Raw genomic sequence first — 57,671 nt, 5'->3', positions numbered from 1 at the left:
ACATCCAGCCGGCCGACCTGACCCAGGCCTTCGCCAAGGGCGCCCGGGCGCTGGGGGCGGAGATCTATCGCTTCACCACCGTGACCGGGATCGAGCAGACGCCGTCCGGCGAATGGCTGGTGAAGACCGACAAGGGCGACATCACCTGCGAGCACGTGGTCTCGGCCTCGGGCAACTTCGCCCGCCGCACCGGCGCCATGGTCGGGCTCGATATCCCGGTGATTCCGGTCGAGCATCAGTACATCGTCACCGAACCGCACCCGCTGGTGCAGGAGCGGCAGCGCCAGGGCCTGCCTGAGATGGGCGTGCTGCGCGAGGCGGACAGCTCCTGGTACCTGCGCGAGGAAGCCGGCGGCTTCATCCTCGGCCCCTATGAGCCGGGCGCGCCCGTCTGCTATCTCGATGGCCCGGACGAGCAGTCGGAATACGAGCTGTTCCAGGAGGATCTGGAGCGGATCGCGCCGCATATCGAGACTGCGATCGCCCGCGTGCCGGCCTTCGGCGAGGTCGGGGTCAAGAAGGTCTATAACGGCGCCATCGCCTACACTCCGGACGGCAGCCCGATCATCGGCCCGGCCTGGGGGCTGAAGAACTTCTGGCTGAACGAGGGCCACAGCTTCGGCGTGACCGCCGCCGGCGGCGCCGGCTGGCAGCTGGCCGAATGGATCGTCGAGGGTGAGCCCTCGATCGACATGATGGGCGTCGACCCGCGCCGCTTCGGCCCCTACGCCTCGCGCGGCTACCTCAAGGCCAAGAACGAGGAGGCCTACCGCAACGTCTTCACCGTCCATTACCCGGATGAGGAGCGGGCGGAGGCGCGGCCGCTGAAGCGGGCGCCGTGCTACGACCGGATGAAGGCGCTCGGCGCCGTGTTCGGCACCGTCTATGGCTGGGAGCGGCCGAACTGGTTCGCGCCCGAGGGCTACAGCCTGAGCGAGGCTGACCTGAACAAGCCGGACACGCTGGTCAACGAGAACCATGCCCCGGTGGCGCCGGGCGAGCCGATCCGCGAGAAGTGGAGCTTCCGCCGCTCCAACTACTTCGAGTTCGTCGGCCGCGAGGCCCGGCATGTGCATGAGAAGGTCGGCCTGCTCGACATGTCGGCCTTCGCCAAATACACGGTCTCCGGGCCGGGCGCGGCCGCCTGGCTGGACGGCATCGTCGCCAACCGGGTGCCGAAGAAGCCGGGCCGCATGACGCTGGCGCATCTGCTGTCGAAGAATGGCGGCGTGCGGTCGGAGTTCACGATCTACTGCGAGGGGCCGAACCGCTACTACCTGGTCGGGGCCGGCGCCTATGAGCGGCACGATTTTGACACGCTGCAGAAGCTGCGGCCGCGCGACGGCTCGGTCGAGCTGCAGCGCATCACCACCCAGGCCGGCGTCTTCGTGCTGGCGGGGCCGAGCTCGCGCGCCCTGCTGCAGAAGCTGACCGATACCGACCTGTCGACTGCCGCCTTCCCCTGGCTGTCGGGCAAGCCGATCAATGTCGGCATCGCCCAGGCCCAGGCGCTGCGCGTCAACTTCGTCGGCGAGCTGGGGTGGGAGCTGCATCACCCGATCGAGATGCAGAACACCATCTTCGACCTGCTGATGGATGCCGGCCGCGAGTTCGACCTCAAGCCCTTCGGCATCCGCACCATGGATTCGCTGCGACTGGAGAAGTCCTACCGCCTGATCCCGCGCGAGCTGTCGATCGAGTATTCGGCACTGGAATCGGGACTCGACCGCTTCGTCCATCCGAACAAGGGCGACTTCATCGGCCGCGACGCGCTGGTGGCGTGGCGTGAGCGCGGCTTCAAGAACCGCTTCGTGACGCTGGAGGTGATGGACGTCACGGACGCCGACGCCCGCGGCAACGAGCCGATCACCAAGGGCGGCGCGCTGGTCGGCCGCTGCACCTCGGGCGGCTATGGCTGGCGGCTCGGCAAGTCCCTGGCGCTGGCGATGGTCCGGCCGGATCTCGGCGAGATCGGCACCGAGCTCGACGTCAGCATCCTCGGCAAGCCGCACCGCGCCATGGTGATCGAGGAATCGCCCTTCGATCCCAACAACGAGCGGCTGCGGGCCTGACCCGATTCCGGCCGGCGGATCAGGGGCGGAACGCCTCCAGGTCCAGCCGGCCGGCGCAGTCGGTCACCAGCAGATGGCCGGGCGGCACCTGGTGCCAATGGCCGAAATCGCCGTCCAGCGGCTCCGACACGATCAGCCGCTGGCCGTCATCGGCGCAGTAGAACAGCGACGGCGGCGTCTCGTCCGTGGCGTAGCGCACGGTCCAGACACTGCAGCCGTCGCTCAGTGCCGCGGTCATGCGGAACGGCTCGTCGATCGCCGCATCCGCCATGGCCTCGCCGACCGCCGCGGCGGTGCGGCGCAGCGCCCCGGCCGGGTCGGTTTCCAGGCCGAAGCCGAACAGGGCCAGGAAGATCAACTCGCTGTCGGTGGTGCCGCCGCGCCGGGCATACAGCTCGTCCGGGATCAGCGCGTCCAGTCGACGCCGGATCCGGTCGTAGCCGCCGATCTGGCCGTTGTGCATGAACAGCCAGCGCCCCTGGCTGAACGGGTGGCAGTTGGCCCGGCTGGTCGCGGTGCCGGTCGAGGCCCGGACATGGGCAAAGAACGTGCTGGCCCGGATCTGGTGCGCCAGGCTCTTCAGGTTCGGGTCGGCCCAGGCCGGCAGGATGTCGCGGTACAGGCCGGGCACCGGCCGCTCGCCGTACCAGCCGACGCCGAAGCCGTCGCCATTGGTCGCCACCACCGCCTTGCGGGCACGCAGGCTCTGCGCGATCAGCGAGAATTCCGGCTCGAACAGCAGCGTCTCGAGGAAGATCGGGGCACCCGAATAGCTCAGCCAGCGGCACATGATCGCGTCGACTCGTCAAAATCCGCAGTCGAAGCGTGGAATACCCCGGCGGGAGGCCGACGTCACGCCTGCTTGCCATTCCGGCAACAGATCGCGACGAATCATGTCGCGAAGCTGAAAACTTTCGATGTCATCCTCCAATTGGGGGATGCATAGTTTTGGATGTGAGAGCAGAGTTTGTTCCCGTGTGCGGCGAGCTTCCTGTGGGGGGATGGTTAGCGTGGCGTTCGACCAGGCGATTGCGGACCGGCAGCTTCGAACGGTCTATCGAATATGGGCGCGGCTCGCGGCGCGAGGGCGTCTTCCGGCGTGCGACGACATGATCTTCGCCAGCCTCAGCCGGCTGCCTCCGCCGATCCTGCTGTGGGCCTGGATGCCCTGCGAGGGAACGTTCCGCTTCGCTTTGGACGCCCAGGGCGCGGGCCTGCCGTCGGACCGGAATCTGCCCGGGCGGCCGCTGGAGGAGCTGTGCAGCAGCGAGCGCCACGACGCGATCCGGCGCGGGCTGATGTCGGTCCAGCTGTCCGAGCGGCCGATTTATGCCGAATTCGCGCTGTCCGACGGCCTCGACAGCGTCCGCAAGCGGACCCTGCTGCTGCCGCTCTCCGACGCCACCGACGACCTTTCCTACGTGCTGATGCTGGTCGCCACGGTCTGGCCGGTGGACGCCGCCGTGCAGCAACGGATCGACGGCTGCGCCGATGTCCGGGTGCATGTCCTCAGCCAGATCGCCGACGAGGTGCCGGCCTATTGGGGCGACCCGCAGCCGGAGATCGACCCGGCCGAGTTCCAGTCGCTCCTGACCATCATCTGAGGGCTGCGGCGAGGCTCAGCGCCATCCCAGCGAGCGCTCCGCGGCCGGGACCACTTGGCGGGAGGCGAAGCCCGCCTCCTCGTCCCGCTCCCGGCTGCACCACCACGCGCCGACGGCGAGGCCGACGGAAGGGCCGATGACGGCCCAGAGGACCAGAAAAGCTGTCATCATCACATCACTCTCCCGCTCACCGCGACGGTGAACATCGGGATCGGTTCCCGGCCACATCGGCCGATACCCAAGATATGGGCAGGCCGACGCCAAGGAACAATCGCTGGGTTTCAGTGTCACCGGCCTGAACGTCGCAACGGTCGGGCCGACGATTGTTGGTCGGATGCCGGCGGGAAGCGGATGCGCGCCGCCAGCGGGGCCGAAGTCACGTCCTGGTTTTGCGCCCCAGGTCCGGGGCCGGCAACATAACTTTCGTTAAGGTTGGGGACAGGATCGCGACAGTTGCCGGGGGCTGGCCGCCGACCAATATTAATCCGAATTAATGGCGTCGAAACAGCAGGTTAAAGGCCGACACCCCATCTTCATCACCACACGCCGATCGATTGCGTCGGCGCTTTGGACAGTGGTGGAGATGATGCAGATGAAGACCCCCCTCGGTTCGGATGATCGCGGCCCGCGGACCGGCCTCCGCCGGATGACGACGGCGCTGCTGCTCGGCACGGCGCTGATCGGCGTGCCGGTCGGGGCCGTCCTGACCTTCGACCGTCCGGCCGTGGCCCAGAACCAGGCCGAGGCGCAGACCTCGATCGTCCCGTCCGCCCCCGGCTCCTTCGCCGGCCTGGTGCGCCAGGTGACGCCGGCCGTGGTCAATGTCTCGACCACCGAGCATCCGGCGGCGTCGCAGCAGATGGCCGACCAGGATGAGGGCGGACAGATGCAGCGGCAGTTCCCGCCCGGCACGCCGTTCGACCAGTTCTTCAAGCGCTTCTTCGACGAGCAGCAGCCGGGCCGCCGCGGGCCCCGTGGCGGCGGCGGAGACGATGGCGACCAGGTGATCCATGGCGCCGGCTCCGGCTTCATCATCGACCCGGCCGGCTACATCGTCACCAACAACCATGTGGTGAAGGACGCCGACAACATCACCGTCACCCTCAATGACGGCACCGAGATCCCGGCCAAGGTGATCGGCACCGACGAGAAGACCGACCTCGCCCTGCTCAAGGTCGAGACCGACAAGAAGCTGACCGCGGTCGAATGGGGCGACAGCGACGCCGCCCAGGTCGGCGACTGGGTCGTGGCCGTCGGCAACCCGTTCGGCCTCGGCGGCAGCGTCACGGCGGGCATCGTCTCGGCCCGCGGCCGCGATCTGCATTCCGGCCCGTTCGACGACTTCCTGCAGATCGACGCGCCGATCAACCGCGGCAATTCGGGTGGCCCCAGCTTCGACACCAGCGGCAAGGTGATCGGCATCAACAGCGCGATCTACTCGCCCTCGGGCGGCTCGGTCGGCATCGGCTTCGCCATCCCGTCGAACCTGGCCAAGACCGTGATCGCGCAGATCCGCGAGCATGGCAGCGTCCAGCGCGGCTGGCTCGGCGTGCAGATCCAGCAGGTGACGCCGGAGATGGCCGAGGCGCTCGGCCTCGACAAGGCCAAGGGCGCCCTCGTCGCCGACGTCCAGGACGACAGCCCGGCGCTGAAGGCTGGCCTGCACCAGGGCGACGTGATCACCACCTATGACGGCAAGCCGGTGAACCAGCTCTCCGACCTGCCGCGCCTGGTCGCCGACACCACCGCCGGCACGACCGTGCCGGTCGAGGTGCTGCGCAACGGCAAGTCCGAGACCGTCTCGGTCGAGATCGCCAAGCTGCCGGCCTCGCAGGAGAAGGTCGCCAGCGCCGACGAGAACGGCCCGGCGGTCGACGACCAGCTCGGCCTGTCGCTCTCGGCCCTGACCCCGAAGGTGCGCCGCGAGTTTAGCGTGCCGGACGAGATCGAGGGCGTGCTGGTCACCGGCATCCGCGACGACGGCCCGGCGCGCGAGACCGGCGTCGGCCCCGGCGACGTCATCGTCCGGGTCGGCAGCGAGGCTGTGAAGACCCCGTCCGAGGTCGCCAAGCAGGTCAAGGCGGCCAAGGATGCGGACCGCAACGCCGTGATGCTGCTGATCAACCACCAGGGCGACCAGCGCTTCGTCGCGCTGAAGCTGCCGAAGGCCTGATCGGCACAACCTCCTTCGTTCCTCCCCTCGACTGCGGGCGCCGGATTCCCCTTTCCGGCGCCCGTTTTTTTTGCCTTCATCCGGGCGTGCCTCCGAGGAGGCGGCAAAGGTGGAGTGGCCTCTTGGATCGGATCGAGACCCTGCTCGCGGCGATGACGCTCGACGAGAAGATCGGCCAGCTCACCATGATGTCGTCGAACCTGGCGGTGACCGGGCCGGTGCTGCCCGGCGACGTCACCGAAGGCATCCGCGCCGGCCGCATCGGCAGCCTGTTCAACCATTGGGGGCCGGAGCGGGTGCGCGAGACCCAGCGCCTGGCGGTGGAGGAGACGCGGCTGAAGATCCCGCTGTTCTTCGCCTTCGACGTCATCCACGGCCACCGCACCATCTTCCCGATCCCGCTGGCCGAGGCGGCGCTTTTCTCGCCCGAGCTGTGGGAGCACACGGCGCGCGAGGCGGCGATGGAGGCGGCGGAGGACGGGCTGGACCTGGTGTTCTCGCCGATGCTCGACATCGCCCGCGACCCGCGCTGGGGCCGCATCTCCGAAGGCCCGGGCGAGGATCCCTGGCTCGCCAGCCGCATCGCCGAGGCCAAGGTCCGCGGCTATCAGACCTCAGACCTCGCGGCACCCGGCGCGGTCGCGGCCTGCGCCAAGCACTATCTGGCCTATGGCGCCGCGCTGGCGGGCCGCGACTACAACTCGGCCGATGTGTCGGACCGGGCGATCCGCGAGGTCTACCTGCCGCCCTTCGCCGCTGCCGTCGCCGCCGGGGCGGCGACGGTGATGCCGGCCTTCAACGACGTCGCCGGCGTGCCGATGACCGCCAATGCCCGGCTGGTGCGCGGCACGCTGTTCGGCGAGCTCGGCTTCGAGGGCGCGGTGATCAGCGACTACAACGCGATCATGGAGCTGCTGGCCCATGGCGTCGCCGCCGATGCGGTCGAGGCCGCGGCGCTGGCGCTGAAGGCCGGCGTCGACATGGACATGATGAGCGGCGCCTATGCCGCCGGCCTGCCGACGGCGCTGCAGCGCGGCCTGGTGACCCAGGACGAGATCGACGGCGCGGTCCGCCGCGTGCTGCGGCTGAAGCAGCGGCTCGGTCTGTTCGACGACCCGTATCGCCGCGTCGTCGCCGTGCCCGATGCCTTCCACGCGGCGGAGCGGCGGCGCCTGGCGCGCGAGGCGGCGGCGAAGTCGATCGTGCTCCTGACCAACAAGGGCGTGCTGCCGCTGGCGCCGTCGGCCAGGCGCATCGCCGTGATCGGCCCGCTGGCCGAGGCGCGGTCGGAAATGCTCGGCTCCTGGGCCGGCGCCGGCCGGTGGGAGGAGGCGGTGACCATCCTCGAGGGCATCAAGGCGGCCCTGCCGCAGGCCGAGATCGCCTATGTCCCCGGCACCGAGATCGAGACCGGCGGAGACGCCGGCATCGCCGCGGCGGTCGAGGCCGCGCGCGGCGCCGAGGTCGTGCTGCTGTGTCTGGGCGAGGCCGCGATCATGAGCGGCGAGGCGGCGAGCCGGGCCCGGCCCGAGCTGCCCGGCCGCCAGCGCAACCTGGCCGAGGCGGTGCTCGACCTCGGCGTGCCGGTGGTGGCGCTGCTGACCTCCGGCCGGCCGCTGATGCTGCCCTGGCTGCTCGACCGCGCGTCGGCGGTTGCCGCCACCTGGTTCCTCGGTCACGAGGCCGGCCACGCGGTCGCCGACGTGCTGACCGGCGCGGTCAACCCGTCCGGCCGCCTGCCGGTGACCTGGCCGCGCGACGTCGGCCAGGTGCCGATCTACTTCAGCGAGCGCAATACCGGCCGCCCCACCGACCCGGACCAGCACTACACCAGCAAATACATCGACCTGCCGTCGACGCCGGAATTCCCCTTCGGCCACGGCCTGTCCTACGGCCGCTTCGCCCTCGCCGACCTGCGCGTCTCCGCCCCGGTGCTGCGCTCGGGCGAGACGCTGACGGTCGAGGTGGCGGTGACCAACACCGGAACGGTGGCGGGGGAGGAGACGGTGTTCCTGTTCACCCGTGACCCCGTCGCCAGCGTGGCCCGGCCGCTCTTGGAGCTGAAGGGCATGGCCAAGGCGGCGCTGGCTCCAGGCCAGAAGCAGGTGCTGCGCCTGCCGCTGCCGGCCGAGGCGCTACGCTTCCCGGGCCTCGATCTCAAGCCGGTGCTGGAGGCTGGCGAGATCGAGATCCTGGTCGGTACCAAGGCCGAGCGGAAAGAGCTGCTGTCGGCGACGATCCGGGTCGAGGTCTAGCAGCACCACCCGATGGTTCCGTCATGGCGAGCCCCGAAGGGGCGTGGCCCATCCCAGCGGCTCGATCTCTGGATGGCCACGTCGCTTCGCTCCTCGCCATGACGGTGAAATGAGCGTCTCCGGTTGCGATCTGATATTGATATGTTATAACACTAATTCCAGTTAACGATTTCCGAGATGCCGACATGACCAGACCCCGCTGGACCGCCGCCGGAGCGCTGCTGGCCGCGCTTTCTGCCGACGCCTCCGCCCATGACCAAGTGTCGCGCGGTCGCCTGGTCTTCGCCGACCACGAGAAGGCCGTCGTCAGCGTGCTCGACCTCGACACCGCCAAGGTCACCCACAGCTTTCCGGTGTCGAAGGCCGACCCCGCGCTGATCGGCACCGAGGGCGGGCGCTTCGTCGTGATCCGCACGGGCGACGATGCCGGCACGATCCGGTTCCTGGACAGCGGCCTGTTCTACGAATCGCACGACGACCATTTCGACATCGAGAAGGGCGAGGTGAAGCTGCTCGACCTGACCCTCACCGGCGACAAGCCGTCCCATGTCGTGTCGGAGAAGGGTTGGCTGACCGTCTTCTATGACGGGCAGCGCCCCTGGCTCGGCGAGAGCGACCCGAAGGTGGTGGCGATCCGCCTCGACAGCCTGGACGGCGACAAAGTTGAGACCGCCATCTGGCCGGCGCCGGCGCCGCAACACGGCATCGCCGTGCCGCTCGGCGGCGACCGGTTCCTGATCTCGGTGGCGAAGGAGGCCTATGCGAAGGGCGACGACAAGACCGTCTCCTCGCGGCCGAACGGCTTCCAGATCCTCGACAAGGCGCAGGGCTGGACGGCGGTCGCCAGCTTCAACGACACGGCGGATCCGGACCGCTCCTGCAAGGAGTTCCACGGCCATGCCGGGCTGCCGGGCGTCAATGTTTTCGGCTGCAACGCCAGGATCGAGGGCGACGCCGCCAGCGACGGCGGAGTCCTGGTCGTGGGCCAGGGGCCGGACGGGGCCTGGGGCGCGCGCAAGCTCGCCTATCCCGATGGCCGCCGCGCCAGCACGATCAAGGCCGGCCCGGCGGGCCAGCACCTTGTCGCCAATTACGGCGGCGAGAACGGCCGCCCCTTCGAAGCCCTGCTGCGGATCGATCCGACGGCCGAGACGCTCACCGCCGCGCACGTCTTCCCGATCCCCGGCGGCCAGGCGGTCTGCCAGTACGAGGTGACCGGCGACGGCAAGCGCGTCGTCAACCTGACCCAGGACGGCAAGCTGCGCATCTACGACATCGTGCCGGAATGGAAGCCGGTGGCCGAGTTCGACGCCGTCCCGGCCTTCGACTGCGCCTGGGACGCGGCGACGCCGGCCCCGGCGGTCGCGGTCATCGGCAACAGCGCCTTCGTCAGCGATCCGGAGAACGGCCGCATCCGCGAGTTCTACCTGAACAGCCTGAAGCAGGGGCTGGACGTCCCGGTCGGCGGCAAGCCCTCGGCCATCGCCGGCGGCGGCAACGCCGGCTAGGCCGGGGGCGGCGGGCCGGCCTCTTCCCCCCGGCCGGCCCGCATCGCCCCGGCATACATGCCGCTGCGCCGGAAGTCGCGCGGCCCGATGCCGTAGAAGCGGCGGAACACCTTGGCGAAGTAGTTGGCGTCGTCGAAGCCGCAGCGCTGGGCGATCACCTTGACCGGCGCCTCGTCGACATGCAGCAGCCGCGCCGCTTCCTCCATGCGCAGGCGCAGCAGGTAGCGGGCCGGCGTCGTGCCCTCATGCGCGGCGAACACCCGGCTGAAATGATAGCGGCTGTAGCCGGCAGCCTTCGCCATGCGGGCGACGTCGATCCGCTCGGCCGGCTGGCCGGCGCACAGCGACACGGCGCGCTCGATCGCCGCCGGCCGGGGCGAATCCGCCGGCGCCTCGCCCCAGGGCAGCAGCTCCTCGGCCAGCCCCATCGCCGCGGAATACGCGAGAGCGGAGGCGCGGGCCGGGCTGGCGGCCTCGCCCTGCAGCGCCGCCAGGCACAAACCACCCAGCCGCTCGACCGCGGCCTCCGGCAGCGTCACCACGGGGCCATGCGCGGCGATCACCTCGCGCCACACACCCGCAGCACCTCGCGGCCGTTCAGGCACAGCCAGAAGAACTCCCATTCCGGGTTGCGGCCCAGCCAGTAGCGGTTGTCCTGCGGGAAGCGCAGCAGCATGGTCTGGCCCGGCCGCAGCTCCCAGCGCTTGCGCTCGACCCGCAGATGGCCGCGGCCGCCGAGTGTGTGCTGCAGCAGCACGAAGGGCGCGTCGCCGCGCCTCAGCCCGTGCCAGTCGTAGCCGGGGTCTGTGCAGCGGTCGTAGCCGGCGCTGGTGACCATGGCGTGCAGCCGGTAGCGGTCCTTCGGGAACACCACCGAGACCCCGCCCGGCGCGCGGTCGCGCAGCGTCGGCAGCATGGAATGTCCCATGATCGCACGAAATTCCTCTTTCGCCGCTTTTCCTGGCCCCATAGACCATAGCACGAAATGGCTTGCCGAGGAGCCGATGGGCTCCGGGAGGATGCGATGAAGGTTGCCGTGATCGGCGCGGGCAGCGTCGGCTTCACCCGGAAGCTGGTGCGCGACATGCTGAAGGTGTCGGAGCTGCAGGACACCGAATTCGCGCTGCACGACATCAATGCCGACAACCTCGACATGGTGGCGCAGATCCTGCGCCGCGACATCGAGGCCAACCGGCTGCCGGCGCGGGTCACCACCTCCGTGGAGCGGCGGCGGGCGCTGGAAGGGGCGCGCTACGTCATCAGCTGCGTCCGCATCGGCGGCCTTCGCGCCTTCGCCAGCGACATCGAGATCCCGCTGAAATACGGCGTCGACCAATGCGTCGGCGACACCATCTGCGCCGGCGGCATCCTGTACGGCCAGCGCAACATCCCGCAGATCCTCGATTTCTGCCGCGACATCCGGGCAGAGGCGGAGGAGGGGGCGTGGTTCCTGAACTACGCCAACCCGATGGCGATGAACACCTGGGCCGCGATCGAGCATGGCGGCGTCGCCAACACCATCGGCCTGTGCCACGGCGTGCAGCATGGCTGGCACCAGATCGCCGAGGTGCTGGGCGCCGAGGACCCGCACGAGGTCGACTACGTCTGCGCCGGCATCAACCACCAGACCTGGTACACCGACATCCGCTTCCGCGGCCGCAAGATCGAGGCGGCGGAGCTGCTGGAGGCCTTCGAGCGCCACCCGCGCTACAGCCAGGAGGAGAAGGTCCGGATCGACGTGCTGCGGCGCTTCGGCTGCTATTCGACCGAGAGCAACGGCCATCTCAGCGAATACCTGCCCTGGTACCGGAAGCGGCCGGACGAGATCAACCGCTGGATCGACCTGTCGAACTGGATCAACGGCGAGACGGGCGGCTATCTGCGCCACTGCACCGAGCAGCGGAACTGGTTCGAGACCGACTTCCCGCGCTGGCTGTCCGAGGCCGGGGCGCCCTTGTCCGACTACCGCCGCTCCGACGAGCACGGCAGCTACATCATCGAGGCGCTGGAGACCGGCCGGGTCTATCGCGGCCATTTCAACCGGCGCAACGAGGGGCTGATTAAGAACCTGCCGCAGGATTGTATCGTCGAGACCCCGGGCTTCGTCGACCGCTTCGGCCTGAACATGGCGGCGGGACTGGAGCTGCCGCTGGGCTGCGCCGCCACCTGCAACGCCTCGGTCAACGTCCAGCGCATGGCGGTGCGGGCGGCGGTGACCGGCGACCTCGACCTGCTGCGCCTGGCCGTGCTGCACGATCCGCTGGTCGGCGCCGTCTGCAACCCGGACGAGGTCTGGCAGATGGTCGACGAGCTGCTGGTGGCCCAGGCCGAATGGCTGCCGCAATACGCCGATGCCGTCGACGGCGCCAAGCGGCGCCTGGCCCGTGGCGGCGTGGCGACGCGCGACTGGGGCGGCGCCGCCCGCCTGTCGGTGCGCAGCGTCGACGAATTGCGCGAGGCCCGGGCCCGGACAAAGGCCGACGCCGCGGAATAGCCGGGGCGGCCAACGCCCGGCGGAAATCATCATCGAGGGGAGGCGACCATGAGATTGACCAAGATCGCGCTGGTGCTGGCGGGGCTGCTGCTGGCGCTGCCCGCCATGGCCGAGCCGGTGACCCTACGCTTCTGGGTGGCCTGGGACCCGGCCCAGCCGGACGCCAAGGCGATGCAGGCGCAGATCGCCGCCTTCGAACAGGCGCATCCGGACATCAGGATCGAGACCCAGAACATCGCCTTCAGCGCCCTGCACGACAAGCTGGTGACGGCGGTGGCTGGCGGCGACGCCCCCGACCTCAGCTGGGGCCTGCCGGAATGGTTCGGCGAGCTGTACCGCATGGGCGCGCTGCTCGACCTCACCCCCTATGCCGCCGACTGGCCGGGGCGCGAGGCGATCTACCCGAACGTGATCGAGGCGCTGACCATCGACGGCAAGCTGATGGCGATGCCGCATTACCTCGGCATCCGGGCGCTGCTGTACCACGAGGAGATGCTGAAGAAGGCCGGGGTCGCGGCGCCGCCGAAGACCTGGGACGAGCTGATCGCGGCGGCCGTGAAGGTCAAGGCGGCGACCGGCCAGTACGGCTTCGGCATCGCCGGCACCGGGGTGCGGGCGCCGCAGGAGCTGATCATGTACCTGGCCCAGAACGACGTCGCCATCGCCCGGCGCCAGCCCGACGGCGGCTACAAGAACAGCTGGGCCGACGACCCGGCCGAGCTGGCGCGGGCGACCGAGGTCTTCGCCTTCTATCGCCGCCTGCTGGACGAGGGCGCCTTGCCGCCCGAGGCCGTCGGTTGCGGCTGGGAGGAGGAGGACAGCAACTTCGCCCTCGGCAAATACGCCATGGCGATCGACGGCGCCTGGATGCAGTCGCGCGCCCAGCAGAACCCCGAGACGATGGCCGATGTGAAGGTGGCGCCGCCGCCCTACAAGCTGAAGCCGGCGACCTTCTTCGAGATCAACCCCTTCTTCCTCTACAAGGCGACGCAGCATCCGAAGGAGGTCTGGGCCTTCGCGGCCTTCATGACCGGCCGCGACTACCAGGCGGCGGCGCGGCCGACGACCTCGATCCGCCAGGACGTGGTCAGCCCCGGAGTCTGGGGCGAGGGCTTCTCCTCGCTGGCCTCGACCGGCGTGGTCTTCCCGCCGGTGGCGCTGGGCCAGATCACCCGGGCGATGGAGGAATCGATCGGCCGCGTGCTCCTGAAGAAGGAGGATCCGGCCGAGGTCGCTGTCTGGCTCGCCAAGCAGGTCAACCGCGCCCTGCGCCAGTCCGGCGAGCTGAGCTCGTCGTAGGAGGGGGGCAAGTGGCTTACGCAGAGCCGGATCGACGACCCCACCTGTCATGCTCGGGCTTGACCCGGGCATCCAGGAGATGTCGAGACCCTCTGGATTGCCGGGTCAAGCCCGGCAATGACAGCCTTGGAAAGGCGTCGGAAACATGAAGGCCGCCGCCGAAGCCGCCGCCCGGGCGCCGATCCTCTCCGTCCGGGCTGCGGGCCGTCCCCCGACCCGCGCCGCCCGGATCCGGCGCACCGCGCTGGTCTTCCTGGCGCCGGCCGGGATCCTGGTCCTGGTGCTGGTCGCCTATCCGCTGCTGCGGGTGCTGTGGGACAGCCTGCGTTACGTCAACCTGGTCAACCCGTCGGTCACCGGCTTCGCCGGCTGGGACAACTACCTGACGGTGTGGGAGGATGGCGACTTCCTGCCGGCGCTGTGGAACACCGCGATCTGGACCGGGCTGTCGGTGACCGGGGAATACGCGCTCGGCCTCGCCTCCGCCGTGGCGCTGGCCCAGCCGGTCAAAGCCCGCGCCATCTTCCGCGGCCTGATCATCATCCCCTGGGTGATCCCGATCGCCGTCGCCGGGCTGAACTGGACCTGGATGCTGACGCCGGATTACGGGATCCTGAACATCTGGATGGTCAAGCTGGGCCTGCTCGACGCGCCCTATCCCTGGCTCGGCCAGATGGACACGGCGCTCTTGACCGTCACCTTCGTCAACATCTGGCGCAGCTATCCGTTCTACACCCTCAGCCTGCTGGCCGCGCTGCAGGCGATCCCGCGCGAGCTGCACGAGGCCGCGGCGGTGGACGGGGCAGGGGCCTGGCGCCGCTTCCGGGTGATCACCCTGCCGCATCTGCGCACCGTGTCGCTGACCTTGATCTTCATCCACATCGTCTGGACCGCGATCAATTTCGACTTCATCTGGGTGATGACCCAGGGCGGCCCGCTGAACGCGTCGGAGACGCTGCCGATCATGATCTACCGCTACGCCATGCAGGACTTCGACGTCGGTGCCGCCTGCGCCGTGGCCTCGATGTCGATGGCGTTCCTGGCCAGCCTGTTCTTCGTCTACCACTACGGCGTCGCCCGGCGCCGGCGGGAGGGCTGATGGTCGTCGGCGCCTCCCAGCGGTCGCTCCGCGGCGTGCTGACCTACGGCACGCTGATGCTGTTCGCGGCCTACAGCCTGTTCCCGTTCCTGTGGATGATCGACACGGCGCTGAAGCCGGTGGCTGAGGTGCGCAGCGCCGACCCCAGCTTCTGGATCGACGCCCCGACCCTGTCGAACTTCACCCGGGTGCTGCTGGACAGCGAGTTCCTGACCTATTTCCGCAACAGCCTGATCGTCGCCGCCGGATCGACCATCCTGACCATCACCGTCTCGGTCTTCTGCAGCTACGCGCTCAGCCGCTGGGCGTATCTGTCGCTGTCGCGCCTGGTCGGCGGGGCGCTGCTGCTGTCGCAGATGATCCCGGGCGTGCTGCTGCTGGTGCCGCTCTACATCCTGATGCAGCGCCTCGGCCTCCTGTCGACCTATGCGGCGCTGATCATCGTCTACTGCACCTTCACCATCCCGCTCTGCACCTTCATGCTGAAGGGCTTCTTCGATGCGGTGCCGCGCGAGCTGGAGGACGCGTCGGAGATCGACGGCTGCTCCCGCACCGGTTTCATTCTGCGGGTGCTGCTGCCGGTCTCGGCGCCCGGCATCTTCGCCACCGCGGTCTTCGCCTTCGTCACCGCCTGGAACGAGTTCATGTTCGGCTATGTGCTGATCAATAGCGACGCGCGGCGAACGCTCACCCCCGGCATCATGCTGTTCAAGGGCTCGCATCTGACCGACTGGGGCGGGCTGATGGCCGCCTCGGTCCTCGCCGTGGTGCCGATCGCGCTCGGCTTCGTCTATCTCCAGCGCTTCCTGGTCGAAGGGCTGTCGGCGGGGGCGGTGAAGGGCTGACGGTTTCCGAGAGAGGAAACTGTTGTTGCTGCCATTGCCGGCTTCGGATAGTTTCCATCTCAGGAAACTATGGATGTGGAACGATGGCGCTGACCCTGTACCTCCACCCGCTGGCCTCCTTCTGTCACAAGGTCCTGATCGCCTTCTACGAGAACGAGGTCGCGTTCCAGCCGGTGACGGTCGACCTGCAGGACCCGGGCGAGGCGGGGGCGCTGATGGCGAAATGGCCGGTCGGGAAGATCCCGGTGCTCCACGACACGGCGCACGACCGCGTCGTCGCCGAGACCAGCATCATCATAGAATACGTTCAGCGGCACTATCCCGGCCCGGTGCCGATGCTGCCGGAGGACGAGGAGCAGGCGCTCGACGCCCGGCTCTGGGACCGCGCCTTCGACCTCTATGTCGCCACGCCGATGCAGAAGATCGTCGTCGACCGGATCCGCCCCGAGGGCAGCCAGGATCCCTATGGCGTCGCCGAGGCGCGAGGGACGCTCGACACCGCCTACGCCATGATCGACGCGCAGCTGGCGGGGAAAGACTGGGCCGCCGGCGACCGCTTCACCCTCGCCGACTGCGCCGCGTGCCCGGCCCTGTTCTACGCTTCGATCGTGCACCCCTTCGGCTCCGCGCACGCCAACCTCGCCGCCTATTTCGAACGGCTGCTCGACCGGCCGTCGATGCGGCGCACGCTGCGCGAGGCGCGGCCCTTCTTTACGATGTTCCCCTATCGCGAGGCCATGCCGGACCGGTTCCTGCGCGACTAGCCGAGGCCCGAGCCGTGGAGCCGCAAGCCGTCGACCGCATCTTCATCGCCCTGTCCGACCCGAACCGCCGGGGCATGGCCGAGCGCCTGAGCCGCGGCCCGGCGACGGTCAAGCAGCTGGCCGATCCGGCCGGGATGCGGCTGCCCTCGGCGGTCAAGCACCTGCGGATCCTGGAGGACAGCGGCATCGTCGTGTCGCGCAAGGCCGGCCGCGCCCGCACCTACAGCCTGCAGCCCGCCGCCCTGACCGTGATCGCCGACTGGGTGCGCGATCGGGAAGCCGCCCTGCACGCCGCCTTCGACCGCCTGGAAGCGGCGATGCGCGAGATTCCTGAGGAGACACCGTGACCACCGTCGACCATTCCACCTTCGTCGTCGAGCGCGAGCTGCCCGGCAGCCCCGCCCATGCCTTCCGCTTCTGGGCGGAGCCGGAGCTGAAGCGGCGCTGGACCGACTGCCACCCCGACTGGGCCGTGCTCGAGGACCTGTTCGATTTCCGGGTCGGCGGCGTCGAGGCCAAGCACTGGCGGATGCCCGACGGGCAGGAGATGACCTTCCGGGCCCATTACCTCGACATCGTTCCGGGGCAGCGGATCATCTACGCCTATGAGATGAGCTTCGGCGGCCAGCGCGTCTCGGCCTCGCTGGCGACGGTCGAACTGCTGCCGGCCGGCAGCCGCACCCGGATGAAGTTCACCGAGCAGGCCGCGTTCCTCGCCGGCGGCGACGGCGCCCGCCGCCAGCGCATCGGCGGCACCGAAAGTGTGTTCGACGGGCTGGTCGAGTTGATCCGCCAGGACCTCGCCGGCGCCCGGTAGCCGCTCAGGACTGCGGGGAGGCGAGCCGGCCCGGCGGCGGCGTGATCTGGGCCATGTCCTGCGGCACGTCCTGGGAACCGGCCAGCACATGCGGGAAGCGCATCGCGACCTGCAGCCCGGGCGCATTGTCGGCCAGGGTCAGCGTCGCCCGGTGCAGCCGCGCCACTGCCGAGACCAGCGACAGCCCGAGGCCGGCGCCCGGGGCGCTTCGGCTGGCGTCGAGCCGGACGAAGCGGTCCAGCACCCGGCCGCGCGCCTCCTCCGGGATGCCGGGGCCGCTGTCGCGGATCTCCAGCACCGCGCCGTCGCCGTCGCGCCGGACGGCGAGCCGGATTCGGCCGCCCGCCGGCGTGTACTTGATCGCATTGTCCAGCAGGTTGGCCACGGCCTGGGCCAGCAGGTGGCTGTTGCCCGGCACGGTCACGCCCGGCTCGATCGCCGTCGTCAGGGTCTGGCCTTTGTCTTCGGCCACCGGTCCGTACAGCTCGCCGGCATCGGCGGCCAGCGCCGACAGCTCGATCGGGCTGAACCGGTCGCGCACCGCCCCGGCCTCGGCCAGCGCGATCTCCAGGAGCGCGTTGAAGGTGGCCAGGATGCCGTCGGCCTCGCGGATCGAATCCTCCATCGCCCGGCGGAAGCCGTCGGCATCGGTCTCGCTCATCAGCGAGACCTCCATCCGGCTGCGCAGCCGCGAGATCGGGCTGCGCAGGTCGTGCGCGATGTTGTCGGCGACGCCGCGCATGCCGGTCATCAGCCCATCGATCTGGTCCAGCATCGCGTTCAGGCTGGTGGCCAGGCGGTCGAACTCGTCGCGGTTGCCGCGCACGGGCATGCGCCGGGTCAGGTCGCCCTGCAGGATGTCCTCGGTGCCGCGGTTGATGCCCTCGATCCGGGCCAGCAGGCTGCGGCTCATCAGGATGCCGCCGGCGATGCCGAACACCGCGGTCAGGATCAGGCCGCCGATCAGCGCGTCGGTCATCAGCTTGGTGAAATCGGTGCGCTCGGTCATGTCGCGCCCGACCAGCAGGTAGAAGCCGCCGGCCAGGGCGAAGGTGCGGGCCCGCGCCACCTGGGGCTTGGAGTCGCCGCCGGCATCGGTTGCGACCAGGAAATCGACCGTGCTGTCGGAGGCGCTGCGCGCGATCGGCGGCCAGGAGGACAGGTTGCCCTCGATCCGGTTGTAGTTGCGGTCGGCCAGCAGATAGAGGCCGCGCCGGCCGGGGGCGGCCTGGCTGCGCTCGCGGATGATGCGCATCAGGCCGACCAGGCCGAACTGGCGGTACTGCTCGGCCAGGCCGGTGATCTCGGCCTGGATGGTGTCGTCGGTCTGCGCCGCGATCACCCGCACCGTCTGCCAGTACACGAATCCCATCACACCGGCGACGGATACCCCGAACACCAGCATGTAGATGATCGCGTAGCGGAAGGTGGAGCTGCGGAGGACCCTAATCAGATGCACGGAGGCAGTATCCGGCGCCGCGCACGGTCTGCAGCAGAGGCGCGTCGAAGTCCCGGTCGATCTTCTGCCGCAGCCGGCTGATATGGACGTCGATCACGTTGGTCTGCGGATCGAAGTGATAGTTCCAGACATTCTCCAGCAGCATGGTCCGGGTGACCACCTGGCCGGAATGGCGCATCAGGTACTCCAGGATCTGGAACTCGCGCTGCTGCAGGTCGATCTTGCGGCCGGAGCGGGTGACGCTGCGCGACAGCAGGTCCATCTTCAGGTCGCCGATCTGCAGCTCGGTCTGCGCCGCCGCGGGCGTGGTGCCGCGGCGCAGCAGCGCTTCCAGCCGGGCCAGCAGCTCGGTGAAGGCGTAGGGCTTGGTCAGATAGTCGTCGCCGCCGGCGCGCAGGCCGCGGACCCGGTCGTCGACCTGGCCCATGGCGCTCAGGAACAGCACCGGCGTCTGGTTGCCGTTGCGCCGGATGGTCTCGACGATCAGCAGCCCGTCCATGCCCGGCAGCATGCGGTCGACGATCATCGCGTCGTAGGTCTCGCTGGTCGCCAGGAACAGGCCCTGCGGCCCGTCCGGCGCATGGTCCACGACGAATCCGCTCTCGCGCAGACCCTTGGTGAGGTACTGCGCGGCCTGGGCGTCGTCTTCGATCACGAGGATTCGCATGATCCGAACCTTACGACGAGGCGGGGCGGTTCGGAAATGACAAGCGTGTCATGGCCGGCCCATGCCCCGGTTAGATTTTGGCGTTCGGGCGGGTCAGGATGTACAGGATCAGGATCGCGAAGAAGGCGGCGACGATCCCGACCACCAGGTGCGAATGTACGGTGAACGCCAGGATCGCCAAGCTGGTGGCCAGGCTGACGACCGCCAGCAGCTTGGCCCAGGCCGGGATGGCGCCGTGCCGCTCCCAGGCCTGCAGCGTCGGGCCGAAGCGGGGATGGGTCAGCAGCCAGTTGTGCAGCCGCGGCGAGGACCGGGCGAAGGCCCACAGCGCCAGGATCATGAAGATCGTCGTCGGCCACAGCGGCACGAACACCCCGATGATGCCGGCGATCACGCACAGCGTGCCGAACAGCTGCAGCACCAGCCGCAGCGTGGTCGGGCCCAGGACACCGATCCGCCTGAGGTCAAACCGCGGCATGGCGTTTCGCCCGCCCCGGCAGCGCAGCGTCCAGGATCTCGGCCGGCACGCCCTGCACCGCGATCCGGCCCTCGGCCATCAGCACGGCGCTGTCGGCCAGGCGCAGCAGCGCCGGACGGTGGGTGATCACCAGCGTGGTGCGGCCGGCGGTCAGCCGCTCCAGCGCCTCGATCACCTGCGCCTCGGTGTCGGCGTCGAGGCCCTCGGTCGGCTCGTCCAACACCAGGATCGGCGCGCCCTTCAGGAAGCAGCGGGCCAGGGCGATGCGCCGTGCCTGGCCGCCCGAGACCCGGACGCCGGCTTCGCCGACCCAGGTGTCGAGCCCGCGCGGCAGGCCCTCGACCCAGGCAGCGAGTCCAGCGGCCTCGACCGCTGCGGCGAGCGCCGTGTCGTCGGCCAACGGGTCACCGATCAGCAGGTTGTCGCGGATCGTCCCGGCGAAGATCTGGCTGCGCTGCGACAGATAGGCGATGCGGCGCCAGATCTCGGCCTGGGGCAGGCGGCGGAGGTCGACGCCGCCCAGGGTGATGCTGCCCGAATCCGGGTCGCGGAAGCGCAGGATCAGGGCGGTCAGCGTGCTCTTGCCGCTGCCGCTGGGGCCGACCAGGGCGATCCGCCCGCCCTCCGGCAGCTCCAGGTCGATGTCGCGCACCGCCGGCCGGTCGTCGGCCCGGTAGCGATAGGACACGCCGGACAGGACGATGGTGTTACCGGCCGGGGCAGGGGCCGGCGCCTCCGGGTCGCGCACCAGCGGCGCCAGCCCGGCGAAGTCGAGCAGCCGGCGGGCGGCGGCCCGGGTGCGGCCGAGATTCTGGAAGGCCAGGGGCAGCGGCACCAGCGCGTCGAACAGCGCCAGCGCGCCCAGCATCATCAGCGCCACCGCCGGCCCCGGCAGCACCCCGGCGGCGATGCCGGCCACGCCGAGCGCCAGGATCGCCAGCGCCGCCAGCTGCCCGGCCAGGCCGGACAGCGCGGTGGAGACGCCGGACAGCCGGGCCATGCGCCGCTGTGCCGTCATCAGCACCTCGTTCTCGGCCAGCACCGCGTCGGCGTGGCGGCTGTCGGCCTGGTAGACCTTCAGCTCGGCCAGGCCCTGCACGCCCTCGACGATGCGGGTGCGCAGCCGTGCCGTGGCCAGGGCGATCGCCCGGCCCACCGGGGCGCCGATCCGCTGCATCGCCCAGGGCAGGGCGATCCCGACCAGCAGCGCCAGCGCCACCACGATCGCCGCCGCCGCCGGGTCCAGCCACAGCAGCACGCCGCCGACCAGCAGCACCGCCAGCACGGCGACCACGGCGGGCACGATCACGCGGAGGTAGACGGCGTCGAGCGAATCGACATCGGCGGTCATGCGGTTCAGCAGGTCACCGCCGCGCTGCTCCTCCAGCCGCGCCGGAGCCAGCGGGATGGCGACGCGGAACAGCCAGACGCGCAAGCCCGCCAGGAAGCGGAAGGTGGCGTCATGCGTCACCAGCCGCTCGGCATAGCGCGATCCGGTGCGCAGCACGGCCAAGCCGCGGATGCCGGCCGACGGGCTGGTGAAGTTGAAGGCGACGGCGGTCGCCGCCACCGCGCCGGCCACGGCCGAGGCGGCAATGAACCAGCCGGACAGCACCAGCAGGCCCAGCCCAGACAGGGCGGTGACGATGGCCAGTAGCAGGCCAAGCGCCATCTTCCGCCGCTGCGGCCGCGCCAGGCGCAGGATGGCGATCAGGGGGCGGTCGTGACGGTCCATCACGCTGCCTCCGCCTGCACCCGGCCCTGGTCGAGCAGGATCCGGCGGTCGGCGATCGCCATCGCCGCCGGGCTGTGCGTTGCCACCACCACGGTGCGGCCGCGGGCCAGGCGGCGAATCGACTCCAGGATCTCGGCCTCGGTGTCGCGGTCCAGCGCGGCGGTCGGCTCGTCCAGCAGCACCAGCGGCGCATCCTTCAGGAAGGCGCGGGCCAGGGCGACGCGCTGGGCCTGGCCGCCGGACAGGCCGATGCCGCGCTCGCCGACCGGCGTGTCCAGCCCTTGGGGCAGTGCCGCCGCGAACTCCGTCACCCGGGCCTCGGCCGCGGCATGGTCGACCGCCGCATCGTCGGCCTCGGGCCGGCCCAGCCGGATGTTGTCGCGCAGCGTGCCGTGGAACAGCACCGGCGCCTGGCCGATCCAGGCGATGCGGCGGCGCAGCTCCTCCGGGTCGATCTCGGCCAGGTCGACGCCATTGACCAGCACCCGGCCGGCATCCGGCCGGCGGAAGCCCAGCAGCAGCGACAGCAGGGTCGACTTGCCGGCGCCGCTCATCCCGACCAGGGCGATGTGGTCGCCCGGCGCGATCCGCAGACTGACCCCGCGCACGGCGCTGCGGGTGCCGCCGTCGAAGGCGACCGAGACGGTCTCAAACACGATGTCGAGCTCGCCCTCCGGCATCGCCCGCCCGCCGGCGGGGGCGTCGGCCGGCGTGTCCAGCACCTCGGCCAGGCCCTCGGCGGCGCCGATCGCAGCCACCCGGTCATGGTAATAGGCGGCCAGCAGCCGCAGCGGCTGGAAGAAGTCGGGCGCCATCAGCAGCACGAACAGGCCGCTGAACAGGGTCAGGGTCGGCGCGGTGCCCCAGCCGATATGGCCGAGCAGGCCGAGGCCGACATAGGTGGCGACGACCGCGACCGCGACCGAGGCGAAGAACTCCAGGCTGGCCGAGGACAGGAAGGCGATGCGCAGCACCCGCATGGTGCGGTCGCGGAAGGCGTCGGCGGCCAGGGCGATGCCCTCGACCTCCGCCTCGGCCCGGCCGAACAGCCGCAGCGTCGCCAGCCCTTGCAGCCGGTCGAGGAAATAGGCGCTCATCCGCGCTAGGGTGCGGAACTGCTTGCGGCTCTCATCCGCCGCCTTCATGCCGATCAGCGCCATCATCAGCGGCACGAAGGGCCCGGCAATGGTCAGGATCACGCCGGACACCCAGTCGATCGGATAGACCGCGGCCAGGATCAGGATCGGCAGGATCGACGCCACCCGGCTCTGCGGCAGGAAGCGGGCGTAGTAGCCGTCCAGCGCCTCGATCCGCTCGATCAGCGTCACCGCCAGGTCGCCGGTCTGCCGCTCCGCCCGCCAGGCGGGCCCCAGGGCGTGGACGCGGTCCAGGATCTGCCGCCGCAGCCGGGTCTTCACCTGGGTCGCCGCCACCGCGCCAAGCGCCTCCCAGGTCCAGGCGGCGCCGGCCCGCAGCAGCGCCGCGGCCAGCAGGGCGGCGAACAGCGGCCACAGCTCGGACAGGGTTGCCCCGTCCATCACCGCGCGCTGCAGGATCCAGGCGATCAGCCCGGCCTGGGCCACGCCGCACAGGCCCTGGGCGATCCCGGCGGCCGCGGTCAGGCCGATCGGCCGGCGCGCCAGCCCGGCCTGCCGCTTCAGCCAGCGGCCGGCGGCGCGGTCGTCGATCGGGCCGGTCGCGGAAGGGCGGGGCGGAGTGGGGGCCAAGGGTTCGGTGCTCCAGTGACTGCCAAGGGCGAGGTAAGGTGCCGGCCCGGTCCGGTCAACGGCACGAAGTGAAGCAGCTGTTTCGCGCCGAGCCGCGGGCATGCCCTTCTGACCATAGCGTCATCCGGATCGTCCTCCCCCTGTCCCTTCGGCCGAGACCCGGCCGAGGTTTCATTTCGACGCAGGCGCCTACGCCCGGCTCTTCGCCGCGATCTCATAAACGTCGCGCGACAGGTCAGGCGCCGCCAGGATGCGGTCCAGCTCGGCCTGCATCGCCGCCCGTCGGCCGGGCTCGTGGCGCTGCCAGCGGCCGAGCGGCACCAGGATGCGCGCCGCCAGCTGCGGGTTCGGCCCGTTCAGCGCCAGCACCTGGTCGGCCAGGAAGGCGTAGCCGGAGCCGTCCGCCGCGTGGAAGTGCAGCGGGTTGCCCATGGCCAGGTTGGAGATCAGCGCCCGCGCCCGGTTCGGGTTGCGCAGGGTGAAGGCCGGGTGCCGGGTCAGCGCCTTGATCGCCTCGAGCGTGCCGGGCAGGGCGGAGGTCGCCTGCAGCGCGAACCACTTGTCGACCACCAGCGGCTCGTCCTGCCACTTCGCGTAGAACGCCTCCAGCGCCTGCACCCGCTCCGGGATGTCGCGGTCGCGCAGCACGGTCAGCGCCGCCAGCACGTCGGTCATGGTGCCGCCGGTCCGGGTCTGGGCCAGGACCAGCCCGGTCGCCTCGGCATCGCCCTGCAGCAGGCCGAGATACCCGAGGCAAGCGTTCTTCAGCGCCCGCCGGCCGACAGCGGCGGCGGAGACGTCGAACGGCCCCTGGTCGTCATTGCCGCGATACAGCGCCAGCAGCCGGTCGCGCAGCGCCGTGGCGATCGCCAGCCTCGCCGCCTCGCGCACCGCATGGATGCCCTCGACGTCGATCAGCGCCATCTGGTCGGCCAGGAAGGATTCGCTCGGCAGCGCCATCGCCTCGGCGACGAAGGCGGCGTCGAGTGCCGGGTCGTCCAGCAGCCGGCCGACGGCGGCGACGAAATCCGGGTCCAGCCGCCACTCGCGCCCGGCCTTGCGGGCGGCGACGCCCTCCAGCAGCAGCTGGGCCGCCAGCTGCTGGCCGGCCTCCCAACGGTTGAACGGATCGCTGTCATGGGCGAACAGGAAGGCCAGACGGTCGCGTGGCTGCGGCGCCAGCTTGACCGGGGCGGAGAAGCCGCGGAACAGCGACGGCACCGGCCGCCCGGCCAAGCCTTCGAAGACGAAGCGCTGGACCGCGCCGTTCAGCGACAGCACCCGGGTGCCGGGCTTGGCCTCGGCCTCGCCGGCCAGCCGCACCGGCAGGTCGCGGCCCTGCGCATCGAGCAGGCCGAGCGCGACCGGGATGTGCAGCGGCTGCTTGTCCGGCTGGCCCGGCGTCGGCGCGGTCGACTGCGCCAGGGTCAGGCTGTAGCGGCCGGAATCCCACTCCTCCTCGATGGCGATCTCCGGCGTGCCGGCCTGGGAATACCAGCGACGGAACAGCGTCAGGTCGATGCCGCTCGCATCCTCCATCGCCGCGACGAAGTTCTCGCAGGTCGCGGCCTCGCCGTCATGGCGCTCGACATAGAGGTCGATGCCCTTGCGGTAGCGCTCCGGCCCGATCAGGGTGTGGATCATGCGGATGACCTCCGCGCCCTTCTCATAGACCGTCGGCGTGTAGAAGTTGTTGATCTCGATGTAGCTCTCCGGCCGGATCGGGTGGGCGATCGGGCCGGCATCCTCCGGGAACTGGATGGCGCGCAGCCGGCGGACATCGGCGATGCGCTGCACCGGCCGGCTGTTCAGGTCGGCGGAGAACTCCTGGTCGCGGAAGACGGTCAGGCCTTCCTTCAGCGACAGCTGGAACCAGTCGCGGCAGGTGATGCGGTTGCCGGTCCAGTTGTGGAAATACTCATGCGCCACGACGGATTCGACGCGCTGGAAGTCGCCGTCGGTCGCGGTCTCGCGGCTGGCCAGCACCAGGGCCGTGTTGAAGATGTTCAGGCCCTTGTTCTCCATCGCCCCCATGTTGAAGTCGGAGACGGCGACGATCATGAACAGGTCGAGGTCGTATTCGAAGCCGTAGACCTGCTCGTCCCAGGCCATCGACGCCTTCAGCGACCGCATGGCGTGGTCGACCTTGGTCTCGTCGCCGCGGCGGGTGAAGATCTTGAGGTCGACCGTCCGGCCGGACCGGGTGGTGAAGCTGTCCTCGACCGCCACCAGGTCGCCGGCCACCAGGGCGAACAGGTAGGACGGCTTGGGGAACGGGTCCTCCCACTTCGCCCAGTGCCGGCCGCCCTCGGCCTCGCCGGCGCCGACCGGATTCCCGTTCGACAGCAGCACCGGGACCTTGGTCTTGTCGGCGACGATGGTGGTGGTGTAGCGGGCCAGCACGTCCGGCCGGTCGAGATAATAGGTGATGTGGCGGAAGCCCTCGGCCTCGCACTGGGTGCAGAAATTGCCGCCGGAGGTGTAGAGCCCCTGCAGCGAGGTGTTGTTCTGCGGCTCGATCTCAGTGGTGATCTCGAGGGTGAAGGACTGGGGCAGGCCGGGCAGGGTCAGGTGCTCGGCATCGACCGAATAGCGGTTGTCGCCCAGCGCCTCGCCGTCCAGGACGACGCCGGTCAGCTTCAGGCCCTGGCCGTCCAGCACCAGCGGCGCCGCGGGGTCGGGGGTCGCCGGGTTGCGCCGCATGGTCAGGCGCGACCGCACCGTCGCCCCGTCCTCGCGCAGGTCGAAATGCAGGTCGACCGTGTCGATCAGGAAGTCGGGCAGCCGGTAGTCGGCGAGGCGGACGGTGCGCGGGGCGCTGGTGGAATCGGTCATCGGATCTCGGCCGCTGGAGGATCTGTTCCTCCCTGTCTAGACCAGCGGGGCCGGCGGTGGAATGGGGGAGCGGCCCGCACGGCGTTGATGGATGCGGGATGTTCGTCGCCGTCAATTTGAGCTATACGAAGTTATTCACAAATGCTGGGCATCTCGCAGATCCGCTCTTTATCGAACGGCTGCGCTGATCAAGCCGACGCCCTGCTGCCTCTGCAGACTGGTATAGTCGCGGAATTTGAAGGGAGAGTATTATGGAGCCGATTGTCGACGGCGTTCTCGATCTCAGTGGGCGCGCCAATGGAATCGAGGCGCGCTGGACGTACTATGCCGATATCCGGAACTATTCTTACACGGTCAGCAACGCGGGCAGCCCTACAGGCGAGAAGGTCCTGGATTTCGCTGCCTGCGACACCATCGTCGGGACCCATTACGACGACGTGATGAGCGTCAATTTCTCCTCCCAGCTTCATGGGATGACCCTGAACGGGCTGGAGGGGAATGATAGCCTCAGCGGTTCCCGGTACGTGGACCATCTGAATGGCGGCGCCGGCGATGATTACATGGCCGGCCATGGCGGCGCGGATGTCCTTGACGGCGGCAGCGGCATCGACATGGTCAACTACCTCTCCGATGAAACCCCTTCCCAATATGGGATCACGGTTGACCTGGCCGCCGGCACCAGCAGCTACGGCGACACCCTGATCAGCATCGAGAATGTCCGGGGGACGGAATATAACGACACCCTGATCGGCGACGCGGGCGACAACACTCTCGATGGCTGGGACGGTGAGGATGTGCTGAGCGGCGGCGGCGGCAATGACATCCTCGTCGACGGCGGAGACTGGCGCGCCGATCGATATGACGGCGGGACCGGCATCGATACGGTGGACTATCGCTACAACAATGCCATTGCCGTCAATCTCGCCACCGGCATGGCCCCCGATCATGACGTCCTGATCGGCATCGAGAATATCAGCGGCAGCAGACACAACGACGTCCTGAGCGGAGATGCCGGCGCCAACGTCCTGTCGGGCCAGGATGGTGACGATGCCCTGAACGGGGCCGCCGGGGCGGACACGCTGGCCGGCGGCCTCGGCAACGATGGCCTCGCCGGCGGGGCCGGGGCGGACAGCCTGCGGGGCGGCGACGGCACCGACCGGGCGGAATATGGAGCGTCCACGGCCGGTGTGACGGTGAACCTCGCCACTGGCGCGAACAGCGGCGGCGATGCGGCCGGGGACGTGCTGAGCGGCGTCGAGCTGATCAGCGGTTCCGGCTTCAATGATGTCCTGGCCGGCGACGGCGGCGCCAACACATTGTGGGGGCGGGACGGCGACGACCAGCTCACCGGCAATGCCGGCAACGACACGCTCTATGGCGGGAACGGCATCGACTCTCTGGCCGGGGGCGAAGGCAACGACATGCTCATCGGCGGCACCGGGACCGACGCGCTGAACGGCGGCGCCGGGACCGACACCGCCAACTATTCCGACGCCTTGGCCGGGGTGGCGCTCAGCCTCGCTGCTGGCACCGGCACGGCCGGCGATGCGGCGGGCGACAGTCTCACCGGCATCGAAAGCGTCGTCGGCTCGGCGTTCGACGACATCGTCACCGGCGCTGCCAGCGCCAACGGGCTGTGGGGCATGGCTGGCTCGGACCGGCTGTCGGGCGGTGCCGGCGCCGACAGGCTCGACGGCGGCACCGGTGGTGACTGGCTGACTGGTGGAGCCGAGGCGGATGTCCTGACCGGCGGTGACGGCAGCGATGCCGCTGTCTACGACACCTCCGGCGCCGCGGTGATGATCAGCCTGGCCACCGGCGCCAAGAATGGCGGCGACGCCGTCGGCGACATCTTTGTCGGGATCGAGGGGGTGGTCGGCTCGGCCTTCGCCGACACGCTGACAGGTGACGGCGGGGCCAACATGCTGAACGGGGGCGCCGGCAGTGACGTGCTCACGGGCGCTGACGGCAACGACACCCTCTTCGGCGGCGCCGGTGCCGATCGGCTGGATGGCGGGGCCGGGACCGACATGGCGGACTACGACGCCGATCCCGCCCGCAACACCACCGGCGTGGCGATCAACCTCGGTGCCGGGACCGCGTCCGGCGGCAATGCCCAGGGCGACATCCTGACCGGCATCGAGACGGTCGGCGGCACCGCCTATGCCGACACGCTGACCGGCGATGCCGGGGCCAACACCCTGTGGGGCCGCGCCGGAAACGACGGGCTTGGCGGCGGCCTCGGCGACGATGCGCTCTATGGCGAGGCGGGAACCGACACGCTGCGCGGCGGCGACGGCAATGACAGCCTCGTCGGCGGCGCCGGCGCCGACATCCTGGATGGCGGCAACGGCATCGATGTCGCCAATTATGCGAACGCCGCCGGCGCCGTGCGGCTGAGCCTCGGCACCGGCGTCGGCACGGCAGGCGACGCGGCTGGAGACACGCTCACCGGCATCGAGAACGCCCAAGGCTCAGCCTTCGGCGACACGGTCGCGGGCAATGCCGCCGCGAACGCGCTGTGGGGCCTGGGCGGTGCCGACACCCTCATGGGGGGCGGCGGCAACGACGCCCTCAAGGGCGGTGACGGCAATGATGGCCTGGTCGGTGGCTCCGGCGCCGACGTCCTGGCCGGCGGGGCCGGCGGGGACTGGTTCATGTATGGCGCGGTCGGCGACAGCACCGTGGCGGCGGGCCGCGACACCATCATCGACTACAACAATGCGGAGCGCGACAGGCTCGATCTGTCCGCCATCGACGCCGACGGCAATGGCGGCAACGGCAACACCGCCTTCACCTTCCGCGGCGCCAATGCCTTCACCGGCGCCGGGCATGAAGTGCGGGTGATGGCAGGCGGCGGCCTTCAGTCGGTGCTGGTCGATATCAACGGCGACAAGATCGCCGACATGCAGATCGACGTCCACAGCGCCTATACGCTGGTCGCAGCCGATTTCGTTCTCTGACTCCGCAGGGGCGGGCGAGGGGCCAACCCTCGCCCGCCCCTTAGCCGAAGAAGCCGGTCCGGTGCACCACCGCGGCCGAGACCCCGCGCACCAGGCCGTACAACTGCCGCATCGGGCGGAAGATGCGCTCGTTCTCGAACTGGTAGTTCTGGCTTTCGTCCGAGCTGTAGCTCGCGGCCTCGCCGAAATCGGCCACGGCGATGGTGTCCTCGGTCAACGGGAAGATCTCCTCCAGCGACGTCACCGCCGGCAGCACGTCGAGATGCAGGATGCGGGCGATCACCTGCTTCACGGTGAGATTGTGCCGGCTGGAGAATTCCGGGATCCGCATCGCCAGCAGGAAGATCTCCTGGATCAGCGCAAGCCGTATCGCGTGCAGCACGGCCAGGGCATCGCGGCTGGCCGGGTCGACATGCGGCGCCTCGTCGGCCACGCTCTCCAGCCCTTCGCGCAGCAGGATGAAGTCCTTGTGCAGGGCGCGGAAGACGCGGCTCTGCCGCTCATACACCGGCATCGGCTCGAGATGGCCGGACAGCGCCACCATCCGGTCCGCCAGCTCGCGGTCGCCGGTGGCGGCGGCGCGGATGATCCAGGAGCCGGGGTCGAGCGCGTCGATATAGGACCGCATCGCCGCCGGGTTGCTGGCCGAGGCGCCGTAGGTGACGATGCCGATCAGCTGCCGGAATCGCGGCGAGGCGGCGTAGAGCTCGCGGAACCGTTCCGGGTCCTTGGCGATGGCGGCACCGGCGCCGCCGACGCTGTTGGCCAGCAGGCCCAGCTGCATCAGGATCGCGTTGTGCGGGATGGCGCGCAGCTGCGACGGCATCGCGTGGTCCAGCTCGCTTGGGTCCTCATGCTGCCGCTTGGTGGCGCGGCTGCCGGAGGGGAACAGCAGGTTCGGCCCCAGCGCCTGCAGCAGCACGCCATAGTCGCGGCTTTGCATCAGCCGGACCTGGAACTCCTTCACCGTGGTGAAGAACTCGCGGATGTAGGAGGCCTCGTCGTAAAACGGGTCGTCCGCCACCTTGCCGTCCCGGGTGTCGTCGACCTCGGCCAGGATGTGCTCGAGGATGCGGGTGACCACGGCATAGGCCATGTCGGGATGGGCGAAGTACAGGTAGCCGTCGCCGCCCTGGAAGCTGACCTCCTGCTTGAAGCCGACGCCCTGGCTGGCCATGAAGGTCCGGGTCGCTGGCGGGTCGACATAGGACAGCCGATCGGCAATTCCGCCCGGGTGGCAGCCGCGGCCGATCGACTCGCCATGGGTGTCGAAGATCAGCAGCTGCACGTCCGGCAGGCCGGCCTTGGCGATCACCCGGATCAGCCTGAGCCGCAACCGCTCGATCGAGGCGCCGGCCGGGGTCTGGCCGAGATAGCGCCCGGCGTCGGAATAGCCGGTCTGGACGCAGACCCGGCCGCGCCGCTGGACATAGGCGCGGTAGTGCGGGTTCTCCAGCAACTGCTCGATGATCCGGCTGCCGTTTTCCAGCGCCTTCTCGGTCTCGAACAGCGGGGAGATGTCGACCATGCCGTCGACCCCGAACAGTCGGGCGTAGTACAGCGCGGTCAGGCAGGTCAGGGCGCTTTCGCTCTCGGCGATCAGGAAGCGGATCGGGGCCGAGCGGTCGTTGTATTTCAGCATCTGCGCCAGCAGCATGAACAGGCGCTTGACCGAGGTGCGCTCGGACAGCAGCGAGCCGAAATTCACCGTCACCGGCTCGACCGCGTCGAGCAGCGCGTTCAGCCGGTCGAGATAGGATTGCCGGTAGCGCGGGTCGTTCGGGTCGGACACCATGCCGACCGCCTTGCGGATGGCGTTGTGCACCTGGGTGGCGTTGATCCGCACATGGGTGTGGGCGGCGCCCAGCCCGTGCGTCGCCAGCTCGGCCCGCAGCAGGCAGAAGCGGCGCGACAGGTCGGGGTCGTCGGTACGCTCCAAGGCCCGGTCGACGATCGCGATCAGGCTGGCGGATTCGGTCAGGCGCAGCGCCTGGCCGGCATGGATGCGCTGGCTGATGACGCGGATCTGCTCGCGCCCGGCGGCGGAGCCGGGATCGGCCACGGCGAAGGCGGCGACCTCGTCGCGGATCTGGGCGATGGCCAGCGCCACCCGGCTCTCCAGCAGGTCCAGCGTCTCCAGCAGGTCGGCGGCGCCCCGCGGCACCCGGGAGCGGATCGCCCGCACTTCGGACAGGTAGTGGTCCAACTGCACCGCCTGGACCAGCAGCCGCTTGTGCAGCGTGTCGGTCCAGCGGATGTCGGAGCGGCCGTCCAGGTCGTAGCCGACCCAGGAGGCCAGCGTGACCAGCCGCGGCGTCAGGCGGCGCCAATCCTCGGGATAGGCGTCGCGGGCGACGTCCAGCAGGATGCCCCAGGCTCGGCCCAGCGCGGCGCGGGCATTGGCGATGGCGTCGAGCGACAGGGCATGCTCGCGCGCCAGGCTCAGATCCTCGTCCGGCCGGTGCTCGGCCGCGGCGGCGCGGGCCAGCAGCGCGGCCCGGGCCTCTTCGGACAGCGGCGTGCCGTCGACGCTGCGGCCGACTGCCAGCACCGCCAGGTCGGCCATCAGGGCGCCGGACAGGTTGAAGGTCGGATGGGCGGTGAAGACGGCACCGAAGGCCTCGCTCTCGACCCGGCGGCGGAAGGCGGCGAAGGGCATCGGGTTGCCCGCCTCGTCCTGCGCCAGGCGCTGGAACAGGGCGCGCAAGGTCGCATCATTGGCCTCGGGCCCGGTCTCGCCGAGATAGCGGCCGAGCCGGGCGGCGCGGTGGCTGAAACCCTCGACCGTGAGATGGCCGATCAGTTCCTCGATGTCGCGATAGCCCAGCTTGCCGTCGGCCAGGCGGCGCGACAGCTCCAGCGCCAGATGCTGGATCGGGTTGGCGAAGGGGTCCTCACGCTGCGACTTCTCATAGCGCTTCAGCAGCTGCGTCAGCTCGCGGGCGAGGGGCAGGTCCTCCGGCCGAGGCGTGGCTGGGCGCGTATCCGGCATGGTGCATCCCCGTGCGGCAGCCGCGATGCTGCAACTGCGTCATGCATCCATGTTGCGCTGCAAAGGGCTTGTCAATCGCTTTGGCGAAGGATATCGGCCGGCGAGCGACAGATTCGAAAGTCTCCGGTTCTCGCGGCTAGATCAGGACTGCCGCCAGGAGTTGAAGAAAACCAATATGTTCCGGCTCGATTCTGAAGCAGAAAAAGAAGTGGCCCCGACGCGGGGGGAAGCGTCGGGGCCGTTCTTAAGCCTGGGTCGATCCGCTCGGAGGGGAGGGAGCGTCCGGCCCGGCTGACGGCTAAATCGATCCCATCGGAGGATCTTGGCGATGGCTGGGGGGACAAACCATCGCCGGCCGCACTATGGATTTGGGAGCGAACTCAAAATTGTCAAGCAATCAGATGCAGGCGCCGGGGCTGCGACGGGCCGTCGCAACGCATGGCTTCAATGCACGTCCGCATGGCTCCTACGGTGACCACGGTCGACCAGGTCGAAGCCGCGCTTCAGCGCCGTGCCGGCGCCGATGACGCTGACGATGAACACGCCCAGCCCGACCCGGTACAACTCGGGCGAAGTGGCCGCGATCAGCCCGATTATGGCCAGGAGCCCGAGCAGGAAGGTCACCGCGAAGCAGGACTCCGGCTCGCTCGGCAGGAAGGCGCGGCTCGGCCGCTCCTCGCGGGCGTCGAAGTGCTGCTTGATCAGCAGCATGACGCTGCCGATGCAGGCGACGAACAGGGCGATGCCCAGCACATACAGATCGTCGCTCTGCGCCCGGGCGGCGCTGACCAGCCCGAGCAGGGCAATGATGGCGGCCGCGGCGGCCGCGTTCAAGCGTCTCATGATCCCGTGGTCCGATCGTCTCGCGAAACCCACGCCACTATCGATATGGGTCGACCGCGCCGCAAGATCGACGACGAGGAAGCGACAAAAAAACCTCCCTATGAGGGGAGGTTCGGGTCTCTGACGACCCTCGCGTCATTGCGAGGAGGCGAAGCCGACGAAGCAATCCAGGAGCCACGACAAACGGCCCTGGATTGCTTCGCTGCGCTCGCAATGGCGATCTATAAATTTGTCAGGTGGTTACGTGATTATCCTCAACCTCAAACTCCGATCTTGCCGCCACCCTGCTTGGTGATCACTACCACCGAGGGCCGCGGCGGCATGCCGTCCTGGAAGTCGGGCCAGCGGGTGGAGGGATCGGCGAAGGTGCTGGGGCGGCCGAATTCCGGCCACTCCTTGCCGCCTTCACCCGGATGCTGCACCGCGACGAAGAAGCTGGTCACATCCGGGGTGATCTTCGGGCCGCACATCTCGGCGCCGACCGGGACACGGAAGAAAAGCTTGCCGGTGCCGCGGGCTTCGCCCTCGGTCTCCAAGCCCCAGATGCCGTCGGCGCGGCCGCTGTATTTGTAGTTGTTGCCGTCGGTCGAGATCCACAGCCGGCCGTCGGCGTCGATCTCGCAATTGTCGGGCGACCCGAACCAGCCATTCTTGCTGGTGCCGGGATGGAAGGTGGCGCCGACCGCGGCGACGCTGGGGTCGCCGCACTTCACCAGCAGGTCCCAGGTGCCCGCGGTGGCGGTGTGGTCGCCGTCGGCCGGGGTGATCTCGACGATGTGGCCGAACCTGTTCTCCGGCCGGGGATTGGCGGCGTCGACCTGTTCGGCCTTGCGCTTGTCGTTGTTGGTCAGCATGACGTAGACCTTGCCGTTCACCGGGTTCGGCTGGACGTCCTCAGGCCGGTCCATCTTGGTGGCACCCAGCAGGTCGGCGGCGCGGCGGGTCTCGATCAGCACGTCGGCCTGGCTCTTGAAGCCGTTGGCCTCGGTCAGCGGGCCCTGGCCGAACACCACCGGCATCCAGGCGAGCTTGCCGTCGGCGTCGAACTTGGCGACATAGAGCGTGCCCTCGTCCAGCAGGTCCATGTTCGCCGCCCGGTTGTTCGGGTCGAACTTGCCGGTGGTCACGAACTTGTAGAGATAGTCGAAGCGCTGGTCGTCGCCAGCGTAGAAGACGACCCGGCCGTCCTTGGCGACGATGCTCTCGGCGCCTTCGTGCTTGAAGCGGCCCAGCGCGGTGCGCTTTTTCGGGGTCGAGGTCGGGTCGGTAGGGTCGATCTCGACCACCCAGCCGAAGCGGTTGGCTTCGTTCGGCTCCTTGACCATGTCGAACCGGTCATGGTGCAGGCTCCAGGCGTATTCCGCCTCGCCCATGCCGTAGCGCTTGTAGTTGCGCGCCTCCGGATGGTCGTCCTTCAGCTCGCCGCCGAAATAGCCGTTGAAGTTCTCTTCGGCATGCACCGTGGTGCCCCAGGGGGTGGTGCCGCCGGCGCAGTTGTTGATGGTGCCGATCACCTTGGTGCCGGTCGGATCGGCCTTGGTCTTGAGGCGGTCGTGGCCGGCGGCCGGGCCGGTGACCAGGAATTCGGTCGAGAGCGCGGTGATCCGGCGGTTGTAGGGGCTGTCCGCCACCACCGCCCATTTGCCGTCGGCGCCGCGCTTGACCTCGATCACCGACTGGCCGTGCGCGGCCATCTCGATGTCGACCTGCTCCTTGGTCAGCTTCGACAGCTCGAACTCGCCCTTCGCGTCGGCGACGCCGGGGAACATGAGGCCGGCGTCGGTGTATTCGTGGTTCACCACCAGCAGGCCGTGGTCGCTCGAATTCGAGCCCAGCGGCAGCGGCACGTAGCCGATATAGTCGCTGTTGTAGCCGAACTGCTTCTCCTGCGCGTCGGCAGTCTGCTTCTGCACGTCGAAGGCCGGCGCGCCCTTGGCCACCGGGTCGCCCCAGCGGATCAGGATGTCGGCATCATAGCCCTTGGCCACATGGTGCTTGGTGTCGACGCCGGCCTCGAGCTCCTCGAAGACGTAGCGCGACGGCACGGTCGCCTGCGCCGGGCGGCTGTTCGACAGGAACGCGGCCGGGCCCGCCACCGCGCTGATCGCCGAGACGGCCAGGGCGCCGCGCAGCATGCCGCGCCGGCCGAAGCGGGCGTTGACGATGTCGCCCATGGTCGGGTTGTCGGAGAGGTTGCTGCTGCGGTCGTCCTGCTGCTCGTAGCGCTGAACGCGCGACAGGGTGGAATCCTGGTCCATCTCGGTCCCCTCTGGGCTGGCTGCCGTGGCGGCGGGCTTCGAATCCGGGGCGGACCTTACCGATCCGTAATGTTCGATTTGTTTCAGGTCGATGACGGTTCGATGAACGTCGGCGAGGCGGTTCGAGGCGGCGGCTCCGGCCTGTTCGCGGACGGTAAGGATCAGGTCTGCGGCGGCGCCAGCCCCACCAGCGCCGCGCCGATCGCGCCGCTATCGTCCGCCAGCGGGCACAGCAGTGCCGGCCGGTCGCCGAGCCGGGCCTCGACAAGCCGGGCTTCGGCGATCATCCGGGCGATTGCGGCCACGGCCTCAGGCCCGCCCAGCGGCGTCCGGTCCAGCGGCTGGTCGCCCGGATTGCCGCCCAGCGCCTCCTTCACCGCGGTGCCGGCCCACAGCACCCGCGGCGCCGGGCCGGACAGGTCGAGCATCAGCAGATGCGGCAGCATCGGCATGATCTCGACCGGACTCAGCGCGTCGCGATGCGGCGGCCGGCCGCCCTCGGCACGGCCCTCCCACCAGCCCTGCAGCCGGTCGAAGAGGGCGGGGCGGCCGGTCATCGGGTCACAGCGTCGCGAGCGCGTCGCGGAAGGTGGCGGCGTCGACATTGCCGCCGGAGCAGACGATGACGACGCTGCGGATGTCGTCCGGAATCCGCCGCTCCAGCGTCGCCGCCAGGCCGATGGCGCCGCCCGGCTCCATCACCAGCTTCAGCGTGTCGAAGGCCACGGCCATGGCCCGCAGCACCGCGTCGTCCGAAGCGGTGACGCCGCCCGACAGCGTCTCGCGCGCGATCGAGAAGGTGATCTCGCCCGGGGTGGGGGATTGCAGCGCGTCGCAGATCGACCGGGCCGCGGGATCGTTCGTCACGCGCTCGCCGGCCGCCAGCGACCGCCGCATGTCGTCCAGCGCCTCCGGCTCGGCGGAATAGATCCGGGTGCCCGGCAGCCGCGCCTTCACCGCCACCGAGATGCCGGAAACCAGGCCGCCGCCGCTGCAGCCGACCAGCACCGCGTCCGGGCGCACGCCCAGCTCGGCGCATTGCTCGGCGATCTCCAGGCCGATCGTGCCCTGGCCGGCGATGATGCCGGGGTCGTCATAGGGCCTCACCAGCGTGGCGCCGGTCTCGGCCTGGATCTTCGCCGCCACCACCTCGCGGTCCTCGCCGAAGCGGTCATAGGCGACCACGGTGGCGCCGTAGGACTCGGTGTTGCGCCGCTTGATCGCCGGCGCGTCGGCCGGCATCACGATCGTAGCCTTGATGCCGAACAGCCTGGCCGCCGCCGCCACGCCCTGGGCGTGGTTGCCGCTGGAAAAGGCGACCACGCCGCGGGCCCGGTCGGCCTCCGGGATCATGGCGATGCGGTTGTAGGCGCCGCGGAACTTGAACGACCCGGTGCGCTGCAGCGGCTCGGCCTTGACCAGCACCTCACGCCCCACCCGGGCGTCGAGCAGCGGCGAGCGCAGCAGCGGCGTGCGCACGGCTTGGCCAAGGAGACGGCCGGCGGCAGTCTCGATATCGGTGACGGAGACGATCATCTTTTTTTCTCAGCCCATTACCGATGTGATTTAAACCAAACTAGAAGCTCTATCTGTCATTGCCGGCTCGATCCGGCAATCCAAAAGATGTCGACGTTCTCTGGATGCCCGGGTCAAGCCCGGGCATGACAATGGGGTAGGCAGCCCGAAAATCGCATCCATCACCGCAGAAGGTCCGCCTCCAGCGCTCCGGCTTTCGGCGCCTCGCCCAGGCGCAGGCGGTAGACTTGCGTGTTCTCAAGTACGCGCTGGACGTAGCTGCGCGTCTCCGGCAGCGGGATGGACTCGATCCAGTCCACCACCTGCTCCGGTGTTTTCGACGGCGTCGGCGCCCAGGTGTCGACCCGGCCGAAGCCGGCATTGTAGGCGGCGATCGCCCGCGGCCAGTTGCCGTCATAGCGTCGGATCAGGTCGGCGAGGTAGCGGCTGCCGAGGCGGAGATTGTGCACCGGATCGCCGCTGAGCATGCCGGTGGTATGATCGACGCCGAGCGCCCGGGAGACATCGCGGGCGGTGCCAGGGAGAAGCTGCATCAGACCGATCGCCCCGGCGCTGGACACGGCGGTGCTGTTGAACTCGCTCTCCTGCCGCGCCAGGCCCAGCACCAGGGCCGGCGGCAGGCCGCTCAGGTCGTCCGGCAGCGGTACCAGCGGATAGGCGGCGTCGATCACGGTCAGGCCTTCGCGCGCCGCGGCCTTGCCGGCGCGGACGGCGACGAAGGGGTAGTTCATCGAGGTCGCCAGCGTCGCCAGCAGCCGGTTCTTCTCCGCCGTGTCGGCGTCGACCATCAGCTTGCGCAGGAACAGGTCGGCGCGGTCGCGCTGGCCGACCGCGTCGAGCAGCCGGGCGGCGCGGGCCAGGTCGCCGCCATAGGAGTCCACCGCCTGGATGCTCGGCGTCGCTGACACCGGCAGGGCGGCGATGCTGGGCTGGTCGAGCTTGTCGGCGGCGAGCTGGCCATAGAAGGTCAGCGGCTGCTTCGCCGCCGTCCGGTACCAGTCCGCAGCCTTCTGCTTGTGGCCGGCGGCCTCATGGGCCCGGCCCGCCCAATAGGCGCCGCGGGCCAGGCTGATCGGCATCGAGACGTCGGCGTAGAGTTTCTCGAAATGCCCGACCGCGTCGTCCGGCCGGTCGAGGAAGCGCAGCGCCAGCCAGCCGGCGAGGAAGTCCTTCTCGGCGCGGTCCACCGCGTCGCTCTGCTCGCGCGCGGTGACCAGCTGATAGGCCCGGCGGTAGGACTGCTCGTCGAACAGCCGGCGGGCGATGATGTGCCGCTCCAGCCACCACGCCCTGGCATGGGTCGAGGTCTTCGGCTGCTGGCCCAGCATCTCGATGGCGCCGGCCTCGTCGTCGTTGCGGCGGCGCCACCGGGCGCGCTCGTACAGGATGCCCTCATCCTGCAGCAGCTTCACCGGCAGGGCCCGCACCGCGGCCGAGGCGTCGGGCGTGCGCGCCATCAGCTTCAGCCGGGCGTCGGCGACGAGGCGCCGGTCGCCGCCGACCCGGGACAGCATGCGGCGCGCCTCGTCGGTGCGTTCGGCCCAGAGCAGGGTGTCGAGCCGCGCCCAGTGGTCGTCGGCGCTCAGCAGGCTGCCGAAGCGCCCCAGGAACTGGGTCTCCTGCGCGCCGGTCAGGGCGATGACGCGCCAGGTGTCGCGGGCCCAGATCCGGGCGCGGATCGGGTCGACCGCCTGCAGCGCCGTGCCGAAATGCGAAGCGCCCTCGGCGGTCAGCGGGGCGAAGGCGTCGAACCAGGCGACCACCGCGTCGGCCGGCAGCCCGTCCGGCATCGTCCGCTCGGCCCGGCGGCGCAGGGCCTGGACGTTCGGCCACTCCGGGTTGCGGACGACGAAGGCGGCCAGCTCCTCGAAGCCAGCGGTGCTGTCCGGGCGCGACAGGTCGGCCCAGATCGCCAGCCGGCCGACCAGGGTGCTGGCCATCTGGGTCTCGACCGTCCGCACCACGTCCCAGGCGTTGCGGTCGACGGCGAAGAACAGGGCCTGCGCCGCCTTGATCTCGGCCGGCGTGGCCGGTTGGGCCAGGGCCGGAGCGGTGGTGATCAGCAGCGCCGCCGCGGCCGCCGCCAAAGCCGTGCGCTTGCCGGCCCGCACCACAGCGGCTATGACACTGCGTTTACCATTCCAACGCCCACGGAAGCTTCCATGTTCAAGGGATCGATCGTCGCCCTGATTACGCCGTTCACCGAGAGCGGGGTGGACGACAAAGCCTTCCAGGGCTTCGTCGACTGGCAGATCCGCGAGGGCACCCAGGGCGTCGTACCCTGCGGCACCACCGGCGAGTCCCCGACGCTGAGCCACCCCGAGCATGAGCGGGTGGTCGAGCTCTGCGTCGAGGTGGCGAAGGGCCGGGTCCCGGTGATCGCCGGCACCGGCTCGAACTCGACCGAGGAGGCGATCTCCCTGACCCGGCACGCGCAGCAGGCCGGCGCGGATGCCGCGCTGGTCGTCACGCCCTACTACAACAAGCCGACGCAGGAAGGTCTCTACCAGCATTACAGGGCCATCCATGACGCGGTCGATCTGCCGATCGTGATCTACAATATCCCGGGCCGCAGCGTGGTCGACATGTCGATCGACACCATGGCCCGCCTGGCCGAGCTGCCGCGCATCGTCGGGGTCAAGGACGCGACCGCCGACCTGGTGCGGCCGCTGGCGACGCGGCTTCGGATCGGTCCCGAGTTCTGCCAGCTTTCGGGCGAGGACGCCACTGCCACGGCATTTCTGGCGCAGGGCGGCCATGGCTGCATCTCGGTCACGGCCAACGTGGCGCCGCGGCTCTGTGCCGAGATGCACGCCGCCTGGGCCGCGGGCGACCTGAAGCGGATGGAGGCGATCCGCGACCTGCTGATGCCGCTGCACCGGGCGCTGTTCCTGGAGACCAGCCCGGGGCCGGTGAAGTATGGCGCCAAGCTGCTCGGCCTGTCCGACGACCGCGTCCGGCTGCCGCTGGTGCCGCCGGGCGAGGCGACCCGGGCGGCGATGCGCGAGGCGATGGTCTTCGCCGGCCTGATCAACTGACCGGAGTGGATTCAGAATCATGGCACAGCCGAAGACCCCGGGCCGCCTTGTCGCGCAGAACCGGCGGGCACGGCACGACTATTTCATCGACGAGAATGTCGAGGCCGGCATCGTCCTGGTCGGGACCGAGGTGAAGTCGCTGCGCGAAGGTCGCGGCAACCTGCAGGACGCCTATGCCGGCGAGATGCAGGGCGAGCTGTACCTGTTCAACGCCCATATCCCGGAATACGGGCCGGCACAGCGCTTCAACCACGAGCTGAAGCGGCCGCGCAAGCTGCTGGTGCGCCGGCGGGAACGGGACAAGTTGTTGGGGAAGGTGAAGCGGGAGGGCATGACCCTGATTCCGCTGTCGATCTATTTCAATGCCCGCGGCTTCGCCAAGGTCGATCTCGGCCTGGCCCGTGGCAAGAAGGCGCATGACAAGCGCGAGGCCATCAAGGCCCGCGACTGGCAGCGCGAAAAGTCCCGCGTCCTGCGCGACCGCGGCTGATCGCGGCAGGCCGGTTCCCTCACGGGGAAACCGGCCTGGGCCACATCAGGCGGACCGGGCGTAGCTGCCGGCCTGCTGCACCGTCTCCTCGACATTGCCGTCATCGCCCTCAACCGCCGGAGCGGTGTGGGTGCGGTTCGGGGCGTTCATGCGCTGGATGTGCGGCGACAGCTCCATCAGCTCGACGAAGTTGTCGGCCTGGCGGCGCAGCTCGTCCGACACCATCGGCGGGCTCGACTTGATGGTCGAGACCACGGTGACGCGGACGCCCTTGCGCTGGATCGCCTCGACCAGCCGCTTGAAGTCGCCGTCACCCGAGAACAGCAGGATGTGGTCGGCCCGATCGGCCATCTCCAGCGCGTCGATCGCCAGGTCGATGTCGACATTGCCCTTGACCCGGCGGCGGCCCTGGCTGTCGGTGTACTCGCGCAACGGCTTGGTCACCATGCTGTAGCCGTTGTAGTCGAGCCAATCGATCAGCGGACGGATGGGAGAATATTCCTGATCTTCAATCAGCGTCGTATAATAGAAGGCGCGGATCAGGCGACCTTTCTTGGCGAACAGGTCGAGCAACCGGCGATAATCGATATCGAAGCCAAGGGAACGGGCCGCGCCATAGAGGTTGGCGCCATCAATGAATATTGCGAGCCGTTCTTCCTTATAGAATATCATGTGCGTTCCTTCGCGGCAGGGGACAGGTTGACAGATTGGGTTCGCTACCCACTTTGCAAGGAGCGGTCAACGGTTCGCGACGAGGCTTGCGCATACGCCGCATCTGCGCTACGTGGTCCGCCCTTCGGTATAACAAAGATGCAGCCATTGCGTTGCATCCATCTTGTCACGATTCTATCGTCGTGGCTGTTTTCGTGCAGGAGCGATAGCCCATGGCTCGCGTCACCGTCGAGGATTGCGTCCTCAAGATCCCGAACCGGTTCGATCTGGTGCTGGTGGCGGCCCAGCGCGCCCGCGACATTTCGTCCGGCGCCTCGCTGACCATCGACCGCGACGATGACAAGAATCCGGTGGTGGCGCTGCGCGAGATCGCCGATGAGACGGTCTCGCTGCCGGCCCTTGAGGAAGCGCTGGTCAAGGGCCACCAGAAGCTGGCCGAGATCGACGAGGCCGATGAGGAGATCATCGAGCTGATGGCCGGCGAAGAGGAGTGGCTCAAGGCCGGCGTGCCGCCGCAGGCCCCGGCCGCCGCCGTCGGCTCGGACGAGGAGTCCACCTTCGGCATCACCGTCGCCGACGACGAGGCGGAGGACGAAGCCGAGGAGGACGAGGACGGTCGCGGCGACCTGGAAATCGGCTCCACCGAAGACGACATCTGATCCAAGCGGAACTGCCCGGCATGGTGTCAGGCCGCCTGTCGGGAGATCGATGATGCCGGTCGAAGGCATGGCTGTCGCGCGCCTGCCGAATTTGATCCACAACGCGGCGGATTCTGGTTCAACATATTGTCCGGACGGGCGCTGGGCCGTCCGTCCGGGAGAATGGTGTATGGATCGGTGGCGGGGCGCGGCATGATCCGCCAATACGAGCTGGTCGAACGGGTCAAGGCCTATGATCCGTCGGCGGACGAGGACCTGATCAACCGCGCCTACGTCTATTCGATGAAGGCCCACGGCTCGCAGAAACGCGCCTCCGGCGACCCTTATTTCGTCCATCCGATCGAGGTTGCCGGCATCCTCGCCGGCATGAAGCTCGACACCGGCTCGATCGTCACCGGCCTGCTGCACGATACGGTCGAGGACACCGGCGCGACGCTGAGCGAGCTTGAGGGCCTGTTCGGGCGCGAGACGGCGCAGCTGGTCGACGGCGTCACCAAGCTGTCGAAGCTGGAGCTGCAGAGCGACCAGTCCAAGCAGGCGGAGAATTTCCGCAAGCTGGTGCTGGCGATGTCCAAGGACATCCGGGTGCTGCTGGTCAAGCTGGCGGACCGGCTGCACAACATGCGCACCCTCGGCGCCTTCAACAACGAGGAGAAGCGCCGCCGGATCGCCCGCGAGACGCTGGAGATCTACGCCCCGCTGGCCGAGCGCATCGGCATGCACGGCATGCAGGAGGAGCTGGAGGACCTGGCCTTCGCCCAGCTCCACCCCGATGCGCGCGAGAGCATCGTCCGCCGCCTGGCCCAGCTGCGCGAGGAAAGCCAGGACGTCGTCGCCAAGATCATCGCTGAGCTGCAGCGGGTGCTGGAGGAGGGCGGGCTGAAGGCCGCTGTCCTCGGCCGCGAGAAGCGCCCGTACTCGATCTGGCGCAAGATGCAGCGCAAGAACATGGCGTTCGAGCAGCTGACCGACATCATGGCGTTCCGGATCGTGGTCGAGACCGAGGGCGACTGCTACCACGCGCTCGGCCTGATCCACAGCCGCTACGCCTCGCTGCCCGGCCGCTTCAAGGACTACATCTCGACGCCGAAGCCGAACGGCTACCGGTCGCTGCACACCGCCGTGATCGGGCCGATGCGGCAGCGCATCGAGGTCCAGATCCGCACCGGCGACATGCAGGAGATCGCGGAGCTCGGCGTCGCCGCGCACTGGGCCTACAAGCAGGACGAGCGGAGCCAGGACGGCACCCAGTACCGCTGGCTGCGCGACCTGCTCGACATCGTCGATCAGGCGCAGAAGCCCGAGGAGTTCCTGGAGCACACCAAGCTGGCCCTGTTCCAGGACCAGGTGTTCTGTTTCACCCCGAAGGGCGCGGTGATCGCCCTGCCGCAGGGCGCGACGCCGGTCGATTTCGCCTATGCGGTGCACAGCCAGATCGGCGACACCTGCGTCGGCGCCCGGGTCAACGGCCGGATGGTGACGCTGCGCCACCTGCTACAGAACGGCGACCAGGTCGAGATCATCACCTCGAAGACCTCGACGCCGTCGCCGGAATGGGAGCGCTTCGTCGCCACCGGCAAGGCGCGGGCCTGCATCCGGCGCTTCATCCGCGCCCAGCAGCATGACGAGCACGCCAAGCTCGGTCGCTCGATGCTGCAGGGCGTGTTCCGGCAGGAGGGCTACGAGTTCTCCGACAAGGCGCTGGAAGGCGTTCTCAAGATCTTCAAGGCCGGCGAGCCTTCCGACATCATGGCCAATGTCGGCGCCGGGGTACTTGGCGCGCGCGACGTGTTCCACGCCGTGTTCCCGGGCCACCGCGCCCAGGTGCAGCAGGAGAAGGAGCGGTCCGGCAAGGTCGTGCCGCTGACCCGGGCGCGCAAGGCCGCTACCAGCGGCGGCCCGGGCGCGATCCCGATCCGCGGCCTGATCCCGAACCTCGCCGTGCACTATGCCCGCTGCTGCCACCCGATCCCGGGCGACCGCATCGTCGGCATCGTCACCACCGGCAAGGGCGTGACCATCCACACCATCGACTGCGACACTCTGGAAAGCTTCTACAATGCGCCGGAGCGGTGGCTGGATGTCAGCTGGGACGCCGGGGCCGACGCCGTCGACGACCATGTCGGCCGGATCCAGGTGACGATCAGCAACGAGCCGGGCAGCCTGGGCACGCTGACTACGGTGATCGGCAAGAACGGCGGCAACATCACCAATCTCAAGATCACCAGCCGCTCGGTCGACTTCTTCGAGATCCTGATCGACATCGACGTCAAGGACGTCAAGCACCTGACCAACATCATCGCGGCCCTCCGCGCCATGCCTGTGATCAGCGCGGTGGATCGTGCCCGCAGCCGCTGACCGCCGGTCAGGCATGATCGGCCTGCGACCAATGTCGCCCTCACCGGCGATTGATTTCCCTTCGCCGCCGGACCATACAAGGGCGCCATGAGCCAGCACCAGAAGTCGATCGACATGTCGAAGAAGAAGGGCGGATGGGTCGAGACCATCCTGACCGTGGTCTATGCGATCGCGATCGCCTTCGGCATCCGCACGGTCGCCTTCGAGCCGTTCAACATCCCGTCCGGCTCGATGATCCCGACGCTGCTGGTGGGCGACTACCTGTTCGTGTCGAAGTTCTCCTACGGCTACAGCGCCCAGACCATCGCCTTCGGCCTGCCGCTGTTCGACGGCCGGATCCTGGGCAGCCCGCCGGCGCGGGGCGATGTCGCCGTGTTCCGCCTGCCGAAGGATACCTCGATCGATTACGTCAAGCGCGTGATCGGCCTGCCCGGCGACCGCGTCAAGGTCACGGGCGGCCGCCTCTACATCAACGGCCAGATGGCCGAGCGCCGCGAGATCGAGCCTTTCGTGATGACCCAGTACGGGCAGCGCATCCTGTACCACCAGTACATCGAGACGCTGCCGGGCACGGCTGGCGGCGCGCCGGTCGATCACCGGATCCTGGAGATCGACGACAACCAGCGCTATGACGACACCCCGGAATACGAAGTGCCGCCGGGCCACTATTTCATGATGGGCGACAACCGCGACAACAGCTTGGACAGCCGGGCCGATGTCGGCTATGTGCCGGTCGAGAACTTCGTCGGGCGCGCCGAGTTCCTGTGGTTCAGCCTCGACGACGCCAGCTTCTGGCAGGTCTGGAAATGGCCGTTCGCGCTCCGCTTCAGCCGCATGTTCACGGGGATCCACTGATCCCCGGGACCGAAGAGGGCCTCGACGCGTTCGCCCGGCGGCTCGGCCACGCCTTCCGCGAGCCGATGCTGCTGGTCGAGGCGCTGACGCATCCCAGCGTCAGCGGCCAGAAACGGCGCCTGGCCCGGCACGGCTATGAGCGGCTGGAGTTCCTCGGCGACCGGGTGCTCGGTCTGGTCATCGCCGAGCTGTTGCTGGAGCGTTTCCCGAAGGAAGCCGAGGGTGCCATCGCCAAGCGCCATGTCGCCCTGGTGCGGCGCGAGGCGCTGGTCGAAGTAGCCCAGGCGATCGGCCTCGGCCGCCATCTCGTGCTGTCGCCGGGCGAGGAGGTGGTCGGCCGCGAGAACCCGACCATCCTGGCCGATGCCTGCGAGGCCGTGATCGGCGCGCTCTATCGCGACGGTGGCTTGGCGGCCGCTTCCAGCTTCATCCGCCAGTCCTGGGCCGGCTTCATCGATCAGAACGCGGCGCCGCCGCAGGACCCGAAATCGGCGCTGCAGCAATGGGCGCTGGCCCGCGGCCTGAAGCTGCCGCGCTATGTCGAAGTGTCGCGCGGCGGCAGCGACCACCTGCCGGTGTTCGAGATCCGGGTCGAGATCGAAGGCCAGCCAGCCGCCAGCGCCAGCGGCCCGTCGAAACGCGTGGCCGAGCGCGACGCCGCCGCCGCCCTCCTGCAAAGGCTCTCCGCATGACCGAAGCTGCGACGCGTTGCGGGTTCGTCGCCCTGATCGGCGCCCCCAACGCCGGCAAGTCGACCCTGCTCAACACCCTGGTCGGCACCAAGGTCGCGATCGTCTCGCCGAAGGTGCAGACCACACGCAGCCGGGTGCTCGGCATCGCGACAGAGGGCGCGACCCAGATCGTGTTCGTCGACACCCCCGGCATCTTCAAGCCGCGCCGGCGGCTCGACCGCGCCATGGTCGCCGCCGCTTGGGCCGGGGCGGCCGAGGGCGACCTGGTGCTGCTGCTGGTCGACTCGTCGCTGAAGGGCGTGCGCGAGGAGAGCCGGGCGATCGTCGAGAAGCTGGCGCAGACCCAGCGCAAGGCGATCCTGATCCTGAACAAGATCGACGCCGTCCGGCACGAGGTGCTGCTGACGCTGGCCGCCGACCTCAACGCCTCGAGCGTCTTCACCGACACCTTCATGATCTCGGCCCTGACCGGCAGCGGCGTCAACGACCTGCGCCGCCACTTGGCCGGGCACCTTCCCGAGGGGCCCTGGCTGTTCCCGGAGGACCAGGTCTCGGACATGCCGATGCGCCTGCTGGCGGCCGAGATCACGCGCGAAAAGCTGTTCCTGCGGCTGCAGCAGGAGCTGCCCTATGCGGTCGCGGTCGAGACCGAGGACTGGGAGGAGCAGAAGGACGGCAGCGTCCGCATCTCCCAGATCATCTACGTCCAGCGCAATGGCCAGAAGGCGATCGTGCTCGGCCATGGCGGTCAGATGATCAAGGCCATCGGCACCGCCGCCCGGCTTGAGCTGGAGGAGATCACCGAGCAGCGGGTGCATCTCTCGCTGTTCGTCAAGGTGCGCGAGAACTGGCTCGACGACCCGGCCCGCTACTCGGTCTGGGGGCTCGATTACGATGCATGACCCCGGGTCGCGTCGGTAGGGCCCATGCCATCACCGTCATGGCGAGCCCCGCAGGGGCGTGGCCATCCAGAAATCGAGCCGCTGGATCGCCACGTCGCTTCGCTCCTCGCGATGACGATCTCAAGACCAGCATCGGGTTCCGTTGCACGTTCCCGTTTCGTGCTATACGGTCGGAATGAGCTTGGACGGGGCATGAAGTGGACTGGCGCGACGACGGCATCGTCCTGACCGTCCGCCCGCATGGCGAGGCGGCGCTGATCACCGGCGTGCTGACCCGCGAGCATGGCCGGCATCTCGGAGTCGTCCACGGCCAGCGCCGGCGGGCCCAGCTGCCGCCGGGCACGCTGGTCTCGGCGCAGTGGCGCGGCCGGCTGGCCGACCATCTCGGCACCTGGACGCTCGAGGTCGACCGCACCCCGGCCGCCGCTATCATGGACGAGCCGCTGCGGCTGCTGGCCCTGGTCTCGGCCTGCGCCGTGCTCGACGCCGCCTTGGCCGAACGGCAGCCGCTGCCGGCGGTGTATGACGGCACGCTGGCGTTCCTCGACACGCTGACCACGCCGCACTGGGATGCCGCCTATGTGCAGTGGGAGGTCGGGATGCTCGGCGTGCTCGGCTTCGGCCTCGACATCTCGCGCTGCGCCGTCACCGGCAGCAACGACCATCTCGCCTTCATCAGCCCGCGGACGGGCAGGGCGGTGTCGCTCTCGGCCGCCGGGCCGTATCGCGACCGGCTGCTGCCGCTGCCCGGATTCCTGACCGGGCGCGAGCCGGCGACCCTTGCCGCGGTGGCCGATGGGCTGGATCTCACCGGCCATTTCGTCGACCGCCACCTGTTCGCCCAGGCCGGGAAGGCGCCGCCCGAGGCGCGGACCCGATTTGTCGAGGCGTACCGCCGAAGCGCGCTTCGGTCGGCCGCGCCATTGCGCTAGAATCACGGACATGACCACCAAGCCTTCCGAGTCGATCCTGCCGGTGCCGCTGCACGACGCGCTGAGCTCCCGTTATCTCAACTATGCGCTGTCGACCATCACCTCGCGCTCGCTGCCCGATGTCCGCGACGGGCTGAAGCCGGTGCACCGCCGGCTGCTGTACGCGATGCGGCAACTGCGCCTGGCCTCGACCACGCCGCCGAAGAAATCGGCCCGCGTGGTCGGCGACGTCATCGGTCAGTACCACCCGCATGGCGACGCCTCGATCTACGACGCGCTGGTGCGCATGGCGCAGGACTTCGCCCAGCGCTACCGGCTGGTCGACGGCCAGGGCAATTTCGGCAACATCGACGGCGATAACGCCGCGGCGATGCGATACACCGAGGCCCGGCTGACCGCCGTCGCCGAGGCGCTGCTGGAGGGCATCGACGACGACGCGGTCGATTTCCGCGAGACCTATGACGGCGAGGGCCGCGAGCCGGTGGTGCTGCCAGCCGCCTTCCCGAATCTGCTGGCCAATGGCAGCCAGGGCATCGCGGTCGGCATGGCGACCTCGATCCCGCCGCACAATGTCGGCGAGATCTGCGACGCGCTGCAGATCCTGATCAAGCGGCCCGCGGCCACGGTCGACGACCTGCTGACCGTGGTCCAGGGCCCGGACTTTCCGACCGGCGGCGAGCTGGTCGAATCCGCCGCGGCGATCCGCGAGGCCTACGCCACCGGCCGCGGCGCCTTCCGCGTCCGGGCGCGCTGGGAGATCGAGAAGCTGCCGCTCGGCCTGTACCAGATCGTGGTCACCGAGATCCCGTACCAGGTGCAGAAGTCGCGGCTGATCGAGAAGCTGGCCGAGATCGTCACCGCCAAGAAGCTGTCGACGCTGGAGGATGTGCGCGACGAATCGGCCGAGGATGTCCGCATCATCCTGGTGCCGAAAAGCCGCAACGTCGAAGCCGACATGCTGATGGAGCAGTTGTTCCGCCTGACCGAGCTGGAGACCCGCTTCAGCCTGAACATGAACGTGCTGGACGCCACCAACGTCCCCCGGGTCATGGGGCTGAAGGACGTCTGCCAGGGCTTCCTCGACCATCGTTACGTGGTGCTGGAGCGGCGGTCGCGTCATCGGCTGGCCAAGATCGAGCGGCGGCTGGAGATCCTGAGTGGCTACCTGATCGTCTTCCTCGACCTCGACGAGGTGATCCGCATCATCCGCGAGGAGGACGAGCCGAAGCAGGGGCTGATGGCGCGCTTCAGCCTGACCGAGCTGCAGGCCGACGCCATCCTCGACATGCGGCTGCGGTCCCTGCGCAAGCTCGAGGAGATGGAGATCCGGCGCGAGTTCGACGGCTTGACGGGCGAGCGCGACGACCTGCTGGCGCTGCTCGCCGACGAAGCCAAGCGGTGGAAGGCGATCGCGGCCGAGATCAAGCTCATCAAGAAGCGCTTCGGCCAGGACACCGAGCTCGGCCGTCGTCGCACCAAGATCGGCGAGCCGCCCTTGGCCGTGGTGGTCTCGATCGAGCCGCAGATCGAGCGCGAGCCGATCACCGTGTTCCTGTCGGAGAAAGGCTGGATCCGGGCGTTGCGCGGCCACGGCCTCGAACCCGCCGAGATCAAGTACAAGGACGGCGATGCCGCAGGCTTCGTGCTGCAGGCCGAGACCACCGACAAGATCCTGCTGTTTGGCAGCGACGGCCGCTTCTACACCCTCGGAGCCGACAAGCTGCCGCGCGGCCGCGGCTTCGGCGAGCCGGTGCGGATGATGGTCGACCTCGCCAACGATGCCGACATCGTCGCGCTGCTGGCCCATGTCCCCGGCCGCAAGCTGGTGCTGGCCTCGACCGACGGCCGCGGCTTCGTGGTGCCGGAGAGCGACGTCATCGCCCAGACCCGGGCCGGCAAGCAGGTGCTGAACCTGAATGACGGTGCCAAGGCGGCGGTCTGCCGCCCGATCACCGGCGACACGGTGGCGGTGGTCGGCACCAACCGGCGCCTCTTGTGCTTCCCGCTGTCCGAGCTGCCGGAGATGTCGCGCGGCAAGGGCGTGACGCTGCAGAAGTACCACGGCGCCGCGCTGTCGGATCTGACCACCTTCAAGCGCGAGGAAGGACTGATCTGGCAAATGGGTGGCGGCCGCACCCGCACCGAGCCGGAGATCCCGATCACCGCCCGCGGCCGCACCGGCAACCTGCCGCCGCGCGGCTTCCCGCAGAACAACAGGTTCTCGTGACCTTGCTCCCCTCCATCCAGAGAGCGTCGACATCTTCTGGATTGCCGGGTCAAGCCCGGCAATGACATTAAGGGGGCAGGAAACGGCCGGAGACCGGCACGTGAGCCAATGGAGTCCTGACATGACCACCCGCACCCTTCCCCCGATGCTCTCGCTGTGGCGCGCCGACGGCCAGTCGGGCCTGCTGCGCTCTGCCGTGCTGGTGGTGCTGGGCACGGCGCTGATGGCGCTGTCGGCCAAGATCCAGGTGCCGTTCTTCCCGGTGCCGATGACGATGCAGACCGCGGTGGTGCTGCTGATCGGCGGCGCCTATGGCTGGCGCCTGGGCGGGCTGACCATGCTGGCTTATCTGGCCGAGGGCTTCGCCGGCCTGCCGGTCTTCGCCGGCCTCGCCGCCGGCCCGGCCTACTTCGCCGGCCCGACCGCGGGCTACCTGGCTGGGTTCGTGGCCTCGGCCGCGCTGATGGGGCTGGCGGTGGAGCGCGGCTGGACCAGCAGCCTGATCGGCATGGCCGCGGCCGTCACCGTCGCCTCGCTGATCCCCTTCGTCACCGGCCTGGCTTGGCTGGCGGTGCTGGTCGGTCCGGCGGCGGCGATCTCCGCCGGCCTGGTGCCGTTCATCCCGGCGGCGATCCTCAAGGGCGCCCTGGCCGGCCTGCTGCTGGCCAAGATCGACGGCCTGGCCCAGAGCCGCGACGCCTGACAGGAAAAGGACGCAACGGCGGAGAAGCGGCGTTGCGTCCCATGTCCGAGTTTCATTAGATGGCAGCAGCGCCGCGGCGGACGATCGCGGCGGGTTGCGGAAACCACGCTCGATGCGAACAGGGGGGAGAGCCCGAATATGAAGCGGCGGAATTTCATCGCGACCGCGGGGGTCGGCCTGGCGGCCGCGCCGCTGGCGGCGCCGGCGATCGCGCAGGACAAGCCCGAGGTCAAATGGCGCCTGGCGTCGAGCTTCCCGAAGTCGCTCGACACCATCTATGGCGGCGCCGACGTGCTGTCGAAGACGCTGTCCGACCTGACCGACGGCAAGTTCCAGATCCAGGTCTTCCCCTCCGGCGAACTGGTGCCCGGCCTGCAGGCGCTGGACGCCACCCAGAACGGCACGGTCGAGGCGGCGCACACCGTCGCCTATTACTATGTCGGCAAGGACCCGACCTTCGCCATCGGCTCGTCGATCCCGTTCGGCCTGAACGCCCGGCAGCAGAATGCCTGGCTGTATCACGGCGGCGGCAACGACCTGCTGAACACCTTCTTCGCCAATTACGGCGTGGTCGGCTTCCCCGGCGGCAACACCGGCACCCAGATGGGCGGCTGGTTCCGCAGCGAGGTCAAGTCGCTGGCCGACCTCAAGGGCCTGAAGATGCGTATCGCCGGCCTCGCCGGCCGGGTGGTCGAGCGCATCGGCGTGGTGCCGCAGCAGATCGCCGGCGGCGACATCTACCCGGCACTGGAGCGGGGCACGATCGACGCCACCGAATGGGTCGGCCCCTATGACGACGAGAAGCTCGGCTTCTACCAGGTTGCCAAGTTCTACTACTACCCGGCCTTCTGGGAAGGCGGCCCGACCGTGCATTTCCTGTTCAACAAGGAGAAGTACGAGGCCCTGCCCGACAGCTACAAGAAGGCGCTGGCCGTAGCGACCGAGATCGCCAACTTCAACATGCTGGCGCTGTACGACGTGAAGAACATCGCGGCGATCCGCAGCTTGGTCGGCAAAGGCGTGCAGCTGCGCCCGCTGCCGCGCGACGTGCTCGACGCCGCCTATGTCGAGTCCTTCAAGCTCTATGACGAGCTGTCGGCTTCGAACGCCAACTGGAAGGCGATCTACGAGCCGTGGAAGAAGTTCCGTGGCGAGGCCTATCAGTGGTTCCGCGTCGCCGAGTACACCTATGACAGCTACGTCTACGCCCAGCAGGCGGCCGGAAAGTAGGCCAGTCCTCCGCTGAGCGATCAGGGCCGGTCCTTCGCGGGACCGGCCCTTTTTTCTGACTACTTGAAGTCGGGCGGCGGCAGGGGATCGCCCGGCTGCGCGGGGGCCGGGGCGGGCTGACCGCCCGGGGCCGGCGGGGCGCCGAAATCCGGCGGCGGCGGGGTACCGAAATCGGGCGCGGCCGGGGTCCCGAACGGGTTGGCACCATCGGCGCCCGGCATCGGCACGTCGACGCTGATCGAGGCGGGATCGGCCTCGACATGGCCCGACTTGTAGTGGGTCACCAATCCCGGGAAGCCGATCACGATTGCGACCATCAGGATCTGGATCGCCACGAAGGGGATCGCCCCGAGATAGATCTGCCCGGTCGTCACCGGCGCGGTGGTGCGGCCGGTGACCTTGTCGCGATAGGGCCGTGTCGGCGCCACCGAGCGCAGGTAGAACAGCGAGAAGCCGAAAGGCGGGTGCATGAAAGACGTCTGCATGTTGACCGCCAGCAGCACGCCGAACCAGATCAGGTCGATGCCCAGGCTTGCCGCCGCGGCCCCCAGCAGCGGCACGATGATGAAGGCCAGCTCGAAATAGTCGAGGAAGAAGGCCAGCACGAAGACCAGGAGATTGGCGACGATCAGGAAACCCAGCACGCCGCCCGGCACCGAGGTCATCAGGTGCTCGACCCAGACATGGCCGTTGAGGCCATAGAAGCTCAGCGAGAAGACGCGGGCGCCCAGCAGGATGAAAAGCACGAAGGCGGACAGCTTGGTGGTGGTGTCCAGCGCCTGGCGCATCATGGTCCGGTTCAGGCGTCGGTTGAGCGCCGCCAGGATCAGCGAGCCGACGGCCCCCATGGCGCCGCCTTCCGTCGGCGTGGCGATGCCGAGGAAGATCGTCCCCAGCACCAGGAAGATCAGCACCAGGGGTGGCACCAGCGAGGTCACCACCCTGAAGGCCAGCGCCAGACCGCGCAGCGTCCGCGCCTCGGACGGCAGGGCCGGCGCGCTGTTCGGCCGGAGGATCGACATGATCAGGATGTAGCCGGTGTAGAGGCCGGTCAGGATGAGGCCCGGCAGCAGCGCCCCCTGATACATGTCGCCGACTGACTGGCCGAGCTGGTCGGCCATGATGATCAGCACCAGGCTGGGCGGGATGATCTGCGCCAGCGTGCCGGAGGCGGCGATGACGCCGGAGGCGAGCGACCGGTCATAGCCGTAGCGCAGCATGATCGGCAGCGAGATCAGCCCCATCGAGATCACCGAGGCGGCGACAACGCCGGTGGTGGCGGCCAGCAGCGCGCCGACGAAGATCACCGCATAGGCCAAGCCGCCGCGGACCGGGCCGAACAGCTGGCCGATCGTGTCCAGCAGGTCCTCGGCCATGCCGCTGCGTTCGAGGATCAGCCCCATGAAGGTGAAGAACGGGACGGCCAGCAGCGTCTCGTTCGACATCTGCTGGTAGAACCGGTCGGGGATCGCCCCGATCAGGTTGAACTGCAGCACGCCGAGCTCGACGCCGATCAGGTAGAAGACGAAGCCGACGGCGGCCAGGGAAAAGGCGACCGAGTAGCCGAGCAGCAGCACGACCACCAGGCAGACGAACATGATCGGCGCCATGTTCTCGATCAGGAACTGCGTCATGCGGACGGGCTTTCAGGCACTGGTGGGCAGGGGCTGGTGGGCCGGATCAGAGCGGGTCGGCTTCGTGGCCGTGCGTCTGGACGATGTCGGGCGTGCGGCCCGACAGGATGGCGATCCGCTTGACCAGCTCCGACAGCCCCTGCAGCGCCAGCAGGGCGAAGCCGGCCGGAATCAGGGCCCAGACCGGCCAGCGGATCAGGCCGCCGGCGTCGCCCGACGTCTCGCCGCTGATGAATTTGTCCACCACCACAGGCCAGGACAGCAGGATGGCGATGACGCAGAAGGGCAGGAGGAAGAACAGAGTGCCGAAGATCTCGATCCAGATCTGGGTGCGGCGCGAGCAGCGGCCGTAAAGGATGTCGACCTTGACGTGCTCGCCCTTCAGCAGCGTGTAGCCCGCTGCCAGCAGGAACACCGCCGAGAACAGGTACCATTGCAGCTCCAGCCAGGCGTTGGAGCTGATCGAGAAGGCCTTTCGCAGGATGGCGTTGCCGGCGCTGACCAGGATGGCGGCGAGCACGAGCCAGGACACGGTCCGTCCGACCCAGCCGTTCACCGCGTCGACGACGCGGCTGGCACCCAGCAAAGCCCCCATCTGACCTCCCCCGTTCCTGGACGCTTCAGCGCCGTCGATTGGACCGATGCAATTCGCCGCTGCGAAATATCAGCTTTCGCAGGCGAGACCAACCGGCGATTGCGCCGGTCCCTCGGCCTCCATATGCGACTTTGCTGCGTCGCGGGAAGGACGGTGGCTCACCCGGCCGGGTCGAGCGTCGTCCAGCCGTTGTCGGTGAGGGCTTCCAGCGGCTGGAAGCGGGCCTTGTAGGCCATCTTCTGGCTCTGCCCGATCCAGTAGCCGAGATAGACGTGGTCGAGGCCGGTCCGGCGAGCCTCCTCGACCAGAGCCAGGATCACATAGGTGCCGAGGCTTCGCTCCGGCACGTCGGGGTCGTAGAAGCTGTAGACCGCGGACAGACCGTCCTCAAGTACGTCCACCAGCGCAGCCGCGCGCAAGGCGCCGGTCGGGTCGCGGAACTCGATCAGCGCGGCGCTGCCGCTGCCTTCCTCGATCATGCTGCCGTAATCGGCCCGCGACATCCGCGCCATGTCGCTGTCGCCGTGCCGGTGCCGCTGGTAGCGCAGGAACAGGGCGAACTGCTCGTCGCTGCCGATCGGCAGGGCCGAGCGGCAGGCGAGGTCGAGATTGGCGGTCCAGGTCCGGCGCATGCTGCGGCCAGGCGCGAACCGCGCCACCGGAATCCGCACCGGCACGCAGGCGCGGCAGCCGGGGCAGACCGGGCGGTAGACAATGTCGTGGCTGCGCCGGAACCCGGCCTGCGACAGGGTGGTGTTCAGCGCCCGCGCGTCGCCGCCATTCAACCGGGTGAACAGCTTGCGCTCGACACGGCCGGGTATGTAGGGACAGGGCAGGGGGCCCGACCGGTAGAAATGCTGCAGACGACCGAGCTTGCCGTCGATGACGGACATCAAGCGCTCCTGGGCCGGGAGGCCAACCTCATGCCCATACTGCACCACAGTGCCGGATCGTCGGCAAGCGACTCGGATGCCGGCCCGCCATGGAAAGGCATGTTGACGGAATCCACCGCGGCCTCATGTCAGCCGCAGGATCTCGTCGACCGTGGCGGCGACCGGCCGGCGCGTGTCGATCTCGTGGTCGGCGGATTGCCGCAGCAGCGGCTCGATCATCCCCACCAGCTCGACCACCTTGCGCCGCTCCTCCTCGGTGTGGCCGTAGCCGTCGAGGCCGCGCGCCGCCAGCCGCTCCAGCAGCGTCGGGACGGGGGCGGAGAGCAGGATCACCATGTCGATCAGCGGCAGGAACCGGCCCATGGTTTCGCAGGTGCCGCTGACGAACAGCGTCCGGTCGCGCGGCGCAGTCAACAGAGCACGGACGCGATCGTCGCGCCAGACCCAGTCCTTGCCTTCGCCCGGGGTCAGCGTGTCGGCGGGATCGGCGTCGACCCATTCCGACCATTCCGGCGTGTCGAGGTCGCGCGCTTCATGCCCCCGCGCCGCCAGCTCGTGGATGACCGCGGTCTTCCCGGTCCCGGACATGCCGGTGATCAGCACGCGCTTCATGCGGTTACCCGTCCCGGCTGCGGCCGTCCCTCATGCGCCGACATCGCTCAGCAGCGTCGCCGGATAGCCGCCCTCCATCAGCTTGCCGATGATGACGTCAACATGGGCGCGGTCGCGGGTCTCGACCACCACATCGATGTCAGCCCGCTTCACCGGGATCTGGAAGAACAGGCGCTGGTGATAGGTCTCGATGATGTTGCCGCCGGTGGTGCCGATGATGCCGGCAATCCGGCTCAGCACGCCCGGCGAGTCCTCGATCTCGATGCGCAGCCGGGCGAGCTGGCCGTTGCGCACCAGGCCGCGCATCAGGATCGAGGCCAGGATGCGCGGATCGATGTTGCCGCCGCACACCACCACGCCGACCCTGCGCCCGGCGAAGCGCTCCGGGTTGGCCAGGATGCCGGCGATGCCGGCCGCGCCGGCTCCCTCGGCCACCAGCTTCTGCTGGGTCATCAGTTGGTGCACGCCCTGCTCCAGCACCGTCTCCTCGACCGCGACGATGTCGTCGACCAGCGCGGCGATGATCTGCCGGGTCAGCACCCCCGGGCTCTTCACCGCGATGCCCTCGGCGATGGTGGCGCCGCCATAGATGCCGGTGCGGCCGGCGACGGCGTCGCTCATCGAGGCATAGAGAGCAGCCTCGACGCCGGTGATCCGGATCGACGGGTTGATCGACCGGGCGGCGATGGCGATGCCGGAGATCAGCCCGCCGCCGCCGATCGGCACCACCAGGTCGTCCAGGTCCGGCACATCGGCCAGGATCTCCAGCCCGGCCGTGCCCTGGCCGGCGATGATGTAGGGGTCGTCATAGGGGTGGATCAGGGTCAGGCCCTCGGCATCCACCAGCTTGCGGGCATGGCCCATGCTATCGTCGAGGGTCTGGCCCACCAGCACCACCTTGGCGCCGTAGCCCTCGGTCTTCGCCACCTTGGTGAAGGGGGTGAAGGTCGGCATCACGATGGTCGACGGGATGCCCAGCCGGGTGGCGTGGTAGGCGACACCCTGGGCGTGGTTGCCGGCCGACATGGCAACGACGCCGCGCTTGCGCTCGTCTTCGCCAAGCGAACGCAGCTTGTTGTAGGCGCCACGGTCCTTGAACGACCCGGTGCGCTGCAGCGTCTCCAGCTTCAGGAACAGCTCGCAGCCGAGGATGCCGGACAGAAGCGGCGCCGGGATGACCGGCGTCCGGGCCACCTGGCCCTCAAGGGCCGCGGCGGCGGCGCGGATGTCGTCGATGGTGACCGGCAGCGGGGCGGGGCTCATCTGGCGTCCTGTCATTGGCGCGGCTGCAGGGTCGTCAGCGACTGCCCGGCAGCGGCGAGATCAGCCTCGCCACCATGCAACGTCAAGTATCTTCCGTCTCGCCAATCCGCGACCAGGTCGCCCCAATGCGGCGACAGCGGGTTGCCGGACTGGCCGGTGGCGATCATGAAGCGCGACCGGCCGCGGTCGGCCAGGTCGTAGACGGCGCGGTAGCCGGCGCCATGCGTGTCGGCATAGGGCGTCTCCGGATCGGTGATCGTGGTGGCGCCCCGGTTCAGGGTGTAGGGCCCGCCGTCGGTCGGGATCGCCAGCGAGATCAGGCTGCCGACCAGCGGCACGCGCGACAGCACCTGCGCCTCCAGCGGCGCGATATGCTCGGCGCCCCAGCGCCAAGCGGCGATGTCGGCGCCGTGGCGCTGCGCCAGCGCGTCCAGCGCTTCGCCCAGGGTCTGCCGCAGCAGGGCCTTGCAGTCCGGCGCCGCAGCGTCGCCGCACCAGGACGGGTCGCGGGTCAGGATCGTTGCCAGGACCGTCGGGCGCAGCCCGAAATAATCCTCCGCCAGCGGCCCCAGCGGCGGGTCGAACACGGCATGGGCGAAGCGCCGCAGCCATTCCATGTAGACCAGCGGTTCCGGCCGGTTGCGGTCCATCCGCAGGTCCCAGCCGCGCAGCAGCGCCAGGGCCTTGGCCATGCGGTCGTCCGCAGGCTCGATCGCGGTCATCAGCGGCAGCAGGTCCCGCGCCTCGGTGGTCAGCGTGTCGGCCTGCATCGCCTGGCTGCGTGTGACCGTGTTCGGGCCGTCGGCGTCCAGCATCTCGACGATGCGGCGGGCACGGAAGGGCACGTCGTAGCCGTCGCCGATATAATAGGGAAAGCCAGGCCCGACCGGGGCGTTGTTGGCGTTGGCGATGGCTCCGCTGGGCGGGTTCAGCGCCTGGGGCAAGGCCTCGAACGGGATCATGCCGGTCCAGTCCTGGTCGCCCGAGGCGCCGTCCGCCGGCAGCCTGCCGTTTCCGGAACGGCGGATCGGGATCGCCCCCGGGACCAGGAAGCCGATATCGCCGTCGGCATCGGCATAGACGACGTTCTGGATCGGGGTGCGGAAGTATCGCATCGCCGCCAGGAACTCCTTCCAACTGCCGGCGCGGTTCAGCCGATACAGCGCATCGGCGGCGGTGTCGCCGGGGGCGAGGGCGGTGAAGGCGAGGGCGGCGACCTTGTCCTTGCCGGCCAACTCCGCCATGCCGGGGTCGAGGTCGGACAGCACCGGCCCGTGCCGGGTGCTGCGGATGGTCAGCGTCACCGGGTCGCCGCCGGAGACGGCGATGGTCTCGCTCCGGGTCTCGAAGGCGGCGCTGCCGTCCGGCGTCCGGTAGCGGTTCGGGTCGGCGGGGTCGACCGTCTCCAGGAACAGGTCCTCGACATCCGCCCCGGTGGTGGTGAAGCCCCAGGCGATCCGACGGTTCTGGCCCAGGATGGTCAGCGGCACGCC

General features: G+C 69.2%; 47 protein-coding genes (2 of these 47 cut by a window edge). 24 read left to right on the top strand and 23 right to left on the bottom strand.

Annotation, left to right across the window (positions count from 1 at the left end; translation table 11 throughout):
- On the top strand, positions 1–2,072 hold the 3' portion of the coding sequence (locus tag QFZ27_RS28575) for a GcvT family protein (RefSeq protein WP_429229840.1). It extends 439 nt beyond the left edge of the window; 2,072 of the gene's 2,511 nt are visible here — the last part of the coding sequence; its start codon lies beyond the left edge, outside the window; it ends in the stop codon at positions 2,070–2,072.
- 19 nt (positions 2,073–2,091) lie between these two features.
- On the opposite strand, the gene QFZ27_RS28570 is transcribed toward QFZ27_RS28575, so the two are convergent.
- Positions 2,092–2,862: a class II glutamine amidotransferase gene (locus QFZ27_RS28570; RefSeq protein ID WP_429229839.1), complete on the bottom strand. Its 771-nt coding sequence runs from the start codon at positions 2,860–2,862 to the stop codon at positions 2,092–2,094.
- A 319-nt stretch (positions 2,863–3,181) separates the two neighbouring features.
- Between QFZ27_RS28570 and QFZ27_RS28565 the strand changes: the two genes are divergently transcribed.
- Positions 3,182–3,676 (top strand): hypothetical protein, encoded by a 495-nt coding sequence (locus QFZ27_RS28565; RefSeq protein WP_429229838.1) that lies wholly within the window; start codon positions 3,182–3,184, stop codon positions 3,674–3,676.
- A gap of 15 nt (positions 3,677–3,691) precedes the next feature.
- Here the strand turns inward: QFZ27_RS28565 and QFZ27_RS28560 are convergent, their stop codons facing one another.
- Positions 3,692–3,847 carry a hypothetical protein gene (locus QFZ27_RS28560; RefSeq protein WP_429229837.1) on the bottom strand — a complete coding sequence of 52 codons (156 nt, stop codon included), beginning with the start codon at positions 3,845–3,847 and terminating at the stop codon, positions 3,692–3,694.
- A gap of 421 nt (positions 3,848–4,268) precedes the next feature.
- Here QFZ27_RS28560 and QFZ27_RS28555 point away from each other — a divergent pair, with 421 nt between their 5' ends.
- The 3 genes from QFZ27_RS28555 to QFZ27_RS28545 all read left to right on the top strand — a co-directional run bounded on the left by QFZ27_RS28555 (position 4,269) and on the right by QFZ27_RS28545 (position 9,612).
- Entirely contained in the window at positions 4,269–5,849 is a 1,581-nt protein-coding gene (locus tag QFZ27_RS28555) for a DegQ family serine endoprotease (RefSeq protein ID WP_429229836.1), read from the top strand.
- Between the two features lie 122 nt (positions 5,850–5,971).
- Positions 5,972–8,104 (top strand): beta-glucosidase BglX, encoded by a 2,133-nt coding sequence (gene bglX / locus QFZ27_RS28550; protein ID WP_429229835.1) that lies wholly within the window; start codon positions 5,972–5,974, stop codon positions 8,102–8,104.
- A gap of 185 nt (positions 8,105–8,289) precedes the next feature.
- Positions 8,290–9,612 carry a hypothetical protein gene (locus QFZ27_RS28545; protein WP_429229834.1) on the top strand — a complete coding sequence of 441 codons (1,323 nt, stop codon included), beginning with the start codon at positions 8,290–8,292 and terminating at the stop codon, positions 9,610–9,612.
- Here the strand turns inward: QFZ27_RS28545 and QFZ27_RS28540 are convergent.
- Positions 9,609–10,187 carry a helix-turn-helix transcriptional regulator gene (locus QFZ27_RS28540; RefSeq protein ID WP_429229833.1) on the bottom strand — a complete coding sequence of 193 codons (579 nt, stop codon included), beginning with the start codon at positions 10,185–10,187 and terminating at the stop codon, positions 9,609–9,611. The two genes, QFZ27_RS28545 and QFZ27_RS28540, sit on opposite strands and share 4 nt — an antisense overlap.
- Complete coding sequence (locus QFZ27_RS28535; RefSeq protein WP_429229832.1) at positions 10,172–10,540, bottom strand: AraC family ligand binding domain-containing protein; 369 nt, start codon at positions 10,538–10,540, stop codon at positions 10,172–10,174. Before QFZ27_RS28535 ends, QFZ27_RS28540 begins: the two co-directional genes overlap by 16 nt.
- A gap of 96 nt (positions 10,541–10,636) precedes the next feature.
- Here QFZ27_RS28535 and melA point away from each other — a divergent pair, with 96 nt between their 5' ends.
- From melA to QFZ27_RS28500, 7 genes are all read left to right on the top strand, one after another.
- Positions 10,637–12,106, top strand: coding sequence for an alpha-glucosidase/alpha-galactosidase (gene melA, locus QFZ27_RS28530; RefSeq protein ID WP_429229831.1), 1,470 nt, complete (start codon positions 10,637–10,639; stop codon positions 12,104–12,106).
- Between the two features lie 48 nt (positions 12,107–12,154).
- Positions 12,155–13,405: an ABC transporter substrate-binding protein gene (locus tag QFZ27_RS28525; protein WP_429229830.1), complete on the top strand. Its 1,251-nt coding sequence runs from the start codon at positions 12,155–12,157 to the stop codon at positions 13,403–13,405.
- Between the two features lie 145 nt (positions 13,406–13,550).
- The gene (locus QFZ27_RS28520; RefSeq protein ID WP_429229829.1) at positions 13,551–14,504 is read left to right on the top strand and encodes a carbohydrate ABC transporter permease; all 954 of its coding nucleotides are present in this window, start codon (positions 13,551–13,553) and stop codon (positions 14,502–14,504) included.
- Entirely contained in the window at positions 14,504–15,349 is an 846-nt protein-coding gene (locus QFZ27_RS28515) for a carbohydrate ABC transporter permease (RefSeq protein ID WP_429229828.1), read from the top strand. Before QFZ27_RS28520 ends, QFZ27_RS28515 begins: the two co-directional genes overlap by 1 nt.
- A gap of 83 nt (positions 15,350–15,432) precedes the next feature.
- Positions 15,433–16,113, top strand: a complete 681-nt coding sequence (locus tag QFZ27_RS28510; protein WP_429229827.1) for a glutathione S-transferase family protein — start codon at positions 15,433–15,435, stop codon at positions 16,111–16,113.
- 14 nt (positions 16,114–16,127) lie between these two features.
- Complete coding sequence (locus tag QFZ27_RS28505) at positions 16,128–16,460, top strand: ArsR/SmtB family transcription factor (RefSeq protein ID WP_429229826.1); 333 nt, start codon at positions 16,128–16,130, stop codon at positions 16,458–16,460.
- Complete coding sequence (locus QFZ27_RS28500) at positions 16,457–16,930, top strand: SRPBCC family protein (RefSeq protein WP_429229825.1); 474 nt, start codon at positions 16,457–16,459, stop codon at positions 16,928–16,930. The genes QFZ27_RS28505 and QFZ27_RS28500 overlap by 4 nt, the downstream gene beginning before the upstream one ends.
- Before the next feature lie 4 nt (positions 16,931–16,934).
- On the opposite strand, the gene QFZ27_RS28495 is transcribed toward QFZ27_RS28500, so the two are convergent.
- The 6 genes from QFZ27_RS28495 to pepN form a co-directional block, all read right to left on the bottom strand.
- The gene (locus QFZ27_RS28495; protein ID WP_429229824.1) at positions 16,935–18,389 is read right to left on the bottom strand and encodes a sensor histidine kinase; all 1,455 of its coding nucleotides are present in this window, start codon (positions 18,387–18,389) and stop codon (positions 16,935–16,937) included.
- Positions 18,376–19,056, bottom strand: coding sequence for a winged helix-turn-helix domain-containing protein (locus QFZ27_RS28490; protein WP_429229823.1), 681 nt, complete (start codon positions 19,054–19,056; stop codon positions 18,376–18,378). Before QFZ27_RS28490 ends, QFZ27_RS28495 begins: the two co-directional genes overlap by 14 nt.
- 70 nt (positions 19,057–19,126) lie before the next feature.
- Positions 19,127–19,534: a YbaN family protein gene (locus tag QFZ27_RS28485; RefSeq protein ID WP_429229822.1), complete on the bottom strand. Its 408-nt coding sequence runs from the start codon at positions 19,532–19,534 to the stop codon at positions 19,127–19,129.
- The gene (gene cydC / locus QFZ27_RS28480; RefSeq protein ID WP_429229821.1) at positions 19,521–21,269 is read right to left on the bottom strand and encodes a thiol reductant ABC exporter subunit CydC; all 1,749 of its coding nucleotides are present in this window, start codon (positions 21,267–21,269) and stop codon (positions 19,521–19,523) included. The genes QFZ27_RS28485 and cydC overlap by 14 nt, the downstream gene beginning before the upstream one ends.
- Positions 21,269–22,996, bottom strand: coding sequence for a thiol reductant ABC exporter subunit CydD (cydD, locus tag QFZ27_RS28475; protein WP_429229820.1), 1,728 nt, complete (start codon positions 22,994–22,996; stop codon positions 21,269–21,271). The genes cydC and cydD overlap by 1 nt, the downstream gene beginning before the upstream one ends.
- Positions 22,997–23,185: 189 nt before the next feature.
- Complete coding sequence (gene pepN, locus QFZ27_RS28470) at positions 23,186–25,831, bottom strand: aminopeptidase N (RefSeq protein ID WP_429229819.1); 2,646 nt, start codon at positions 25,829–25,831, stop codon at positions 23,186–23,188.
- A 251-nt stretch (positions 25,832–26,082) separates the two neighbouring features.
- Between pepN and QFZ27_RS28465 the strand changes: the two genes are divergently transcribed.
- Positions 26,083–28,794 (top strand): beta strand repeat-containing protein, encoded by a 2,712-nt coding sequence (locus QFZ27_RS28465; protein WP_429229818.1) that lies wholly within the window; start codon positions 26,083–26,085, stop codon positions 28,792–28,794.
- Between the two features lie 40 nt (positions 28,795–28,834).
- Here QFZ27_RS28465 and QFZ27_RS28460 read toward each other — a convergent pair whose 3' ends face one another.
- From QFZ27_RS28460 to QFZ27_RS28435, 6 genes are all read right to left on the bottom strand, one after another.
- Positions 28,835–31,786: a phosphoenolpyruvate carboxylase gene (locus QFZ27_RS28460; protein ID WP_429229817.1), complete on the bottom strand. Its 2,952-nt coding sequence runs from the start codon at positions 31,784–31,786 to the stop codon at positions 28,835–28,837.
- A 444-nt stretch (positions 31,787–32,230) separates the two neighbouring features.
- Entirely contained in the window at positions 32,231–32,629 is a 399-nt protein-coding gene (locus QFZ27_RS28455; RefSeq protein WP_429229816.1) for a hypothetical protein, read from the bottom strand.
- A 260-nt stretch (positions 32,630–32,889) separates the two neighbouring features.
- A complete protein-coding gene (locus QFZ27_RS28450; RefSeq protein ID WP_429229815.1) occupies positions 32,890–34,887 on the bottom strand; it encodes a PhoX family protein in 1,998 nt (665 codons plus the stop codon).
- 161 nt (positions 34,888–35,048) lie between these two features.
- Positions 35,049–35,444 (bottom strand): PAS domain-containing protein, encoded by a 396-nt coding sequence (locus tag QFZ27_RS28445; protein ID WP_429229814.1) that lies wholly within the window; start codon positions 35,442–35,444, stop codon positions 35,049–35,051.
- 4 nt (positions 35,445–35,448) lie between these two features.
- The gene (locus tag QFZ27_RS28440; RefSeq protein ID WP_429229813.1) at positions 35,449–36,423 is read right to left on the bottom strand and encodes a threonine ammonia-lyase; all 975 of its coding nucleotides are present in this window, start codon (positions 36,421–36,423) and stop codon (positions 35,449–35,451) included.
- A gap of 161 nt (positions 36,424–36,584) precedes the next feature.
- Positions 36,585–38,537 carry a lytic transglycosylase domain-containing protein gene (locus tag QFZ27_RS28435; protein ID WP_429229812.1) on the bottom strand — a complete coding sequence of 651 codons (1,953 nt, stop codon included), beginning with the start codon at positions 38,535–38,537 and terminating at the stop codon, positions 36,585–36,587.
- Between the two features lie 48 nt (positions 38,538–38,585).
- Between QFZ27_RS28435 and dapA the strand changes: the two genes are divergently transcribed.
- Positions 38,586–39,461, top strand: a complete 876-nt coding sequence (dapA, locus tag QFZ27_RS28430; RefSeq protein ID WP_429229811.1) for a 4-hydroxy-tetrahydrodipicolinate synthase — start codon at positions 38,586–38,588, stop codon at positions 39,459–39,461.
- Positions 39,462–39,480: 19 nt separating this feature from the next.
- Complete coding sequence (gene smpB / locus QFZ27_RS28425; protein ID WP_429229810.1) at positions 39,481–39,951, top strand: SsrA-binding protein SmpB; 471 nt, start codon at positions 39,481–39,483, stop codon at positions 39,949–39,951.
- A gap of 45 nt (positions 39,952–39,996) precedes the next feature.
- Here the strand turns inward: smpB and QFZ27_RS28420 are convergent, their stop codons facing one another.
- A complete protein-coding gene (locus QFZ27_RS28420) occupies positions 39,997–40,623 on the bottom strand; it encodes a LabA-like NYN domain-containing protein (RefSeq protein WP_429229809.1) in 627 nt (208 codons plus the stop codon).
- Between the two features lie 212 nt (positions 40,624–40,835).
- Between QFZ27_RS28420 and rpoZ the strand changes: the two genes are divergently transcribed.
- From rpoZ to QFZ27_RS28375, 9 genes are all read left to right on the top strand, one after another.
- Positions 40,836–41,282: a DNA-directed RNA polymerase subunit omega gene (gene rpoZ / locus QFZ27_RS28415; RefSeq protein ID WP_429229808.1), complete on the top strand. Its 447-nt coding sequence runs from the start codon at positions 40,836–40,838 to the stop codon at positions 41,280–41,282.
- 192 nt (positions 41,283–41,474) lie between these two features.
- Positions 41,475–43,640, top strand: a complete 2,166-nt coding sequence (locus tag QFZ27_RS28410) for a RelA/SpoT family protein (RefSeq protein WP_429232508.1) — start codon at positions 41,475–41,477, stop codon at positions 43,638–43,640.
- Between the two features lie 87 nt (positions 43,641–43,727).
- Entirely contained in the window at positions 43,728–44,495 is a 768-nt protein-coding gene (gene lepB / locus QFZ27_RS28405) for a signal peptidase I (RefSeq protein WP_429229807.1), read from the top strand.
- A complete protein-coding gene (gene rnc, locus QFZ27_RS28400; RefSeq protein WP_429229806.1) occupies positions 44,447–45,187 on the top strand; it encodes a ribonuclease III in 741 nt (246 codons plus the stop codon). The genes lepB and rnc overlap by 49 nt, the downstream gene beginning before the upstream one ends.
- Positions 45,184–46,089 (top strand): GTPase Era, encoded by a 906-nt coding sequence (gene era, locus QFZ27_RS28395; protein WP_429229805.1) that lies wholly within the window; start codon positions 45,184–45,186, stop codon positions 46,087–46,089. Before rnc ends, era begins: the two co-directional genes overlap by 4 nt.
- Before the next feature lie 197 nt (positions 46,090–46,286).
- Positions 46,287–47,021, top strand: coding sequence for a DNA repair protein RecO (gene recO / locus QFZ27_RS28390; protein ID WP_429229804.1), 735 nt, complete (start codon positions 46,287–46,289; stop codon positions 47,019–47,021).
- A 10-nt stretch (positions 47,022–47,031) separates the two neighbouring features.
- Positions 47,032–49,248: a DNA topoisomerase IV subunit A gene (gene parC, locus QFZ27_RS28385; protein ID WP_429229803.1), complete on the top strand. Its 2,217-nt coding sequence runs from the start codon at positions 47,032–47,034 to the stop codon at positions 49,246–49,248.
- 121 nt (positions 49,249–49,369) lie between these two features.
- Positions 49,370–49,951 carry a biotin transporter BioY gene (locus QFZ27_RS28380; protein WP_429229802.1) on the top strand — a complete coding sequence of 194 codons (582 nt, stop codon included), beginning with the start codon at positions 49,370–49,372 and terminating at the stop codon, positions 49,949–49,951.
- Positions 49,952–50,089: 138 nt separating this feature from the next.
- A complete protein-coding gene (locus tag QFZ27_RS28375) occupies positions 50,090–51,181 on the top strand; it encodes a TRAP transporter substrate-binding protein (protein WP_429229801.1) in 1,092 nt (363 codons plus the stop codon).
- A 59-nt stretch (positions 51,182–51,240) separates the two neighbouring features.
- Here the strand turns inward: QFZ27_RS28375 and QFZ27_RS28370 are convergent, their stop codons facing one another.
- The 6 genes from QFZ27_RS28370 to QFZ27_RS28345 all read right to left on the bottom strand — a co-directional run.
- Positions 51,241–52,815, bottom strand: a complete 1,575-nt coding sequence (locus QFZ27_RS28370) for a TRAP transporter large permease (RefSeq protein ID WP_429229800.1) — start codon at positions 52,813–52,815, stop codon at positions 51,241–51,243.
- A gap of 46 nt (positions 52,816–52,861) precedes the next feature.
- The gene (locus QFZ27_RS28365; protein ID WP_429229799.1) at positions 52,862–53,410 is read right to left on the bottom strand and encodes a TRAP transporter small permease subunit; all 549 of its coding nucleotides are present in this window, start codon (positions 53,408–53,410) and stop codon (positions 52,862–52,864) included.
- A gap of 158 nt (positions 53,411–53,568) precedes the next feature.
- The gene (locus tag QFZ27_RS28360; RefSeq protein WP_429229798.1) at positions 53,569–54,303 is read right to left on the bottom strand and encodes an arginyltransferase; all 735 of its coding nucleotides are present in this window, start codon (positions 54,301–54,303) and stop codon (positions 53,569–53,571) included.
- A 123-nt stretch (positions 54,304–54,426) separates the two neighbouring features.
- Positions 54,427–54,915, bottom strand: coding sequence for an AAA family ATPase (locus QFZ27_RS28355; protein WP_429229797.1), 489 nt, complete (start codon positions 54,913–54,915; stop codon positions 54,427–54,429).
- 30 nt (positions 54,916–54,945) lie between these two features.
- A complete protein-coding gene (locus QFZ27_RS28350) occupies positions 54,946–56,178 on the bottom strand; it encodes a threonine ammonia-lyase (protein ID WP_429229796.1) in 1,233 nt (410 codons plus the stop codon).
- Between the two features lie 11 nt (positions 56,179–56,189).
- On the bottom strand, positions 56,190–57,671 hold the 3' portion of the coding sequence (locus tag QFZ27_RS28345) for a penicillin acylase family protein (protein ID WP_429229795.1). It continues 888 nt past the right edge of the window; only the last 1,482 of its 2,370 coding nucleotides appear in the window; the start codon falls outside the window, past its right edge; it ends in the stop codon at positions 56,190–56,192.

The organism is Inquilinus ginsengisoli (genome assembly GCF_050434925.1).
GTDB lineage: Bacteria > Pseudomonadota > Alphaproteobacteria > DSM-16000 > Inquilinaceae > Inquilinus > Inquilinus ginsengisoli_B.
The sequence above is the reverse complement of the archived record's forward strand: the minus strand, read 5'-3'. Positions and strand labels throughout refer to the sequence as shown.

Coding starts and splice junctions, on each gene's coding strand:
- QFZ27_RS28570 (WP_429229839.1), bottom strand. CDS start 2,862: ATGTGCCGCTGGCTGAGCTATTCGGGTGCCCCGATCTTCCTCGAGACG.
- QFZ27_RS28565 (WP_429229838.1), top strand. CDS start 3,182: ATGATCTTCGCCAGCCTCAGCCGGCTGCCTCCGCCGATCCTGCTGTGG.
- QFZ27_RS28560 (WP_429229837.1), bottom strand. CDS start 3,847: ATGATGACAGCTTTTCTGGTCCTCTGGGCCGTCATCGGCCCTTCCGTC.
- QFZ27_RS28555 (WP_429229836.1), top strand. CDS start 4,269: ATGAAGACCCCCCTCGGTTCGGATGATCGCGGCCCGCGGACCGGCCTC.
- QFZ27_RS28545 (WP_429229834.1), top strand. CDS start 8,290: ATGACCAGACCCCGCTGGACCGCCGCCGGAGCGCTGCTGGCCGCGCTT.
- QFZ27_RS28535 (WP_429229832.1), bottom strand. CDS start 10,540: ATGGGACATTCCATGCTGCCGACGCTGCGCGACCGCGCGCCGGGCGGG.
- melA (WP_429229831.1), top strand. CDS start 10,637: ATGAAGGTTGCCGTGATCGGCGCGGGCAGCGTCGGCTTCACCCGGAAG.
- QFZ27_RS28525 (WP_429229830.1), top strand. CDS start 12,155: ATGAGATTGACCAAGATCGCGCTGGTGCTGGCGGGGCTGCTGCTGGCG.
- QFZ27_RS28520 (WP_429229829.1), top strand. CDS start 13,551: ATGAAGGCCGCCGCCGAAGCCGCCGCCCGGGCGCCGATCCTCTCCGTC.
- QFZ27_RS28515 (WP_429229828.1), top strand. CDS start 14,504: ATGGTCGTCGGCGCCTCCCAGCGGTCGCTCCGCGGCGTGCTGACCTAC.
- QFZ27_RS28510 (WP_429229827.1), top strand. CDS start 15,433: ATGGCGCTGACCCTGTACCTCCACCCGCTGGCCTCCTTCTGTCACAAG.
- QFZ27_RS28490 (WP_429229823.1), bottom strand. CDS start 19,056: ATGCGAATCCTCGTGATCGAAGACGACGCCCAGGCCGCGCAGTACCTC.
- QFZ27_RS28485 (WP_429229822.1), bottom strand. CDS start 19,534: ATGCCGCGGTTTGACCTCAGGCGGATCGGTGTCCTGGGCCCGACCACG.
- cydC (WP_429229821.1), bottom strand. CDS start 21,269: ATGGACCGTCACGACCGCCCCCTGATCGCCATCCTGCGCCTGGCGCGG.
- pepN (WP_429229819.1), bottom strand. CDS start 25,831: ATGACCGATTCCACCAGCGCCCCGCGCACCGTCCGCCTCGCCGACTAC.
- QFZ27_RS28465 (WP_429229818.1), top strand. CDS start 26,083: ATGGAGCCGATTGTCGACGGCGTTCTCGATCTCAGTGGGCGCGCCAAT.
- QFZ27_RS28460 (WP_429229817.1), bottom strand. CDS start 31,786: ATGCCGGATACGCGCCCAGCCACGCCTCGGCCGGAGGACCTGCCCCTC.
- QFZ27_RS28455 (WP_429229816.1), bottom strand. CDS start 32,629: ATGAGACGCTTGAACGCGGCCGCCGCGGCCGCCATCATTGCCCTGCTC.
- QFZ27_RS28450 (WP_429229815.1), bottom strand. CDS start 34,887: ATGGACCAGGATTCCACCCTGTCGCGCGTTCAGCGCTACGAGCAGCAG.
- QFZ27_RS28445 (WP_429229814.1), bottom strand. CDS start 35,444: ATGACCGGCCGCCCCGCCCTCTTCGACCGGCTGCAGGGCTGGTGGGAG.
- QFZ27_RS28440 (WP_429229813.1), bottom strand. CDS start 36,423: ATGATCGTCTCCGTCACCGATATCGAGACTGCCGCCGGCCGTCTCCTT.
- dapA (WP_429229811.1), top strand. CDS start 38,586: ATGTTCAAGGGATCGATCGTCGCCCTGATTACGCCGTTCACCGAGAGC.
- smpB (WP_429229810.1), top strand. CDS start 39,481: ATGGCACAGCCGAAGACCCCGGGCCGCCTTGTCGCGCAGAACCGGCGG.
- QFZ27_RS28420 (WP_429229809.1), bottom strand. CDS start 40,623: ATGATATTCTATAAGGAAGAACGGCTCGCAATATTCATTGATGGCGCC.
- rpoZ (WP_429229808.1), top strand. CDS start 40,836: ATGGCTCGCGTCACCGTCGAGGATTGCGTCCTCAAGATCCCGAACCGG.
- QFZ27_RS28410 (WP_429232508.1), top strand. CDS start 41,475: ATGATCCGCCAATACGAGCTGGTCGAACGGGTCAAGGCCTATGATCCG.
- lepB (WP_429229807.1), top strand. CDS start 43,728: ATGAGCCAGCACCAGAAGTCGATCGACATGTCGAAGAAGAAGGGCGGA.
- rnc (WP_429229806.1), top strand. CDS start 44,447: ATGGCCGTTCGCGCTCCGCTTCAGCCGCATGTTCACGGGGATCCACTG.
- era (WP_429229805.1), top strand. CDS start 45,184: ATGACCGAAGCTGCGACGCGTTGCGGGTTCGTCGCCCTGATCGGCGCC.
- parC (WP_429229803.1), top strand. CDS start 47,032: ATGACCACCAAGCCTTCCGAGTCGATCCTGCCGGTGCCGCTGCACGAC.
- QFZ27_RS28380 (WP_429229802.1), top strand. CDS start 49,370: ATGACCACCCGCACCCTTCCCCCGATGCTCTCGCTGTGGCGCGCCGAC.
- QFZ27_RS28375 (WP_429229801.1), top strand. CDS start 50,090: ATGAAGCGGCGGAATTTCATCGCGACCGCGGGGGTCGGCCTGGCGGCC.
- QFZ27_RS28370 (WP_429229800.1), bottom strand. CDS start 52,815: ATGACGCAGTTCCTGATCGAGAACATGGCGCCGATCATGTTCGTCTGC.
- QFZ27_RS28365 (WP_429229799.1), bottom strand. CDS start 53,410: ATGGGGGCTTTGCTGGGTGCCAGCCGCGTCGTCGACGCGGTGAACGGC.
- QFZ27_RS28360 (WP_429229798.1), bottom strand. CDS start 54,303: ATGTCCGTCATCGACGGCAAGCTCGGTCGTCTGCAGCATTTCTACCGG.
- QFZ27_RS28355 (WP_429229797.1), bottom strand. CDS start 54,915: ATGAAGCGCGTGCTGATCACCGGCATGTCCGGGACCGGGAAGACCGCG.
- QFZ27_RS28350 (WP_429229796.1), bottom strand. CDS start 56,178: ATGAGCCCCGCCCCGCTGCCGGTCACCATCGACGACATCCGCGCCGCC.